This window comes from Streptococcus sp., assembly GCF_030825805.1.
Taxonomy (GTDB): Bacteria; Bacillota; Bacilli; order Lactobacillales; family Streptococcaceae; genus Streptococcus.
Map to the genome: position 1 here is coordinate 1 of NZ_JAPJPF010000005.1, position 53,432 is coordinate 53,432.

The 53,432-nt window shown below is 43.3% G+C and carries 56 protein-coding genes and 2 other annotated features; of the genes, 46 read left to right on the forward strand and 10 right to left on the reverse strand.

The genetic code is table 11. The features are described from left to right. The 4 genes from RCH62_RS01470 to RCH62_RS01485 form a co-directional block, all read left to right on the forward strand. Nucleotides 1–2,495, forward strand: a 2,495-nt coding sequence (locus RCH62_RS01470; protein WP_306474461.1) for a valine--tRNA ligase, incomplete at its 5' end; no start/stop codon positions are given. 42 nt (nucleotides 2,496–2,537) lie between these two features. Next, complete coding sequence (locus RCH62_RS01475) at nucleotides 2,538–3,362, forward strand: hypothetical protein (RefSeq protein WP_219075029.1); 825 nt, start codon at nucleotides 2,538–2,540, stop codon at nucleotides 3,360–3,362. Nucleotides 3,363–3,531: 169 nt separating this feature from the next. After that, nucleotides 3,532–4,752, forward strand: a complete 1,221-nt coding sequence (locus RCH62_RS01480) for a DNA cytosine methyltransferase (RefSeq protein ID WP_306474462.1) — start codon at nucleotides 3,532–3,534, stop codon at nucleotides 4,750–4,752. Nucleotides 4,753–4,829: 77 nt separating this feature from the next. Continuing rightward, the gene (locus RCH62_RS01485) at nucleotides 4,830–6,419 is read left to right on the forward strand and encodes a hypothetical protein (protein WP_219075031.1); all 1,590 of its coding nucleotides are present in this window, start codon (nucleotides 4,830–4,832) and stop codon (nucleotides 6,417–6,419) included. 20 nt (nucleotides 6,420–6,439) lie between these two features. On the opposite strand, the gene RCH62_RS01490 is transcribed toward RCH62_RS01485, so the two are convergent. The 4 genes from RCH62_RS01490 to RCH62_RS01505 are packed head-to-tail and all read right to left on the reverse strand — an operon-like array spanning nucleotide 6,440 to nucleotide 9,186. Further along, on the reverse strand, nucleotides 6,440–6,745 hold the full coding sequence (locus RCH62_RS01490) for a DUF5960 family protein (protein ID WP_219075032.1): 306 nt from the start codon (nucleotides 6,743–6,745) through the stop codon (nucleotides 6,440–6,442). Beyond that, nucleotides 6,726–7,097: a hypothetical protein gene (locus RCH62_RS01495; RefSeq protein ID WP_219075033.1), complete on the reverse strand. Its 372-nt coding sequence runs from the start codon at nucleotides 7,095–7,097 to the stop codon at nucleotides 6,726–6,728. Before RCH62_RS01495 ends, RCH62_RS01490 begins: the two co-directional genes overlap by 20 nt. After that, the gene (locus RCH62_RS01500) at nucleotides 7,094–8,506 is read right to left on the reverse strand and encodes a Y-family DNA polymerase (RefSeq protein WP_219075034.1); all 1,413 of its coding nucleotides are present in this window, start codon (nucleotides 8,504–8,506) and stop codon (nucleotides 7,094–7,096) included. Before RCH62_RS01500 ends, RCH62_RS01495 begins: the two co-directional genes overlap by 4 nt. Before the next feature lie 2 nt (nucleotides 8,507–8,508). Next, nucleotides 8,509–9,186 carry an XRE family transcriptional regulator gene (locus RCH62_RS01505; protein WP_135781846.1) on the reverse strand — a complete coding sequence of 226 codons (678 nt, stop codon included), beginning with the start codon at nucleotides 9,184–9,186 and terminating at the stop codon, nucleotides 8,509–8,511. A 182-nt stretch (nucleotides 9,187–9,368) separates the two neighbouring features. Between RCH62_RS01505 and rsmD the strand changes: the two genes are divergently transcribed. The 3 genes from rsmD to RCH62_RS01520 are packed head-to-tail and all read left to right on the forward strand — an operon-like array spanning nucleotide 9,369 to nucleotide 11,483. Continuing rightward, entirely contained in the window at nucleotides 9,369–9,908 is a 540-nt protein-coding gene (gene rsmD, locus RCH62_RS01510; protein ID WP_219075035.1) for a 16S rRNA (guanine(966)-N(2))-methyltransferase RsmD, read from the forward strand. Continuing rightward, the gene (coaD, locus tag RCH62_RS01515; RefSeq protein WP_219075036.1) at nucleotides 9,898–10,371 is read left to right on the forward strand and encodes a pantetheine-phosphate adenylyltransferase; all 474 of its coding nucleotides are present in this window, start codon (nucleotides 9,898–9,900) and stop codon (nucleotides 10,369–10,371) included. Before rsmD ends, coaD begins: the two co-directional genes overlap by 11 nt. 5 nt (nucleotides 10,372–10,376) lie before the next feature. Next, on the forward strand, nucleotides 10,377–11,483 hold the full coding sequence (locus tag RCH62_RS01520; RefSeq protein ID WP_257573065.1) for a SepM family pheromone-processing serine protease: 1,107 nt from the start codon (nucleotides 10,377–10,379) through the stop codon (nucleotides 11,481–11,483). Here the strand turns inward: RCH62_RS01520 and RCH62_RS01525 are convergent. Further along, a complete protein-coding gene (locus tag RCH62_RS01525) occupies nucleotides 11,458–11,727 on the reverse strand; it encodes a hypothetical protein (RefSeq protein ID WP_306474479.1) in 270 nt (89 codons plus the stop codon). The genes RCH62_RS01520 and RCH62_RS01525 overlap by 26 nt on opposite strands. Nucleotides 11,728–11,796: 69 nt before the next feature. On the opposite strand from RCH62_RS01525, the gene ccdA2 reads away from it, so the two are divergent. The 10 genes from ccdA2 (at nucleotide 11,797) to trpB (ending at nucleotide 21,160) form a co-directional block, all read left to right on the forward strand. After that, nucleotides 11,797–12,507 carry a thiol-disulfide oxidoreductase-associated membrane protein CcdA2 gene (gene ccdA2 / locus RCH62_RS01530; protein ID WP_219075037.1) on the forward strand — a complete coding sequence of 237 codons (711 nt, stop codon included), beginning with the start codon at nucleotides 11,797–11,799 and terminating at the stop codon, nucleotides 12,505–12,507. Nucleotides 12,508–12,533: 26 nt separating this feature from the next. Continuing rightward, nucleotides 12,534–12,839 (forward strand): hypothetical protein, encoded by a 306-nt coding sequence (locus tag RCH62_RS01535; protein ID WP_023026435.1) that lies wholly within the window; start codon nucleotides 12,534–12,536, stop codon nucleotides 12,837–12,839. A 65-nt stretch (nucleotides 12,840–12,904) separates the two neighbouring features. Continuing rightward, nucleotides 12,905–13,465, forward strand: coding sequence for a redoxin family protein (locus RCH62_RS01540; protein WP_219075038.1), 561 nt, complete (start codon nucleotides 12,905–12,907; stop codon nucleotides 13,463–13,465). A gap of 12 nt (nucleotides 13,466–13,477) precedes the next feature. Further along, nucleotides 13,478–14,599, forward strand: coding sequence for a peptide-methionine (R)-S-oxide reductase MsrB (gene msrB / locus RCH62_RS01545; RefSeq protein ID WP_219075039.1), 1,122 nt, complete (start codon nucleotides 13,478–13,480; stop codon nucleotides 14,597–14,599). 58 nt (nucleotides 14,600–14,657) lie between these two features. Beyond that, nucleotides 14,658–15,392, forward strand: a complete 735-nt coding sequence (locus RCH62_RS01550; protein ID WP_219075040.1) for a response regulator — start codon at nucleotides 14,658–14,660, stop codon at nucleotides 15,390–15,392. Continuing rightward, nucleotides 15,389–17,101 (forward strand): sensor histidine kinase, encoded by a 1,713-nt coding sequence (locus RCH62_RS01555; RefSeq protein WP_219075041.1) that lies wholly within the window; start codon nucleotides 15,389–15,391, stop codon nucleotides 17,099–17,101. The genes RCH62_RS01550 and RCH62_RS01555 overlap by 4 nt, the downstream gene beginning before the upstream one ends. A gap of 240 nt (nucleotides 17,102–17,341) precedes the next feature. Next, nucleotides 17,342–17,920: a YutD family protein gene (locus tag RCH62_RS01560; RefSeq protein ID WP_023026442.1), complete on the forward strand. Its 579-nt coding sequence runs from the start codon at nucleotides 17,342–17,344 to the stop codon at nucleotides 17,918–17,920. Between the two features lie 18 nt (nucleotides 17,921–17,938). Then, entirely contained in the window at nucleotides 17,939–19,027 is a 1,089-nt protein-coding gene (rlmN, locus tag RCH62_RS01565) for a 23S rRNA (adenine(2503)-C(2))-methyltransferase RlmN (RefSeq protein WP_219075042.1), read from the forward strand. Then, complete coding sequence (locus RCH62_RS01570) at nucleotides 19,008–19,538, forward strand: VanZ family protein (RefSeq protein ID WP_306474463.1); 531 nt, start codon at nucleotides 19,008–19,010, stop codon at nucleotides 19,536–19,538. Before rlmN ends, RCH62_RS01570 begins: the two co-directional genes overlap by 20 nt. A gap of 72 nt (nucleotides 19,539–19,610) precedes the next feature. Then, nucleotides 19,611–19,851: a binding site (T-box leader), on the forward strand. Nucleotides 19,852–19,972: 121 nt separating this feature from the next. Further along, complete coding sequence (gene trpB, locus RCH62_RS01575; RefSeq protein ID WP_219075044.1) at nucleotides 19,973–21,160, forward strand: tryptophan synthase subunit beta; 1,188 nt, start codon at nucleotides 19,973–19,975, stop codon at nucleotides 21,158–21,160. A 6-nt stretch (nucleotides 21,161–21,166) separates the two neighbouring features. On the opposite strand, the gene RCH62_RS01580 is transcribed toward trpB, so the two are convergent. Further along, nucleotides 21,167–21,826, reverse strand: coding sequence for an A24 family peptidase (locus RCH62_RS01580; protein WP_219075045.1), 660 nt, complete (start codon nucleotides 21,824–21,826; stop codon nucleotides 21,167–21,169). Nucleotides 21,827–21,979: 153 nt separating this feature from the next. Between RCH62_RS01580 and RCH62_RS01585 the strand changes: the two genes are divergently transcribed. The 3 genes from RCH62_RS01585 (at nucleotide 21,980) to RCH62_RS01595 (ending at nucleotide 23,232) form a co-directional block, all read left to right on the forward strand. Then, complete coding sequence (locus RCH62_RS01585; RefSeq protein ID WP_006596795.1) at nucleotides 21,980–22,507, forward strand: DNA starvation/stationary phase protection protein; 528 nt, start codon at nucleotides 21,980–21,982, stop codon at nucleotides 22,505–22,507. A 123-nt stretch (nucleotides 22,508–22,630) separates the two neighbouring features. Then, on the forward strand, nucleotides 22,631–22,849 hold the full coding sequence (locus RCH62_RS01590) for a YqgQ family protein (RefSeq protein ID WP_023022447.1): 219 nt from the start codon (nucleotides 22,631–22,633) through the stop codon (nucleotides 22,847–22,849). Between the two features lie 38 nt (nucleotides 22,850–22,887). Next, nucleotides 22,888–23,232 (forward strand): rhodanese-like domain-containing protein, encoded by a 345-nt coding sequence (locus tag RCH62_RS01595; RefSeq protein ID WP_125375085.1) that lies wholly within the window; start codon nucleotides 22,888–22,890, stop codon nucleotides 23,230–23,232. Nucleotides 23,233–23,268: 36 nt separating this feature from the next. Here the strand turns inward: RCH62_RS01595 and RCH62_RS01600 are convergent, their stop codons facing one another. Continuing rightward, nucleotides 23,269–23,994 carry a pseudouridine synthase gene (locus tag RCH62_RS01600; protein WP_306474464.1) on the reverse strand — a complete coding sequence of 242 codons (726 nt, stop codon included), beginning with the start codon at nucleotides 23,992–23,994 and terminating at the stop codon, nucleotides 23,269–23,271. A 237-nt stretch (nucleotides 23,995–24,231) separates the two neighbouring features. Here RCH62_RS01600 and typA point away from each other — a divergent pair, with 237 nt between their 5' ends. From typA to RCH62_RS01670, 14 genes are all read left to right on the forward strand, one after another. After that, entirely contained in the window at nucleotides 24,232–26,079 is a 1,848-nt protein-coding gene (gene typA, locus RCH62_RS01605; protein WP_306474465.1) for a translational GTPase TypA, read from the forward strand. A 22-nt stretch (nucleotides 26,080–26,101) separates the two neighbouring features. Next, nucleotides 26,102–26,368 (forward strand): DUF3165 family protein, encoded by a 267-nt coding sequence (locus tag RCH62_RS01610; RefSeq protein WP_023026447.1) that lies wholly within the window; start codon nucleotides 26,102–26,104, stop codon nucleotides 26,366–26,368. A gap of 164 nt (nucleotides 26,369–26,532) precedes the next feature. After that, the gene (gene murD / locus RCH62_RS01615; protein WP_306474466.1) at nucleotides 26,533–27,885 is read left to right on the forward strand and encodes a UDP-N-acetylmuramoyl-L-alanine--D-glutamate ligase; all 1,353 of its coding nucleotides are present in this window, start codon (nucleotides 26,533–26,535) and stop codon (nucleotides 27,883–27,885) included. Nucleotide 27,886: 1 nt separating this feature from the next. Next, the gene (locus RCH62_RS01620) at nucleotides 27,887–28,957 is read left to right on the forward strand and encodes a UDP-N-acetylglucosamine--N-acetylmuramyl-(pentapeptide) pyrophosphoryl-undecaprenol N-acetylglucosamine transferase (RefSeq protein ID WP_306474467.1); all 1,071 of its coding nucleotides are present in this window, start codon (nucleotides 27,887–27,889) and stop codon (nucleotides 28,955–28,957) included. Further along, nucleotides 28,954–30,171: a cell division protein FtsQ/DivIB gene (locus RCH62_RS01625; protein ID WP_306474468.1), complete on the forward strand. Its 1,218-nt coding sequence runs from the start codon at nucleotides 28,954–28,956 to the stop codon at nucleotides 30,169–30,171. Before RCH62_RS01620 ends, RCH62_RS01625 begins: the two co-directional genes overlap by 4 nt. 141 nt (nucleotides 30,172–30,312) lie before the next feature. Next, nucleotides 30,313–31,665 carry a cell division protein FtsA gene (ftsA, locus tag RCH62_RS01630; RefSeq protein WP_048789764.1) on the forward strand — a complete coding sequence of 451 codons (1,353 nt, stop codon included), beginning with the start codon at nucleotides 30,313–30,315 and terminating at the stop codon, nucleotides 31,663–31,665. A 15-nt stretch (nucleotides 31,666–31,680) separates the two neighbouring features. Next, entirely contained in the window at nucleotides 31,681–32,958 is a 1,278-nt protein-coding gene (ftsZ, locus tag RCH62_RS01635; protein ID WP_306474469.1) for a cell division protein FtsZ, read from the forward strand. A gap of 2 nt (nucleotides 32,959–32,960) precedes the next feature. Further along, complete coding sequence (locus RCH62_RS01640; RefSeq protein ID WP_306474470.1) at nucleotides 32,961–33,629, forward strand: YggS family pyridoxal phosphate-dependent enzyme; 669 nt, start codon at nucleotides 32,961–32,963, stop codon at nucleotides 33,627–33,629. A gap of 9 nt (nucleotides 33,630–33,638) precedes the next feature. Beyond that, entirely contained in the window at nucleotides 33,639–34,268 is a 630-nt protein-coding gene (gene sepF / locus RCH62_RS01645; protein ID WP_306474471.1) for a cell division protein SepF, read from the forward strand. Nucleotide 34,269: 1 nt separating this feature from the next. Beyond that, the gene (locus RCH62_RS01650; RefSeq protein ID WP_006596781.1) at nucleotides 34,270–34,530 is read left to right on the forward strand and encodes a YggT family protein; all 261 of its coding nucleotides are present in this window, start codon (nucleotides 34,270–34,272) and stop codon (nucleotides 34,528–34,530) included. Continuing rightward, nucleotides 34,527–35,315 carry an RNA-binding protein gene (locus tag RCH62_RS01655; protein WP_306474472.1) on the forward strand — a complete coding sequence of 263 codons (789 nt, stop codon included), beginning with the start codon at nucleotides 34,527–34,529 and terminating at the stop codon, nucleotides 35,313–35,315. Before RCH62_RS01650 ends, RCH62_RS01655 begins: the two co-directional genes overlap by 4 nt. Before the next feature lie 9 nt (nucleotides 35,316–35,324). Next, nucleotides 35,325–36,164 (forward strand): DivIVA domain-containing protein, encoded by an 840-nt coding sequence (locus RCH62_RS01660; protein WP_306474473.1) that lies wholly within the window; start codon nucleotides 35,325–35,327, stop codon nucleotides 36,162–36,164. Continuing rightward, nucleotides 36,155–36,371: a binding site (T-box leader), on the forward strand. It overlaps the preceding gene by 10 nt. A gap of 52 nt (nucleotides 36,372–36,423) precedes the next feature. Then, nucleotides 36,424–39,216: an isoleucine--tRNA ligase gene (ileS, locus tag RCH62_RS01665; protein WP_306474474.1), complete on the forward strand. Its 2,793-nt coding sequence runs from the start codon at nucleotides 36,424–36,426 to the stop codon at nucleotides 39,214–39,216. Between the two features lie 61 nt (nucleotides 39,217–39,277). After that, nucleotides 39,278–39,712: a GNAT family N-acetyltransferase gene (locus tag RCH62_RS01670; RefSeq protein ID WP_219075053.1), complete on the forward strand. Its 435-nt coding sequence runs from the start codon at nucleotides 39,278–39,280 to the stop codon at nucleotides 39,710–39,712. An 81-nt stretch (nucleotides 39,713–39,793) separates the two neighbouring features. Here RCH62_RS01670 and RCH62_RS01675 read toward each other — a convergent pair whose 3' ends face one another. The 3 genes from RCH62_RS01675 to RCH62_RS01685 all read right to left on the reverse strand — a co-directional run bounded on the left by RCH62_RS01675 (nucleotide 39,794) and on the right by RCH62_RS01685 (nucleotide 43,139). Next, the gene (locus RCH62_RS01675; protein WP_006596776.1) at nucleotides 39,794–40,096 is read right to left on the reverse strand and encodes a DUF1827 family protein; all 303 of its coding nucleotides are present in this window, start codon (nucleotides 40,094–40,096) and stop codon (nucleotides 39,794–39,796) included. 67 nt (nucleotides 40,097–40,163) lie between these two features. Then, on the reverse strand, nucleotides 40,164–40,613 hold the full coding sequence (locus RCH62_RS01680; protein WP_219075054.1) for an NUDIX hydrolase: 450 nt from the start codon (nucleotides 40,611–40,613) through the stop codon (nucleotides 40,164–40,166). Between the two features lie 258 nt (nucleotides 40,614–40,871). Then, entirely contained in the window at nucleotides 40,872–43,139 is a 2,268-nt protein-coding gene (locus RCH62_RS01685; protein WP_219075055.1) for an ATP-dependent Clp protease ATP-binding subunit, read from the reverse strand. Between the two features lie 229 nt (nucleotides 43,140–43,368). Here RCH62_RS01685 and RCH62_RS01690 point away from each other — a divergent pair, with 229 nt between their 5' ends. The 12 genes from RCH62_RS01690 to RCH62_RS01745 all read left to right on the forward strand — a co-directional run bounded on the left by RCH62_RS01690 (nucleotide 43,369) and on the right by RCH62_RS01745 (nucleotide 53,091). After that, nucleotides 43,369–43,599, forward strand: coding sequence for a DUF1797 family protein (locus RCH62_RS01690; protein ID WP_006596773.1), 231 nt, complete (start codon nucleotides 43,369–43,371; stop codon nucleotides 43,597–43,599). A 156-nt stretch (nucleotides 43,600–43,755) separates the two neighbouring features. Further along, complete coding sequence (locus RCH62_RS01695; protein ID WP_285338150.1) at nucleotides 43,756–44,610, forward strand: bifunctional methylenetetrahydrofolate dehydrogenase/methenyltetrahydrofolate cyclohydrolase; 855 nt, start codon at nucleotides 43,756–43,758, stop codon at nucleotides 44,608–44,610. A gap of 132 nt (nucleotides 44,611–44,742) precedes the next feature. Continuing rightward, nucleotides 44,743–45,597 (forward strand): NAD(P)H-hydrate dehydratase, encoded by an 855-nt coding sequence (locus RCH62_RS01700; RefSeq protein WP_306474475.1) that lies wholly within the window; start codon nucleotides 44,743–44,745, stop codon nucleotides 45,595–45,597. 112 nt (nucleotides 45,598–45,709) lie between these two features. Beyond that, nucleotides 45,710–47,050, forward strand: coding sequence for an exodeoxyribonuclease VII large subunit (gene xseA, locus RCH62_RS01705; protein ID WP_048789752.1), 1,341 nt, complete (start codon nucleotides 45,710–45,712; stop codon nucleotides 47,048–47,050). After that, nucleotides 47,028–47,240 (forward strand): exodeoxyribonuclease VII small subunit, encoded by a 213-nt coding sequence (locus RCH62_RS01710; protein WP_006596769.1) that lies wholly within the window; start codon nucleotides 47,028–47,030, stop codon nucleotides 47,238–47,240. The genes xseA and RCH62_RS01710 overlap by 23 nt, the downstream gene beginning before the upstream one ends. Then, entirely contained in the window at nucleotides 47,237–48,124 is an 888-nt protein-coding gene (locus RCH62_RS01715; RefSeq protein ID WP_306474476.1) for a polyprenyl synthetase family protein, read from the forward strand. The genes RCH62_RS01710 and RCH62_RS01715 overlap by 4 nt, the downstream gene beginning before the upstream one ends. Continuing rightward, complete coding sequence (locus RCH62_RS01720) at nucleotides 48,105–48,920, forward strand: TlyA family RNA methyltransferase (protein ID WP_306474477.1); 816 nt, start codon at nucleotides 48,105–48,107, stop codon at nucleotides 48,918–48,920. Before RCH62_RS01715 ends, RCH62_RS01720 begins: the two co-directional genes overlap by 20 nt. Then, nucleotides 48,913–49,344 carry an arginine repressor gene (locus RCH62_RS01725; RefSeq protein WP_048687780.1) on the forward strand — a complete coding sequence of 144 codons (432 nt, stop codon included), beginning with the start codon at nucleotides 48,913–48,915 and terminating at the stop codon, nucleotides 49,342–49,344. The genes RCH62_RS01720 and RCH62_RS01725 overlap by 8 nt, the downstream gene beginning before the upstream one ends. A 7-nt stretch (nucleotides 49,345–49,351) precedes the next feature. Further along, the gene (recN, locus tag RCH62_RS01730) at nucleotides 49,352–51,016 is read left to right on the forward strand and encodes a DNA repair protein RecN (RefSeq protein ID WP_306474478.1); all 1,665 of its coding nucleotides are present in this window, start codon (nucleotides 49,352–49,354) and stop codon (nucleotides 51,014–51,016) included. 16 nt (nucleotides 51,017–51,032) lie between these two features. Continuing rightward, entirely contained in the window at nucleotides 51,033–51,764 is a 732-nt protein-coding gene (locus RCH62_RS01735) for a metallophosphoesterase (RefSeq protein WP_048687784.1), read from the forward strand. Nucleotides 51,765–51,847: 83 nt separating this feature from the next. Next, complete coding sequence (locus RCH62_RS01740; RefSeq protein WP_120701152.1) at nucleotides 51,848–52,681, forward strand: DegV family protein; 834 nt, start codon at nucleotides 51,848–51,850, stop codon at nucleotides 52,679–52,681. A gap of 134 nt (nucleotides 52,682–52,815) precedes the next feature. Continuing rightward, entirely contained in the window at nucleotides 52,816–53,091 is a 276-nt protein-coding gene (locus RCH62_RS01745; protein ID WP_006596762.1) for an HU family DNA-binding protein, read from the forward strand. Nucleotides 53,092–53,432: the final 341 nt, after the last annotated feature.

Here is a 53,432-nt window from a genome sequence, read left to right on the forward strand (position 1 = left end):
ACCTTGGTCACGCTTGGGATACAACTTTGCAAGATATCATCATCCGTCAAAAACGCATGCAAGGTTTCGATACCCTTTGGCTTCCAGGGATGGACCACGCGGGGATTGCGACTCAGGCTAAGGTTGAAGAGCGCTTGCGTGGTGAGGGCATCAGTCGTTACGACCTGGGTCGTGAGAAATTCCTTGAGAAAGTCTGGGAATGGAAAGACGAATATGCCACTACTATCAAGGAACAATGGGGCAAGATGGGTCTCTCTGTAGACTACTCTCGTGAGCGTTTCACTCTTGATGAAGGTCTGTCAAAAGCTGTTCGCAAGGTCTTCGTGGACCTTTACAAAAAAGGCTGGATCTACCGTGGTGAGTTTATCATCAACTGGGACCCAGCAGCTCGCACAGCCCTTTCTGATATCGAGGTGATTCACAAGGATGTCGAAGGTGCCTTCTACCACATGAACTACATGCTGGAAGACGGCTCACGCGCCCTTGAAGTTGCGACAACTCGCCCTGAGACCATGTTTGGGGATGTTGCAGTTGCGGTCAATCCAGAAGACCCACGTTACAAGGATTTGATCGGTAAAAACGTCGTCCTTCCAATCGCTAATAAACTCATCCCAATCGTTGGAGATGAGCACGCGGATCCTGAGTTTGGTACTGGTGTCGTGAAAATCACACCTGCCCACGATCCTAACGACTTCTTAGTTGGTCAACGCCATAACTTGCCACAAGTCAACGTTATGAATGACGATGGAACTATGAATGAGCTTGCCTTTGAATTTGCGGGCATGGACCGTTTTGAAGCTCGTAAGGCAGTCGTTGCCAAGTTGGAAGAAATCGGTGCCCTCGTTAAAATCGAAAAACGTGTCCACAGTGTTGGTCACTCAGAGCGTACAGGTGTAGTGGTTGAGCCACGCTTGTCTACGCAATGGTTCGTCAAGATGGACCAATTGGCTAAGAACGCCATCGCCAACCAAGACACAGAGGACAAGGTTGAATTCTACCCACCTCGTTTCAACGATACCTTCCTCCAATGGATGGAAAATGTCCACGACTGGGTAATCTCACGTCAGCTCTGGTGGGGCCACCAAATCCCTGCTTGGTACAATGCTGAGGGTGAAATGTATGTCGGCGAAGAAGCTCCAGAAGGCGACGGATGGACTCAGGACGAAGACGTCTTGGACACTTGGTTCAGCTCTGCCCTTTGGCCATTCTCAACTATGGGCTGGCCTGATGTGGACTCAGAAGACTTCAAACGTTACTTCCCAACTTCAACCTTGGTAACCGGTTATGACATCATCTTCTTTTGGGTGTCTCGTATGATCTTCCAATCTTTGGAATTCACTGGCCGTCAGCCATTCCAAAACGTTCTGATCCACGGTCTTATTCGTGACGAGCAAGGACGCAAGATGTCGAAATCTCTCGGAAACGGGATTGACCCGATGGATGTCATCGAGAAATATGGTGCCGATGCCCTTCGTTGGTTCCTTTCAAACGGTTCTGCACCAGGACAAGACGTGCGCTTCTCTTATGAAAAAATGGATGCTTCTTGGAACTTCATTAACAAGATCTGGAACATCTCTCGCTACATCCTCATGAACAATGAAGGCTTGACCCTTGAGCAAGCAACGGCTAATGTCGAAAAAGTGGTCAACAAGGAAGCTGGAAATGTCACTGACCGCTGGATTCTCCATAACCTCAATGAAACGATCGGCAAAGTCACTGAAAACTTTGATAAGTTTGAATTTGGTGTCGCTGGACACATCCTCTACAACTTCATCTGGGATGAATTTGCGGACTGGTACGTTGAGTTGACCAAGGAAGTCCTTTACAGCGACAACGAAGAAGAGAAAGTCATCACACGTTCTGTTCTCCTTTACACTTTGGACAAAATCCTTCGTCTTCTCCACCCAATCATGCCATTCGTGACAGAGGAAATCTTTGGGCAAATCTCAGAAGGTTCTATCGTAACCGCAGAATACCCAACTGTCAACTCAGCCTTTGAAGACCTTGCTGCCCACACTGGTGTAGAAAGTCTCAAAGACTTGATCCGTGCCGTTCGGAATGCGCGTGCGGAAGTAAACGTAGCACCAAGTAAGCCAATTACGATTCTTGTTAAGACAAGCGATAGTGACTTGGAAGCCTTCTTTAACAGCAATGTCAACTACATCAAACGCTTCACAAATCCAGAACACTTGGAAATCGCTTCAACCATCCCTGCACCTGAACTCGCAATGTCAAGCGTCATCACAGGAGCAGAAATCTACTTGCCACTGGCAGACCTCCTCAATGTCGAAGAAGAACTGGCTCGTCTCGACAAGGAACTGGCTAAATGGCGAAAAGAACTGGATATGGTCGGTAAGAAGCTCTCTAACGAACGCTTCGTAGCCAATGCCAAACCAGAAGTCGTCCAAAAAGAACGCGACAAACAAGCCGACTACCAAGCTAAGTACGATGCGACCATCGCACGTATTGATGAGATGAAGAAACTCGTGCAATAAAGTTGATAACATATATTTTTTAGAAAGAGAAGAAAGATTTAAATGGATTTTAAAAATATAGTAGAAATATTGGCCGGTTTTATTACATACGTGATACCTGTTTTATCTTTTTTATGGCAAATAAAAAGTGATTCTTCTGATAAAAAACAAATAGAGTCTATTGTGACTAATTATAATAACCAAAACAATTCAAATTTTGACTTTAAGGATATAAATATTCAAAATGGTTACATTGAAGTTAATAACCCACAGAATATAAATATAGAACTAAGAAATGAACTTGATAAATTTGAGAAGGACAGATTAGAAGACAAAAAATTTTTATCGAACAATCTATACCTAGTATCTTTTTTGATTATTTTCTTTGTTTTTATTTTCAATTTGATTATTAAAGATTGGAGTGATCTCAAAAAAATATCTTCGGTTTGGGAAACGAATATAATTAAAGATAATCTAATTTTATCGTTTGATTCAACTTTGAAGCAAGTGTTATTAATGGCCTTAATCTATATTATTTTAGTAGTTATTAAGTACTTACTAGATAAGCAAAGTCTCATCAAAACTTTAGGGTTTATATTAGCTTTTGTTATATACTTATTTACTTATTTAGAGATTAAGGATGGTTTTATACAGCTTTTTAAATATCCTATTATTTTATCTGATTTCTCAATGTTTATTTCATTGCTTATAGCATTAATTATTCTGTTCTTTTTATTCTTTAGTCTGAAAACTCTAATTGAAAGATTATTCAATTTGATTTTAGTATATAAATCCAAAATAAAAACAACACTTATTAACACCATTTCTTCTATAAGCGTAGTTATTGCTCCAATCTTTATTCTTGTTATCAAATTTATATTTAAATAATAATTACCAATTATTTTGGTGTAATATATACTAATGTTTACAATAATGATAAATAAAGGATTGAAAATATAATATTAGCTTTAATTGATGAAAAGAATAGGTTTTCTATTATTATACTATCCTTCGTATTTTTATAGAAAAATCAACAATTTAGAAAGCAGGTTACTACATGACAAATTCTGTAAGTTCGAACCGACCTGAGAAGTACAACATTGCAGCTTTCTTCTCAGGTGTTGGGGGAATTGAGTTGGGATTTGAACAGACCAACGAGTTCAGAGTGGTGTATGCCAATGAGTTTGATAAGTATGCACGTCAGACTTATCAGTTAAACTATCCAGATACCTATTTGGATGGTCGTGATATTCATGCTGTTCAGCCAGAGGATATTCCAGCTGAGCGCGTGGATGTGATTATGGGAGGCTTCCCTTGTCAGGCCTTTAGTATTGCGGGTTACCGCAAGGGCTTTGATGATGATCGTGGCGATCTTTTCTTTGAGTTACTTCGTATGATTGAGGGATGCAAACCTCGTGCCATCTTCATCGAAAACGTTAAGAACATGGTCGGTCATGATCATGGGAATACCTTCAAGGTTATTCGTGAAGCCTTGACCGAGAACAACTACTTCATCAAGTGGAAGGTTCTCAACGGGAAAGACTATGGAAATATCCCGCAAAACCGTGAGCGGATCTACATTGTTGGTTTTGACACTAAGGAAGCTTATGACTTATTTGAATTCCCAGAGGAAATCAAACTAACAACGACCTTGGCTGATGTCATTGATTTTGGTGCCAAGCCTGATGAGGCCTACTATTATCGAGAAGGGAAACAAAATTTCTACGACCAGTTGAAGTTTGAAGTGACTAGTCAAGATACGGTTTACCAATGGCGTCGTCAGTATGTCCGTGAAAACAAAAACGGTGTAGTCCCTACCTTGACAGCCAATATGGGAACAGGTGGACACAATGTTCCATTGATCTTGACAGACAGTGGCGAGATTCGGAAGTTAACTCCCAAAGAAACCTTTAATGTTCAAGGCTATCCGAAATCCTTTAAAATCCCTGAAGGGGTTTCCAATGGTCAGCTCTACAAACAGGCTGGAAATAGTGTGGTTGTCCCTGTGATTAAACGCATTGCAGAGCGGATTGCTTTTGCCCTTAATGAGAGCAATGGGCCGTCTCAACTGGATCGTTCAGGAAAATTTGCGATTATCTATACCAAGATGAATGGTCAGTTTGAAGGCCAGTCATATGTGAAAGATTTTGTCTCCACTTATGAGGAAGCAGAGAAGAAGATTGCCTCCTATGAGGACGGTCTTGCCATTTTATCTGATAAAGATTATTTCAGATTGGTAAAAAAACGTGGAAATTTAGAGTTTTATAGCATTATTTAACGAATTATATAAGTAAGGGGACTAGTGAAAAACTAGTCTTCTTTTGATATACTTAAATAAGAAGTGAGGATTGATTTATGTGGGAACACCTAAAACAAGAACAAAAAGAGAAATACAAGACTCTCATTACCAACTTTGCTAGTCTGAGTGAGGCCTTTTCTCAGAAAGCAGAAAACGAGGATTCTGATGATCGAGAAAGTTATGTTGCTCCGATTGTCAATTCAAAATTCCAAGAGACTGTTTTTCAAAAGGCTTTTCATGCTGTCGGTGAGGATATTGCCAATACCTCTTATGATGCTTCGCTTGTCGTTGATGAGCAGCATAAGTATTTGGTTGGGATTAAATCCTTTGGTTTGGATTCAGGGGATCAAAAGATTGCTCAGTTCAAGAAAGATTCACAGTCTTGGAATGAGCTATTGAGTGAAATTCGATTTCATGCTGAGATTTCACCGGACAAGGAGACAGCTGATAAAGAAAATCAAGCTCGTTATGAAAAACTGGCCCGTGAGATTGCGACCTTGCGAAATCAACGGATTGAATCTTCAAAAGCCCTCATAAAAGGATTTCATTCTGATTCTAGCCATGTGGAAGCAGTTTATCATGTTTTGATGCCGACTTCCAAAGGACACAAGCCTCAGATCCATGTAGGAGAGACAACTTATCTGCCTGTTGACCTAGACCATCTCAAGATTCTGGGCTCTACGACTAAGAACAATCCAACGAATTTCCGTTTTACAGATGGCCAGCATGATTACAAATACACGGCTGCAGATAGTCAGCTCCATATGACCTTTAGGAATAAGGAGATTGTGGTTGATACCTGGGATGTGAATTATGTCGAAGATCCCTTCTATCTTTTTGAACACCTTCATTTATTGACCTCGGAAAAAAGTGATTCGGAGATTCTTGAGACGGTGTCGTGGGTGATCACAGATCAGCACGGAAATGTAGAAGAAAATTCTGGCTTTAATGCTTTTAATGGTGGTTCAAAGTTAGCCAAAAAAGATCGCTTGCCACGGATTTTAAAGATTCAGGATAAATTTAAAGATAGTCTGGCTCCAGAAGAACTAGCTTTTGTAACCTTCTCTTTGGAAGAAATCCTCTTGAAAAAATGGTCTACCAAGGAAGAAAAAGCTCAGATGAAGTCCATTCGTGAGGACTTGATTCGCTTTGTACACGAGACAGGGAACGAAAAACTCATTAAAGAAATTGAACAGCTGGTGTATCGTCCGGTTAGTGAAGTGTATATCCCTCTTCCAGACTCCAAACATTTCCATGAGGAGCGTCCAGACTTTTTTGGTAAAGGGATAGGTAGATTTGAGCCAGGTACTAGTAAACTTGCGCTCCCAAAAGAGGAACGGACATTTAAGCTGCGATTTTTATCATCAGGTGATGTGATTACTGCCTATATCAACCAAGAAGCTGGGAAGGCGATTCAATCAACTGATAAGCAAGAAATCCTTGGTAATTGGATTCTTCGTGGGGTCTTTCAGTTAAAAGACCGAGAGATCTTAACGGGTAAGAAATTGTCTCAGCTAGAAATCAATGGTATCCGTCTTTCCAAATTCAAAAACGGTGAAATCGGCATTGACTTCATCTGGATCGATGTGGACAATCCTCCTGCAGACGCGATTGGTTGGGTTGCGAAATCCTCTTCATCTAGGTGATAAAAGAACCTCCTAGTTTTCTAGGAGGTTGCTTTGTATTCTGTGGAGAGGCTGTGGCCTAGGTAGGTATAAATCCGTGTCAGTGGAGATTGGGGATGGGTAGAGACGCGAAAATGAAAGTAGTGGTCACGATGATCGCGACTCTGAGTGTGGTGGAGTCTGAAATAGTTGCGCTGGCCTGTCGACATGGAACGGAGCAGGTCATCTTCTAAAAAGACCAAGGGGGTCGCAGTCGTTGCCAAGCGGTAAAAATCATGCTCGAACTGCTGGTAATTGTCTGAAAAATAATCGAATTGGAGTTCGTGTTTATTCAGGGCTGGTTTCATAGCTAGAATCTCCTGGTTCAATAGAAAAAATAGTCGAAAGAAGGAGAGAGTGGTAGTGCTGGCCATTTTTAATGAGGACCTCGGAAGGGCTTAAGCTATAGACCTGGCCGTAGTAGACGGCGACTTGATTATCTTGGAGGCTAGAGAGGGAGAGGTAGGTCTTTTGCTGATAAGCCTGCTCGAGAAGGCAACGGATGTCTTCACTTGAGAGGAGGCGAAGCTCTTCTAGGGAGAGGTGGTTTGTTTGTAAGGCCGTCGAATGCTCAGAGAGGAAGAAGCCAGTCCACTTAGCCATGCCCCGATCTTGAAAGTCACGTGCCGACTGATAGGGGAGATAAGAACGATCAATCATGCTAAGCCATCTAAACCTCCTGCAGAGTGGCCTCCGGTCAGCTTGCTTCGAGCCAGAGCGCGTGAATTTTCTAATAGGGCAGATCCCTTCTGTAGAGAAGCAAAGCCAAAGCGGTCACGGATGTGGTCAATGGTCTCTTGGAGAGCCTCTTCTCTTTGGGTTTGCTCAGGGTCATCAAATAGGGAAATCAGCTGAAAGCTCTCCTCTACGAGCTTCCCGTAAAAGACTCCGATCTGCCGGATGGCTCCTCCCTGGTAGTGGGAACGAAAGAGTTGGATGACTTCCTTGCCTAATTGAGCGGTAGAGTTGGTCGGCTCAATCTTTTGCTGGCAGTGGATGGAAGGGAGCTGTTCCTGTTTGGAGTAGCTGGCGTGGATGGAGACCAATTGGGTCTTTTTCTTTTCCCGACGTAAGCGGATAGCGACCTGCTCGGCCATCTCCCGAAAAACTAATTCAATATCGCTTTGGCGGTGGTAGTCACGGGGAAGGATTTGCGAATTTCCTAGACCGTGAGACTTTGGTCGATAGGGGCGATGGACATTGCTTTCGTCAATCCCATGGGCATGGAACCAGAGCTGAACGCCCATGACTCCAAATTCTTTTTTGAGCTGGTCTGGATTGGCCTGGGCCAGTTCATAGATGGAGTGAATGCCTAGCTTGTTCAGGCGTTTTTCTGTTCGATGGCCAATTCCCCAGAAATCAGTTAGTTTTTTTATCTGCCAGACACGGCTGGGGACGTCTTCGTAAGACCAGTTAGCCCGCATGGTTTTCTGATGTTTGGCTTCGTTGTCTAGAGCCAGTTTGGCCAGGAGCGGATTGGCATTGCTCATCCCGACAGTAGCATAGATCCCAGTTTGCTGCCAAATGCGCTTTTGGATCCGAGCAGAAAGGAGATCTAGCTTGGAGCGTCGGTCTAGCTGAGGATCAGGAATAAAGTAGTTGAGAGAGCTGGTCAAATCGATAAATCCCTCATCGATAGAATAGGGGTAGATATCATCTGGAGCCGCAAATTCTTGAAAGACTTGTTGGATTTCCATGTTGACCTGGATATAGGCATTCATGCGAGGGGGCACGATAAAGGTGCGCTTGGCCCAACTTTCGATGTAGTGGACAAAGGCTGGATCTGTAGGTAGGCCTTGCTTACGGGCCAGGTAGTAATTGAATTTCCTAGTTTTGAGATCAAAGGGCAGATCGTAGCTACGCCCGACATTTTTCTTTCCAAAGACCTGCTTAAAAACGGGGGAACTGGCTAAGATGAGGCCAGCAGAATTGTCGCTCCGACTCATGACACAAAGAGAAGTCGTCAAGGGATTGAGGCCGAGGCGGACGCATTCACAACTGGCATAGAAACTTTTCATATCCACAAAAGCAATATCAGACCTTGGCTCACGTGAATAATCAAAAAGCATGTCTAGACCTCCAGAGGGAGGAAGTGGCCAACCACGATACCAACGATTTTTGGTTCATCTTCGTAGGGTGCAAAGAGGTCATCATAGGCTGGGTTGATAGACTCTAGGCGGAGGCCCTCCTCTTCCCGATAGACTTTTTTGATATAGGTCTTTCCGTTCCACATAAGGGCGTAGACCGCTCCATCATAGTCAAATCCTGTCTGTTTCATCAAGGCAACGGAACCGTTTGGATAGCTTGGTTCCATAGAATCTCCAGAGACCCAAGAGGCAAAGTCGTGTTGGATCTCTTGGTCGAAATAAACGGTCTCGTAGTCGGTCTCATTGTCATAAAAGGTATGACCATGTCCGGCAGCCAAGTCGATAGAGAGGACACGGTAAGGGACCAAAGAGACCACTTTTTCTTGCTCTGCTAAGAGTTGGCTAGCCAAGAGATCGACCTTTTTTTGATGGGGCGGGGTTAATAAAGGGTAGGTGAAAAGCGCTGAGCTCTTGTCGACAAAGTAGTCCTCTTTAACGGAGAGGCGCTTGGCCAACCTCCTGAGATTTTTATCGTGTGGCTCTGCTAAGCCATTCTCCCAACTAGAGTAGGTCTTACGACTAATCTCTAAGGATTCGTAGACCTGGGCTTGGGTTAGGCCCAGCTCCAGTCGCCGGTCTTTTAATTTTTTTGCATCAAACATCTGCATTCTCCTATGTAATGTTTTAAAAGTTACATATAGTATAGCAAAAATAAATTCGGACTTCAAGAGAAAAGTGAGAGGATTTTTCTTTGGTAACGAAAGGGATTTGCTTCAGCAGATATCAGATTGGGGAGGGTGGGTGTTTTTGTATCTTTTATCCAAATTTTGATATAATAATCTCTATGAAGATTGTATCAGGTACCTATGGAGGGCGTCCTCTTAAGACGCTCGAAGGAAAGACAACGAGGCCCACTTCAGATAAAGTGAGAGGGGCTATGTTTAATATGATCGGTCCTTATTTTGATGGGGGGCGGGTCTTGGATCTATATGCTGGCTCAGGCGGCTTGTCCATCGAAGCGGTATCTCGAGGGATGGAGCAGGCTGTCTTGGTCGAGAAAGACCGCAGAGCCCAAGGGATTATTGCCAGCAATATCCAAATGACCAAGGAAAGCCACAAGTTTCAATTGCTGAAGATGGAGGCTCACCAAGCACTCAGTCAATTGCAGGGGATCTTTGACCTTGTTTTCTTAGATCCTCCCTATGCCAAGGAGCAGATCGTAGCCGATATTGAAACCTTGGCTGAACGAGACTTGCTGGGAGAAGAGGTCATGGTCGTCTGTGAGACGGACAAGGCAGTAGACTTGCCTGAGGAGATTGCTTGTCTAGGAATCTGGAAAGAAAAAATCTACGGAATTAGTAAGGTAACGGTTTATGTCAGATAAAATCGGGTTATTTACAGGTTCATTTGACCCAATGACCTTGGGACACTTGGATTTGATAGAACGGGCTAGTCGCTTGTTTGATTGCTTGTATGTAGGCATCTTCTTTAATCATGAGAAGAAGGGCTATTTTACCATTGAGCAAAGGGAAGCTATTGTGACAGAGGCAGTAGCTCATTTACCAAATGTAAGAGTCATCACCTCAGAGGCAGAGTTGGCTGTAGAAGTGGCTAGACGGTATGGAGTGACGAGCTTGGTTCGAGGCTTGCGAAATAGCCAAGACTTTCTCTATGAAAGCAATATGGACTACTTCAATCACCAGCTGGCTCCAGAGCTTGAGACCATCTATCTCTGTGCCCAGCCCCAGTACCAGGCCTTGAGCTCGACGAGAATTCGCGAGTTGCTGACCTTCCAGCAAGATGTCAGTGCCTATGTCCCAGATAGTGTTATAAAGGAGATGAAATAAAAGGAATGAATGAATTTGAGAAACAAAGGGCTCAGCTACCAGAAAGCCCATTTGAACCTGTGCGCAAAAAAGATAGTGTATGGAGAACCTATCGTTGGCCGATTATTGGGACCTTGCTTTTGATTTTGGCCTTGCTAGCTTTCTTTGTTCCCCTGCCCTACTATTTGGAAATGCCAGGGAGTTCAGAAGATATTCGCCAAGTGATGCGCGTCAACCAGAAAAATGATGAAGCATCTGGTTCGTATGATTTTGTCACTGTTGCCGTCAAGCAAGCGACCTTCTCGGATATAGTCTATGCCTGGGTGACTCCTTTTACAGATATCCACTCTGAACAAGAAATGACTGGTGGCAGTTCCAGTGAGGAATTTTTCCGGATTAATCAATTTTATATGGAGACCTCTCAAAATACTGCCAAATACCAAGGATTAAAAACTGCTGGAAAAGAGACAGAGATGGAATTCTTAGGTGTTTATGTCATGCAAGTAGCAGAAGACTCTACCTTTAAAGGCGTTCTAAATATTGCGGACACGGTTACGGCTGTGAATGACAAAACCTTCAAGAGCTCAAAAGAGCTCATCGAGTATGTTGGTTCCCAAAAAATTGGGGACAAGGTCTCAGTGACCTACACAGAAGATGGTCAGACCAAGACAGCTGAAGGAAAGATTATTAAGTTGGTCAATGGCAAGAATGGGATTGGGATTAGCTTGATTGACCGGACAGAAGTGAAGAGTGACGTGCCGATTGAGTTTGCGACAGCTGGCATCGGTGGTCCAAGTGCCGGGATGATGTTTAGTTTGTCCATCTATACCCAAGTAGCGGATCCAGACCTTCGTCAGGGACGCCATATCGCGGGGACAGGGACCATTAACCATGATGGTACTGTCGGAGACATCGGTGGAGTGGATAAAAAAGTCGTGGCGGCAGATCGCGCTGGTGCTGAAATCTTCTTTGCCCCTGATAATCCGGTGACAGAGGAAGTTAAAAAGAACAATCCTCATGCCAAGAGCAACTACGATGAAGCGGTAGAAACAGCTAAAAAAATTAAGACCAAGATGAAAATTGTCCCTGTCAAAACCTTGCAGGATGCTATTGATTATTTGAAAAAGAATTAAAGTAGCTTGCTCGAAAAGAGAGTGGGACAGAAATCGGTAATTCGTAAGAATTCGATTTCGTCGTCCCACCTCCGCACAGTTGAGTAGGGCTGTAAAAGCTGATGAAATCAGCGTAGTAGAGCCCACTCAACCACTGCGTCTTGCTCGACAATCCAAAGACAATATCGAGGCTAGGATTTTTGTCCCAGCCTCGATGTTGGTAGATAGGGATATTCATCTCCCAATTAAATTCGAGTTTTTGCATATCAATCTCTCTATTTTTAGAGAGATTTTTTCTTTATACTAGTGTCAGAAAGTAAGGGAGGTAGTTGAAATGATTGAAAATAGCTTATTTTCCATTTCAGTATTCTTAGCGGGGATTCTATCTTTTTTCTCTCCGTGTATTTTACCGTTGATGCCAGTCTATGTAGGGATTTTATTAGATTCTGAGCATGAAAAAACGGTGCGTATTTTTGGAAGAGATATTTCTTGGTATGGTTTGGTCAAGACCCTCTGTTTTATTGCTGGTCTATCAACCGTATTTCTCATCCTAGGTTATGGTGCGGGTGCCCTGGGTCAGGTACTCTACGCTCCCTGGTTCCGTTACCTACTAGGAGGGATTGTCATCTTATTGGGAATCCATCAGATGGGCCTCATCAATCTTCAGCAACTCCAAAAACAAAAGAGTATCCAACTGAAGAAGGACGAAAAACGCAACGAATTCTTCAATGCCTTTCTAATTGGAGTGACCTTTAGTTTTGGCTGGACTCCTTGTGTCGGACCTGTACTGAGCTCCGTTTTAGCGATTGCGGCTTCTGGAGGAAATGGTGCTCTACAAGGAGCGCTCTTAATGCTGGTTTACACCTTGGGCTTAGCTCTTCCCTTCCTACTATTGGCCCTGGCTTCAGGCTGGGTCTTGCAACGCTTTGCCAAACTCAAGCCTCATATGGGGACCTTGAAAAAAATCGGTGGTGCTCTCATCGTCTTGATGGGCATCTTGCTCATGCTGGGCAATCTCAACAGCCTAGCATCCCTGTTTCACTAATCTTGAATGATTAAAGGAGAAAAATCATGAAAAAAATTCTTGCACTTACTATTGCTACACTTAGCATTGTCACTTTAGCAGCTTGTTCTGGAAAAAAATCTGATTCAGATATGAAAAAAACGGACGATAGTAGTATGATGAAAAAGGACGATATGAAGGATTCGTCCATGTCCGATGATAAAATGAAAAAAGACGATATGAAAGATTCATCTATGATGTCTGATAGCAGTTCTGAAATGAAAGACGACATGAAAGAAGATAAGATGAAATCGAGCGATTCAGAGATGAAGGACGACATGAGTGACTCATCTGACATGAAATCAGACCAATAAAGGACAATAAGAAGAGGAGGTCGTCTGCTTGGGCGACTTTCTCCCAATTTAGAGAGGAGGAAGACATGAAAAAAATGGCCTTAATAGTGACAGGACTTTTCTGTGTAGGATTGTTAGGGGCCTGCTCCGGCCAGGGGATGGAGTCATCCAATAAAAGCGAGACTAAGCAGACAGCCAAAACGGGAGGTTCAGAGCAAGCTGGCAAGAAGGTTCTGGATTTTAGCCTGCAAGGAGTAGACGGCAAGACCTACCGCTTATCAGATTACAAAGGGAAGAAAGTCTATCTCAAGTTTTGGGCTTCCTGGTGCTCAATCTGTCTTTCAACATTAGGCGACACAAATGATTTAGCAAAGGCAGAGGAAGGTAAAGATTATGTAGTTCTAACTGTTGTCGCTCCGACATTTAATGGGGAAAAATCAGCCGATGACTTTAAAAATTGGTACCAGGCTTTGGACTACAAAGATTTCCCAGTCTTGATGGATAGTAAGGGCGACTTGCTCAAAGAGTACGGGATTCGCTCTTATCCATCTGCTCTCTTTATTGCGAGCGATGGAACTCTCGCCAAGACCCACATCGGCTATATGAGTAAGGAAGACATCGTCCAGACTCTAAAAGAGATGAAGTAAGGAGGACATGAAATGGAAACAAAATGGAAACTCATTTCCGTTCTTTTAGTGGGCCTGCTTTGTTTTGGACTCTTTTTCCTTGTCAAAGGATCCATAGCCTTGGATACATCAGATGCGACGACTGAGCAGATCAAAAAAGCGTCCATGAGTCAGACACCCGTAGCAAACAAAAAGAAGGAAGAAAAAGTCAATCCGGAAGACCAACGAGAAATCTATCTAGCTGGTGGTTGCTTCTGGGGTGTGGAAGAGTATTTTTCCCGTGTTCCAGGCGTCATTGATGCCGAATCAGGTTATGCCAATGGAAAAGGGGATACCACCAAGTATGAACTGGTCAACCAAACAGGGCATGCCGAAACGGTACACATCACCTATAATGTCAAGAAGGTTTCCTTGAAAGAACTGCTTCTACACTATTTCCGAATTATTGATCCAACATCAAAAAACCGTCAGGGAAATGATCAGGGAAGTCAATATCGGACAGGAGTTTATTACACCGATCAAGCAGATTTGCCAACCATAAACCAAGTATTTGAAGAAGTGGCGAAGAAATATGATAAGCCTTTGGCTGTAGAAAAAGAAGAACTTGCTAATTATATCAAGGCAGAAGACTACCATCAGGACTATCTACAGAAACATCCGAATGGCTATTGTCACATTGATGTGAATCAAGCTTCTTATCCAGTTATTGACGCTAGTCGCTATCCAAAACCAAGCGATGAAGAGATTAAGAAGAAGTTATCGCCCGAAGAATATGCAGTGACGCAAGAAAATGATACAGAGCGTGCTTTTTCTAACCGCTATTGGGATAAGTTTGAAGCGGGCATCTATGTGGATGTCGTAACAGGAGAGCCCCTCTTCTCCTCAAAAGATAAATTTGATTCCGGTTGTGGTTGGCCAAGCTTTAGCCGGCCGATCAGTCCCGATGTGGCAACCTACAAGGAAGATAAGAGTTTCAATATGACTCGGACAGAGGTTCGGAGTCGAGTAGGAAATTCCCATCTAGGCCACGTCTTTACTGATGGACCTAAGGAAAAAGGTGGCCTTCGCTACTGCATCAATAGTTTGTCAATTAAATTCATTCCTAAAGCAGAGATGGCAGAAAAGGGCTACAGCTATTTGTTGGACTATGTCTGAGACTTTTTGCGACCTACTTTGATATAATGAGTATAACAAGGATAAGTAGGTGAAACACATGTATTCAATCATGATTGTAGAAGACGAAGAGCTGGTTCGGCAGGGACTTACTTCTCTAGTGAATTATGAACAGTTTGGGATGAAAGTCATTGACCAAGCGGAGAATGGGCGAATAGCTTGGGAAAAATTTCAAGCACAACCGGCTGATCTTCTCTTGACTGATATCAATATGCCACAGTTGAATGGCTTAGATTTGGCCCAACTGGTCCGAGAGAAAGCTCCGTCCTGCCATATCATCTTTCTAACAGGCTATGATGATTTTGAGTTTGCTCGGAAAGCCATTCGACTCGGAGCAGATGACTATCTCCTCAAGCCCTTTTCAAAAGCAGATATTGAAGAGATGCTGGGGAAAGTCAAGAATAAGCTAGACGAGGAAGGAAAGATAGCCCAGGTTGAAACCTTGGTGGATCAGGGGCATTCGACAGAGTTGGAAGAGGCTATTCATTCCCGCTTAGCAGATTCCCGATTAACCCTCAAGGACTTGGCTCTTCAACTGGGTTTTAGTCCCTCTTATCTGAGCGTCCTAATCAAGAAAACATTGGGACTTCCTTTTCAAGAATACTTGATCCAAGAACGGATGAAGAAGGCCAAACTTTTACTCTTGACGACTGATCTCAAGATTTATGAAATTGCAGACCAGGTTGGCTTTGAGGATATGAACTATTTTTCTCAACGCTTTAAACAAGTAGTCGGTGTAACCCCAAGACAATACAAAAAAGGAGAGTATGAATGAAACGATACCCTTTGCTGATTCAGCTGATTGTTTATGTATTTGTCTTCATTCTCTTGCTCTTGGGTTTAGTCGGTAGTCTATACTATCAAACTAGCTCAGCAACCATTGGCCAACTGACGGAGCGAACAACCCGCAATAGTATCGACCAGAGTAGTCAGTTTATCACCTCCTATCTAAAAAAATTGAAGCAGACCACCTCGGTCCTCAGTAAAGAAGAGAGTATTCGTCAGTTTGCTCAAGACAAGGAGGTGAGCCCAGAAGCCGTTCAAAGTCTGATGCGAACCATTATTGAGACAGACCCAGATCTGGTTTCGGCTGTCTTAGTAACTAAGGATGGACGCCTTGTTGCTACGGATTCTCAAATTAGCATGCAGACCTCATCGGATATGATGAACGAAAGCTGGTATCAGGAGGCTATCAAGAAGAGGGCCATCCCTGTCTTGACGCCAGCCCGAAAGGAATCCTTGTCTTCAGAGAAGGACAAGTGGGTGATTTCTATCACCCAGGAAGTGGTGGATGCTTCTGGTCAAAATCTAGGAGTTTTGCGCTTAGATATTGGCTATCAGAGCCTAGAAGCTTATCTGGATCATCTCCAACTGGGCAAAAAAGGCTTTAGTTTCATCATCAATCAGAAGCATGAATTTGTCTACCATCCTAAAAAGACAGTCTATTCTTCCAGTCAGGAAATGCAGGCCATGCAACCCTATATTGCTGTCAAGGATGGCTATGCCCAAAAGGGGCAGAACTTTGTCTACCAAATTGCTATACCAGAGAGTGATTGGACCTTAATTGGAGTGGCTTCTCTGGAAGGTCTACAGATGCTTCAGTCGCAAATGCTCTACTCCTTTATAGGTTTAGGAACTCTCGTCCTCATCATGTGCTGGGTGGGAATCTGGTTCATTCTGCGCTTGTGGATCAAACCCCTACAAGATTTGCAGGCCGTCATTCTGAAAATAGGAGCGGGTGATTCCCACTTGCGGGCGACTACCAAGGGATCGCCTGAATTGGTAGATCTTGCTCAAGCCTTCAACCGTATGTTGGATCAAATTGAAAACCTTATGCAATTGGTTAAAGAAGAGGAACAAAATGCACGACGCTATGAACTGCGAGCTCTTTCAGCCCAGATTAATCCTCATTTCCTCTATAATACCTTGGATACCATTGTCTGGATGGCTGAGTTTAATGATGGTCAGCGCGTGGTTGACCTGACTAAGTCCCTAGCCAAATATTTCCGCCTTGCTCTCAATCAAGGACAAGAACAAATTAGTCTTCAGGATGAAATAGACCATGTGCGCCAGTATCTCTTCATTCAGAAACAACGCTATGGGGATAAGTTGAATTATGAAATTTTAGAAGAGGGAAGGTTGGGAGACTATCAGCTTCCTAAACTGGTCCTACAACCCTTAGTGGAGAATGCCATCTATCATGGCATCAAGGAGATGGATCGGCCGGGCATGATACGAGTCACTTCGGAAATCAAAGAAGAACAAGTGGTCCTGACGATTTATGATAATGGACGAGGCTTTGCCTTGTCTGAGTCGACAGACCAAACCCTTCTTCGACTAGGAGGTGTTGGTTTGAAAAATGTGGATCAACGCTTGCGGCTACAGTTTGGGGCTAGCTATCATATGCAGATTGATTCTAAGGCTAATAGCTATACGAAAATCACTCTTTATTTGCCCCTCACATCACGTGATGAACATTCATAGAGACAAAGGTCACCCTCTTTGTCTCTTTTTACTTTCAAAATGAAAATAGAATCTTCTAAAAAGCTTTCCTTAGGTGAGTACGGACGTTAGGTGAAATTATCCAGATGAGACAGGAAGAAGAGGTAAATTAAATCGTCAGACTTTTTACAGATTATCTCTTTTCCGTTGAAAATCTATCTAAAGATAGGGATTTATGATAAAATAAAGTGTTACAACTAAAGGTATGAATAAAGGAAAGCTATGCGCAAAGAAATATCCCCTGAATTATTTAATTACAATAAATATCCTGGACCGGAATTTCGTCTGGTTGGCAATCAAGTGCTAGCAGAACAATTGACATTTGAACTGGTTGAGAACCAAAATGATGCCTTTGATGCGACGGTCTTTGGTCAGCGTTTTTCAGAGGTTTTAACCAAGTTTGATTATATTGTCGGTGATTGGAGCAATGAACAGTTGCGTCTGCGTGGCTTCTATAAGGACGATCGTCCGGTTACAGATGCAGAGAAAATCAGTCGTCTAGAAGATTATTTACTAGAATACTGTAGCTATGGTTGTGCTTATTTTGTCCTAGAAAATGCAGAACCCCGTCGAGCATCCTTTGACAAGAAATCTTCTCCAAAACAACAGGAAGAGGGCAACCGTTCTGCTAAGCGTGGCGGTCGTCAAAATCGCCGAAATCGTTCCAAAAATCAGCCACGGGAACGTGAACAAGAGCAAAAACAAAAGGCTTCTCAACCAAAGAAAAAGAACCGTCAGCGGTCTAGGAAAAAAGATGCACAGGGTGAGCAAGAACGCCACTTTGTCATCCGTCAAAAGTAAAGAGAGAAAAGAGATAAGATGAAACCTTCAATTTATGGTCTGACTCGACAAGAACTGATCGAGTGGGCAGAAGAACATGGTGAAAAGAAATTCCGAGCAACCCAAATCTGGGAATGGCTTTATAGGAAACGCGTCCAGTCATTTGAAGAAATGACCAACCTATCTAAGGGCTTGATCGAAACGTTGAATGACCAGTTCGTGATCAATCCTTTGAAACAACGGATCGTGCAAGAATCAGCAGATGGGACTGTCAAATACCTCTTTGAATTGCCAGATGGCATGTTGATCGAGACAGTTTTGATGCGCCAACATTATGGCTTGTCAGTCTGTGTCACCACTCAGGTAGGCTGCAACATCGGGTGTACCTTCTGTGCATCTGGTTTGATCAAGAAGCAACGCGACTTGAACAGTGGGGAAATCGTTGCCCAAATTATGTTGGTTCAAAAGTACTTTGACGAACGTGGTCAAGATGAGCGCGTCAGCCACATCGTTGTGATGGGAATTGGTGAGCCCTTTGATAACTACAAGAATGTCTTGAGCTTTGTCCGTACGGTCAATGATGACAAGGGACTGGCTATCGGTGCCCGCCATATTACCGTTTCAACTTCTGGCTTGGCTCATAAGATTCGTGATTTTGCTAATGAAGGGGTTCAGGTCAACTTGGCAGTATCACTTCATGCTCCCAACAATGACTTGCGTTCCAGCATCATGAAAATCAACCGCGCTTTCCCAATCGAGAAATTATTTGCGGCTATTGAGTACTATATCGAAACGACCAACCGTCGGGTGACCTTCGAGTACATCATGCTCAATGAAGTCAATGATGGTGTCGAACAAGCCTTGGAATTGGCAGAACTCCTTAAAAAGATCAAGAAGCTATCTTATGTCAACTTGATTCCTTACAACCCAGTTAGTGAGCATGATCAGTATAGCCGGAGTCCAAGAGAGCGCGTGATGGCCTTTTATGACACCTTGAAGAAAAACGGAGTCAACTGCGTGGTTCGTCAAGAGCATGGTACGGATATCGATGCCGCTTGTGGCCAATTGCGTTCCAATACGATGAAGAGAGACCGGGAGAAAGCCATTGTTGAACAAATTCAACCGTAACAACGGGCTGATAGAACAAGGGCAATTAACAAATAAAGGAAGACAACTGCTACTAGGTGGCAGTTTCTTCTATTTTGTCTTGCTCTGTCTCATGTGTTTTCTCCCTCAACGGCCTGAACCAGGAATGGAAACACCTGGCATCCAACATTTTGGGCGAGTAGTCGTATTGCTGGTTCCCTTTAATTCCCTCATCAACCTAGCTCAAGTGACCAGCCTGGTCCAGCTGATCAAGGTGTTTGTACAAAATATAGCCAACATCTTTCTCTTATTCCCTTTGGTCTTTCAACTGCTTTGGCTCTGGCCTTGCCTAGGCAGTCGGAAACGCGTCCTTTGCTTTAGTCTAGGGATGAGTTTATGGATCGAGCTCAGTCAGATTGTCCTAGACCTCTTGTTTGATTTCAATCGGGTATTTGAGATAGATGATCTGTGGACCAATACCCTGGGAGGCTACCTAGCCTATCTGTGTTTTAAATGGCTACAAGCTTCTATGAGTAAGGACAAGCCATCTTAGTTTTGTACAAAATCCGAACGATTGAAGATGATTTCAAATTTTGGGTTGACAAACGATAGGTAGGAAGCTATAATAACTTCAAGACATCAGAAAAGTAGAGATTTTTCTCACTTCCAGGGAGCTTGTGGTCATTGTGAACAAGCAGTGGTGGATCTTGAAATGGGCTGATGCGTTTATGATGATGAATTTGAAACAATAAAAATTCGGTGAGCACACCTTATCGTGCACCCTGTTGTTAGACAGGTCAGAGATGTAGGAGAAAAAATAGCTTCCTACAATAGAGGTGGCACCGCGGTATCGAATCGTCCTCACACAGATTTTTCTGTGTGAGGTTTTTTGTATCTCAAAAGGACCCTGTGAGACTGCAGCTCAAAGGACCAGAGAGAGAAAAAGATCATAAACAGAATTGAAGATATAGAAAAGAGGACACAATCATGACAGAAACAAAAGGCTATTTCGGACAATTTGGTGGGTCTTTCGTACCAGAACCTATTCAAAACTTGCTCGATCAATTAGAGGCAACCTTTGAACAGTACAAAAATGACCCAGAATTTATCGCAGAATACAAGCATTATCTGAAAGATTATTCTGGACGGGAAACACCGCTCTACTTTGCAGAAAGTTTGACAGAGCATTTAGGTGGGGCGAAAATTTATTTGAAACGTGAAGACCTGAATCACCTAGGTTCGCATAAATTGAATAACGTCTTGGGGCAAATTCTCTTGGCTAAGCGCATGGGCAAAAACCGTGTGATTGCTGAAACAGGAGCCGGTCAACATGGTGTAGCTACAGCAGCTGCGGCAGCTAAGTTCGGCATGGCATGTGATGTCTACATGGGGGCAGAAGACGTTGAACGCCAACGTCTCAATGTCTTCCGCATGGAAATGATGGGGGCAACTGTTCATGCCGTTGAAACAGGTACGAAGACCTTGAAAGATGCCGTAGATGCTGCTTTTGGAGCATGGATGGCGGATCTGGATGCTTTTTATGTCTTGGGTTCTGCTGTTGGCCCTCACCCTTATCCAACCATTGTGCATGAATTCCAAAAAGTCATCAGTGAAGAATCTAAACGTCAAATCTTGGAAAAAGAAGGTCGTTTACCGGACTATGTCATTGCCTGTGTCGGTGGTGGATCCAATGCCATTGGTGCCTTCTCCCAATATGTGGGCGATGAGGAAGTCAAATTGGTCGGTGTTGAAGCAGCTGGTCATGGCTTGGACACAGAACAGCACGCAGCGACCATGACCAAGGGGACTGTAGGAGTTGTCGATGGGATGAAGACCTATGCTGTTTTTGGTGAAGATGGAAAAGTAGCACCAGTGTACTCGATCTCTGCTGGTTTGGACTACCCAGGGGTTGGTCCAGAGCATGCCTTCTTTAAAGATTCTGGTCGTGTTGAATATGTAGCAGCGACAGATGATGAAGCGGTTCAAGCTCTTCTTCTCCTCAGTAAGACAGAAGGGATCCTCCCAGCTATTGAGAGTTCACATGCGATTGCAGAAGCTGTTAAACGTGCTCCACAATTGGACAAAGACAAGATTATCATCATCAATGTTTCTGGACGTGGGGATAAGGACGTGGCTGCGATTGCCGATTATCTAGAAGCGAAAGCTACAAAATAAGAAATCTTATCTGCTAAAAATTGTAAAAAACAGAAAAGCGTGATAACTCAGAAAAAGACAGGGAACAAAAGGAATCCGGTCTTTTTCTTTTTTTAAGAAGAAGACCAGGAGACCAATGAGGGAAGCCCCTTGCATGACGAGGAGGACTTGGACAGCTGAGAGGGTCAAAGAGAAAGTAGCCAGTAAGAGAAAGTCCCCTGCTCCAATGCCGATGGAGTAAACAGCTGACAGGACTCCTAAGAAGAGAAAGACTCCCATCAAGAGGGTAGGGCTGGTGAAAAACAGGCAAAGAGCGTGGAGCACCAGCCAGAGGAGGAGTGGATACTCCATGGAGCGCAAATCATAGATGGTCAAAACACAACTGCCAAGCAGAACGAAAAGATGAGAAATAGGAAGAAGTCCCTGATAGCATAGCAAAAAAAGGAGCCCAGACCAGGCTTCAAAGAGAGCATACCAATAAGGAAGCGGACTCTGGCAGTAGCGACAACGGAATCGAAAGAGGACTTGTGAGAGGATAGGAATCAGGTCCAGAGGTCTCAAGGTCTGTTGGCAATGGTCGCAATGGCTTCTTGGACGAATGATGGAGCTTTCTGGAAAGCGGTCGATGACGAGTCCTAAAAAGGAGGCAATACAGGAACCGACTGTAAAAAAATAAAAGTTGATCATACTTATAGTATTCGTAAAAAAGATGACTAATAACGATTAGAAATGAAACAATTTTCTAACTTTTCTTATTTAAGCATTTTCTCTTGCATTTCTTAATTAGAAGGATTATAATATAACTAAATTAGAATAATTCTAAAAAAGGAGAATCTATTTATGACAACAATTAAAAAAGAAGCAGCAAAAGACGTAGCAACATTTGCAACCATCAGTGAAGTAAGCAAGAGTTTAACCGATACAAAAGCGGTTTTGAATCAAGTGGTGGCAGACCTTTATGTCGCTCATATTGCCTTGCACCAAGTACATTGGTATATGCGTGGTCGTGGCTTCCTCGTATGGCATCCAAAAATGGATGAGTACATGGAAAGCTTGGATGCGACTCTTGATGAAGTGAGTGAACGCTTGATTACCTTGGGTGGTGCCCCATATGCTAGCATGGTTGAGTTCTTGGAACACAGCAATATCCAAGAAGAAAAAGGTTCATTTGAACGCTCTATGGAAGAAAATTTGGGACGTGTCCTTTCTATCTTCCGCTATTTGGTAAGTCTTTATCAAAAAGCCTTGGATATCACAGACGCTGAAGGAGATGATGTGACCAACGATATCTTTGTCGGTGCAAAAGCTGAATTGGAAAAACATATCTGGATGATTGCCGCTGAATTAGGTCAAGCACCAGGTTTGTAATCTGAAAATAAACAAATGAGCCTTCCTTGATTGGGAGGCTCGTTTTTGTTTGGAGGAGATTTTTCCTGTAAATAAAACAGGAGCTAACTTGAAAATACTTGAAAGATTTGATAGAATAAGCACATGAAAACCCTGTACGATGTTCAACAATTTCTGAAAAAATTTGGAATCATCATTTATGTCGGAAAACGGCTTTACGACATCGAATTGATGAAGATTGAATTGAAAAGGATCTATGACGCTGGGCTGATGGAAAAGCTAGATTATCTAGAAGCAGAAGCTGTCTTACGCAGAGAACACGCACAGGAATTACGTTATTTAGAAGAGGATAAAGAAAAGTGAGTTTAGTAAATATTTTAGTATGGTTGATTGTTTTAGCAATGTTCGGCTGGATGGGTTACAATTACTTCCGTATCCGTCGTGCTGCAAAAATTGTGGACAATGTAGAGTTTGAAGAATTGATCCGCAAAGGTCAATTAGTGGACTTGCGTGATCCGAATGAATTCCACGCCAAGCATATTTTAGGGGCTCGGAACATTCCATCCAACCAATTGAAAGTGAGCCTGGGTGCTCTTCGAAAAGATAAACCTGTCTTGCTCTATGAGAACAGTCGTGGTTCCCGTGTGACCAATGCGGCCCTCTTCTTGAAAAAACAGGGTTATAAGGATATTTATATCTTGTCTTACGGTTTGGATTCATGGGATGGAAAAGTAAAAACGAACTAAGATCAAAACTCCAGAAGTATAAGCTTCTGGAGTTTTTTAGCGGGTTTCTTCTAGAAAAGAGCGAATTGCTTCACATTCGTGTGATGTGAGAGGACGATACTGGCCTTCTTTCAGTCCATCTTCTAAGGTAAAAGGTCCAAAGCGAACGCGTTTTAAGGCAGTGACTTTAACCCCAATGGCTAAAAACATCTTTTTCACCTGATGGAATTTCCCTTCAGATAGGGTGACCAGTGCTTGGCTTTCTTTGGGACTAGAGGCAAGGATTTCGAGTTTGGCTGTCTTACACTTAGTCCCATCTAAGAAAGTGATTCCTTCTTGAAAACGATCAATATGAGCGGATTCAAGAGGTCCGTTGACTGTTACCGCGTATTCTTTTTCGATATGGTATCGGGGATGAAGGAGTTGGAAACCTAGAGGTCCATTGTCTGTGAGTAAGAGCAGACCGGTAGTATCCCGATCTAGCCGGCCGATAGGATAGGTATTGGGTGTTCGGTCTTCTGCTCGAAGGAGGTCCAGCACTGTAGGATGCTGGGCATCCTTGGTAGCCGTTACTAGCCCTTGGGGTTTATGGAGAAGAAAATAATGATGGGAACAGTCGGTAAGGACCTGATCCTTCCAGCGAACTTCTTGGAGACCTGTATCGACATTTTGGGATAATTTTGTTGCAGCAAGTCCGTCGACCAGGATCTGCCTTTTAGCCAGGCTCTGTTTGATTTCCTTGCGGGGAATTTGGTAGTGGGCCAGTAATTGATCTAATCTCATAAAAGACAGGATAGCATGAAATGGAGAGAATCACAAGTATTCGGAAAAAGGATGAAGAAAAGGGATAAAGAGGTGAAAGATTTTCATGAATAGAGTGGTTAGGAGTGGGAATGGGAAAGAAGGTTTTCGAAAGAAAGCATGAAAACATTTACACTTATCTGAGTTATGCTATTTGCTTAAAATTGTGGTATAATCGTTCAGTTAGAAAATAAATTTTTGAATATAACAGAGGAAATCATGACAAAATTAAGAGAAGATATCCGTAATATCGCGATTATCGCCCACGTCGACCACGGGAAAACAACCCTCGTTGATGAATTATTGAAACAATCTGAAACTCTTGACGCACGTACAGAGTTGGCAGAGCGTGCTATGGACTCAAACGATATCGAAAAAGAGCGTGGAATCACTATCCTTGCGAAAAATACCGCAGTTGCCTACAACGGGACTCGTATCAACATCATGGACACACCAGGACACGCGGACTTCGGTGGAGAAGTTGAGCGTATCATGAAAATGGTTGACGGTGTTGTTTTGGTCGTAGATGCCTACGAAGGAACCATGCCACAGACTCGTTTCGTATTGAAAAAAGCCTTAGAACAAGACCTTGTGCCAATTGTTGTAGTCAACAAAATCGATAAGCCATCTGCTCGTCCAGCAGAAGTAGTAGACGAAGTTTTGGAACTCTTCATCGAGCTTGGTGCAGATGATGATCAGCTTGACTTCCCAGTAGTCTATGCTTCAGCAATCAACGGAACATCTTCATTGTCAGATGATCCAGCTGACCAAGAAAAGACCATGGCGCCAATCTTTGATACCATTATTGACCACATTCCAGCTCCAATCGATAACTCAGATGAGCCCCTTCAATTCCAAGTGTCACTCTTGGACTACAATGATTTCGTTGGTCGTATCGGTATCGGACGTGTCTTCCGTGGTACTGTTAAGGTCGGAGACCAAGTTACTCTTTCTAAATTGGATGGTACAACCAAGAACTTCCGTGTGACAAAACTCTTTGGTTTCTTTGGTTTGGAACGTCGTGAAATCCAAGAAGCTAAGGCTGGTGACTTGATTGCCGTATCAGGTATGGAAGACATCTTCGTTGGGGAAACCATCACTCCAACAGATGCAGTTGAAGCTCTTCCAGTTCTTCACATCGACGAACCTACTCTTCAAATGACCTTCTTGGTCAACAACTCACCATTTGCTGGTCGTGAAGGGAAATGGGTGACTTCTCGTAAGGTTGAAGAGCGCTTGCAAGCAGAATTGCAAACAGACGTTTCTCTTCGTGTAGATCCAACGGACTCACCAGATAAATGGACAGTTTCAGGACGTGGGGAATTGCACTTGTCAATTCTTATTGAAACGATGCGCCGTGAAGGATATGAGCTTCAAGTATCTCGTCCAGAAGTTATCGTTAAAGAAATTGACGGTGTGAAGTGCGAGCCATTTGAGCGCGTGCAAATCGATACTCCAGAAGAATACCAAGGATCTGTTATCCAAAGCCTTTCTGAGCGTAAGGGTGAAATGTTGGATATGATTGCAACAGGTAACGGTCAAACTCGTTTGGTCTTCCTTGTTCCTGCGCGTGGTTTGATTGGATACTCAACTGAGTTCTTGTCAATGACACGTGGTTACGGGATCATGAACCATACCTTCGACCAATACTTGCCATTGATTCCAGGAGAAATTGGTGGACGTCACCGTGGTGCCCTTGTTTCTATCGATACTGGTAAGGCAACAACCTACTCTATCATGTCTATCGAAGAACGTGGAACTATCTTTGTTAACCCAGGTACTGAGGTTTACGAAGGCATGATCATTGGTGAAAACTCTCGTGAGAACGACTTGACTGTTAACATCACCAAGGCTAAACAAATGACTAACGTTCGTTCCGCTACTAAGGACCAAACAGCGGTTATCAAGACTCCTCGTATCTTGACGCTTGAAGAATCACTCGAGTTCTTGAACGACGATGAGTACATGGAAGTAACACCTGAATCAATCCGTCTACGTAAACAAATCTTGAATAAGGCAGAGCGCGAAAAAGCAAACAAAAAGAAAAAATCAGCTGCAGCTGAATAAGAAATAAGAAAGGAGTGACAAAATGGTTTATTTAATTATAGGTATTTTGATCCTCCTTTTTTACCTTTTTGCAGCTCCAAAGAGCATCAGAGGAACTCTGAATGTAGTTACCCTAGTCGTATTGTTGGTCTCTTTGGTCATCCTCCTTTGCTTAGCGATTTTCCAAATTTTCCAATTGCCTTCAGAATTTTTTGTGGGCGCCTTCCTTGCTTTTGTAGGCTACCTGGCCCTCGTTGATATTTCGCGATTGCCGACCAAGTCTTCTAAACGCTTGGATAAATCAGAATAAACAGGAGAGCTTGTCTCCATAAAATAGAGTTGTTGTGATATAAAATCATGGCGACTCTTTTTTTATGAAAGATGCTGAAGAGGTCATTTTTGCTGTCTTTAGACTTTTTAATTTGTCTAAAAAAGGGTAAAATAGAAGGTGAACAAATTGGAGAGAAAAATGCTATGAACGTCATTGAAACATTTAAAAATAAAAAAGTCCTTGTTTTAGGATTGGCTAAGTCTGGAGAATCTGCAGCACGACTACTCGATCGCCTAGGAGCTATCGTAACGGTGAATGATGGCAAAGCCTTTGAAGAAAATCCTGCAGCCCAAAGCTTGCTGGAAGAAGGAATCAAAGTCGTAACAGGAGGACATCCTTTGGAACTCTTGGATGAAGACTTTGCAGTGATGGTGAAGAACCCTGGAATTCCTTACACGAATCCTATGGTTGAACGGGCCCTTGAAAAAGGCATCCCTGTTTTGACCGAAGTTGAATTGGCCTACCTCATTTCAGAAGCACCCATCATCGGAATCACTGGTTCAAACGGAAAAACAACCACCACTACCATGATTGGAGAAGTATTAACGGCTGCTGGACAAAACGGTCTCTTGTCTGGAAATATTGGTTTTCCAGCTAGTCAAGTCGCTCAAACAGCGACAGCTAAAGACACATTGGTAATGGAATTATCTTCTTTCCAATTGATGGGGATTGAAGCTTTTCATCCAGAAATCGCAGTCATTACCAATTTGATGCCGACCCACTTGGATTACCATGGATCTTTCGAAGGCTATGTAGCTGCAAAATGGGCGATTCAAAAGAATATGACTGCCAAGGATTTTGTGGTACTAAACTTTAACCAAGATCTAGCCAAAGACTTGGCTCAGCAAACAGAGGCTACTGTGGTGCCATTTTCAACCCAAGAAAAGGTAGACGGAGCATATTTAGAGGATGGTGTCCTTTACTTCCAAGGTGAAGCCGTTATGCGAGCAGACCAAATCGGAGTACCAGGTAGCCACAATGTAGAAAATGCTTTAGCTACTATTGCAGTTGCCAAACTTCGTGGCATTGACAATCAAACTATCCAAGAAACCTTATCAGCCTTTGGCGGGGTGAAGCACCGCTTGCAGTATGTAGCTGAGATTGAAGGGGTGAAATTCTACAATGATAGCAAGTCTACCAACATCTTAGCAACCCAAAAAGCCTTGTCTGGCTTTGATAACGCTCATGTCATTTTGATTGCTGGTGGCTTGGACCGAGGCAATGAGTTTGACGAATTGGTGCCAGATATTACTGGTCTTAAAAAAATGATCATCCTTGGAGAGTCTGCTGAACGGGTGAAACGAGCAGCGGATCAAGCGGGTGTGTCCTATCTAGATGCGACGGATGTGGCAGACGCAACGCGCAAAGCCTTTGAATTAGCTGAGCCGGGCGATATCGTCTTGCTTAGTCCAGCCAATGCCAGTTGGGACATGTACGCGAATTTTGAAGTACGGGGCGATGAGTTCCTTAAAACAGTAGAAGAGTTGAAAAATTAATATGAAAAAAATAGTATTTACAGGGGGAGGTACAGTTGGGCATGTGACCTTGAACCTTCTCCTCATCCCTCGCTTCATCGAGGATGGTTGGGAAGTTCATTATATTGGAGACAAGAAAGGGATTGAACACCAAGAGATTTTGAAGTCTGGTTTGGACATCCATTTCCATTCGATTGCGACGGGCAAGTTGCGCCGTTATTTCTCTTGGCAAAATATGTTGGATATCTTCAAGGTCTTCTGGGGAATTCTCCAATCAATTTGGATCATGCTTCGTGTACGGCCACAGGTTTTGTTTTCTAAAGGAGGCTTCGTTTCTGTTCCTCCGGTAGTGGCTGCACGACTCTGTTTTGTTCCTGTATTGGTCCATGAATCCGACCGTTCCATGGGCTTGGCCAATAAAATTGCCTATAAGTTTGCGACAAAAATGTTCACAACCTTTGAGCAGCCGAAAAGCCTAGTGAAAGCCCAACATGTGGGAGCTGTGACCAAGGTTCGTCAGGAACAACTTCCAATCCCACAAGAATTGGAAGCAGTATTTGCTCAATTTGATCCACAGTTGCCAACCCTCCTCTTTGTGGGTGGCTCTGCTGGCGCGCGAGTGTTCAATGAGTTTGTCACAAAATATCGAGAAGCCTTGTTGGCAAGCTACAATGTCATTAATTTGACAGGGGACTCCTCTTTGAATGAACAAGCACCTCATCTTTATCGCGTGGATTACGTGACGGATCACTATCTTCCTTTGCTCCAAAAGGCAGACCTAGTAGTGACTCGTGGTGGTGCCAATACGATTTTTGAACTCTTGGCCATGAATAAGCTCCATATCATCGTTCCCCTAGGGAAAGAAGCTAGTCGGGGAGATCAGATTGAAAATGCTCAATATTTTGTGGAAAAAGGCTATGCAGAAACCATCGCCGAGCCAGAATTGAGCATGGATCGGTTGCAAGAAACGATGGATAAAATGTTCCAAGGGGCAGAAAGCTACCATCAAGCGATGAAGGCTTCGAATGAATTGCTTTCCTTGGATGAATTTTACAGTCTAGTTCATCAAGAAATTAATAAAAGGAAAAAATGACGGATAAGAAGAACCAAAATACTCCTAAAGAAGTCACAAAGCTCTCTGAATGGCAGAGACGAAACCAGGAGTATCAAAAAAAGAAACAATTAGAAGAGCAAGAAGAAAAAGAAAAGAAGGCACAAGAAGAGAAGGAAAGACAGGAACTTCTGAATCAAAAAACTCCCTCTGAAGATCCAGAAGCAGATGGGCAAGATGGCGAGTCTGCAGAAGTAGAGGAAGATGAGAATGTAGCTGATCTAGCTGAGGAGGAAGTGCAAGAAACACTTCCTGACGAAACAGATGAAGAGGATGAAGAAGAAAAAATCATCTACCTAACAGAGCCTTCAGAAGATAGGTTCGAAGATGAGGAACTAGCGAAGAAGGCTAAAAAGGAAGGTCAGATTGCGAGACGTCACATCTATCGAGCTATTCCTGTTTTGGTGATCAGTACCTTGATTGCAGTCTTTTCTGCCTACCTTTTAACACCCTTAGCTAAGCAAAAAATTATCGAATTCTCAGGGAATAAAAATGCGGATCAGACCTTGTTGTTTGAAAAAAGCCGCATCCAAGATCGGGATTATACCTTGACAACCTTTTTAAATCGGGATCGCTATCTTGCCAATATGAAGGCGGCAAGTCCATGGGTCAAAGATATTTCGATGACTTATGCCTTCCCTACGACGTTTAAGGTTCAGGTTGAGGAATACCAGGTCTTTGGTTACTATGTGACGGAGGAAGATCACTATCCTATATTAGAGAATGGGGAAGTGGTAGAGACACCAGTTGCTGCGGATCAGCTTCCTAAGACTTACCTAGCCGTTCGTTTTTCTGATCGAGAATTGGTCCGACAATTCGTCAAACAATTGGGGAAAATACCATCTTCTGTGCGCGATAAAATTGAGTCAGTGGACTTGACACCGAGCAAGGTGACTAAGGATTTGGTGACACTGACCATGAAGGATGGCACTAAGGTCCTAGTACCGGTATCTCAAATCAAGCGTAAATTGCCATATTACCATCAAATTCGCAAGCTAATTGAAGATGACAGTGTCATTGATATGGAAGCCGGTATATATAGTTACAATGCAGAAACAATGGCCACTTTAGCTCTGGAAAAGAAAGAAAAAGAAGAAGGGGAAGGGAACAAAACAGAAGAAGCTGATGCTAACTCGACAGATTCTGATGAGAGTGCAGTCGTAACCGAGCAACACGAAGAAGTTCCCGCTGAGTAAACCCTCATAAATTATCTGAAATAAATAAAGAAAATATGCCCACTATGGGCATTTTTGTGTTATAATGAAATTTGGATAGTTCTAACTAAAATGGAGCTATTAATTGACGTATAGGAAAACAAAAGAGAGAGGACTGGTGTAATGGCTAGAAACGGCTTTTTTACAGGTTTAGATATCGGTACTAGTTCAATAAAAGTATTGGTGGCAGAACATGTCAATGGAGAAATGAATGTAATTGGAGTCAGCAATGCAAAAAGTGCTGGCGTCAAAGATGGAATTATTGTTGATATTGAGGCTGCTTCTAATGCGATTAAAAGTGCAGTAAGCCAAGCAGAAGAAAAAGCAGGAATTTCAATCAATCTTGTGAACGTTGGGTTGCCAGCGAACCTTCTTCAAATTGAAGCAACTCAAGGAATGATTCCTGTAACCAGTGATTCAAAAGAAATTACGGATGCAGACGTTGAAAATGTTGTCAGATCTGCTTTGACAAAGAGTATGACTCCAGACCGTGAAGTCATTACCTTTATTCCAGAAGAGTTCACAGTTGACGGTTTCCAAGGAATCCGCGATCCACGTGGAATGATGGGAATCCGTTTGGAAATGCGTGGTCTCTTGTATACTGGTCCTAGAACTGTCCTCCATAATTTACGGAAAACAGTTGAACGTGCTGGTTTGCAAGTTGAGAACATCATTATTTCACCACTTGCAATGATTAAGTCTGTATTGAACGAAGGAGAACGTGAGTTTGGTGCGACCGTCATTGATTTAGGTGGAGGACAAACGACAGTAGCTTCTGTTCGAAATCAAGAACTTCAATTTACAAATATCTATCAAGAGGGTGGCGATTACGTTACCAAAGATATTTCTAAAGTATTGAAAACTTCTCAAAAATTAGCAGAAGGCTTGAAGTTCAACTATGGAGAAGCTTATGTTCCATCAGTTGGTGATGAAGTCTTCCACGTTGAGGTGATTGGTGAAGTAGAACCTGTCCAAGTATCTGAAAAATATTTGGCAGAGATTATTTCAGCTCGGATCAAACACATCTTCGACCAAATCAAACAAGATCTTGAAAGAAGACATTTGCTTGATTTGCCTGGAGGAATTGTCATCATCGGTGGTGGTGCTATTCTCCCTGGTATTGAAGAATTGGCGCAAGAAGTCTTTGGTGTAAATGTGAAATTGTACGTTCCAAATCAAATTGGAATCCGCAATCCAGCTTTTGCCCACGTGATTAGCTTGTCTGAATATGCTGGAAATCTCACAGATGTAGATATTCTTGCTCAGGCTGCTGTACATGGAGACCAACGTCTTCGTCAGCAACCAGTTCAGTTTGAACGACCAGTACAGCAACCAGTTGTTCCAGCATATGTACCGGAAGAAATTGAGCCTGTAGTTAACGTCGAGCAACAACATCCAGTTGAAGAACAAAAACAAGAAGAAAAAACTACCTTTACAGACCGAATGAAGAATTTAATCGGTAATATGTTTGATTAAGGAGTGTAAGTATTTATGACATTTTCATTTGACACAGCAGCGGCACAAGGTGCAGTTATTAAAGTAATCGGTGTCGGTGGTGGTGGCGGTAATGCCATCAACCGCATGATTGACGAAGGAGTTGCTGGTGTAGAATTCATCGCAGCAAACACAGACGTACAAGCACTTTCAAGTGCAAAAGCAGAAACAGTTATCCAATTGGGTCCTAAGTTGACTCGTGGTTTGGGTGCTGGAGGTCAACCTGAGGTTGGTCGTAAAGCCGCAGAAGAAAGTGAAGAAGTATTGACAGAAGCTTTGCAAGGTGCAGACATGGTCTTCATCACTGCAGGGATGGGTGGAGGATCTGGTACAGGTGCTGCACCAGTTATCGCTCGTATTGCTAAAGCTGTTGGTGCTTTGACAGTAGCCGTTGTGACGCGTCCTTTCGGATTTGAAGGAACAAAACGCGGAAACTTTGCAATCGAAGGGATTAATGAACTTCGCGAACATGTGGATACTTTGTTGATTATTTCTAACAACAACTTGTTAGAAATTGTAGATAAGAAAACACCACTTCTCGAAGCATTGAGTGAAGCAGATAATGTCCTTCGCCAAGGGGTTCAAGGAATCACTGACTTGATCACAAGCCCAGGATTGATTAACCTTGACTTCGCTGACGTGAAGACTGTTATGGAAAACAAAGGAAATGCCTTGATGGGTATTGGTGTTGGGAATGGTGAAGAACGTGTCATTGAAGCAGCTCGTAAAGCTATCTACTCACCACTCCTTGAAACAACCATTGACGGTGCTGAAGACGTGATCGTTAACGTTACTGGTGGTTTGGATATGACCTTGATTGAAGCAGAAGAAGCTTCTGAAATTGTGAACCAAGCAGCTGGTCATGGCGTAAACATTTGGCTAGGTACATCCATTGATGAATCAATGAAAGATGAGATTCGCGTAACAGTTGTTGCAACTGGTGTTCGTCAGGATAAGGTAGAAAAAGTTAGTGGAATTGCATCTCATGCACCAAGTTCAGCTCGTTATTATCAAACTGGCCCACGTGAACAACGCCTACAAACTCCACAATTTGATCGCAAATTTGATTTGAAGGAAGAAATCGAAATGCCTACTCCTCAATCACGTTCCAAACAAGAAACACCTCGTGGATCTGCGTTTGGAGATTGGGACATTCGTCGTGAAAACATTGTACGTCAGTCTGATACTAGCACTGGTCGTCAAGTTGAACGCTATGTGGATTCTTCTTCAGAAGATGATGAGTTGGAAACACCACCATTTTTCCGTAATCGTTAAAAATGAATCTGATTGAAAATAAAGAGCGTATATTCTCGCAGGTTGCACAAGCAATGGAAACAGCAAACCGCACTGATCAGGTGAATGTAATTGCTGTTACTAAGTATGTTGGTATCGACCAAGCTAAGGCTCTGGTTGATACAGGAGTCCGTCATATCGGTGAAAACCGTGTTGATAAATTTCTAGAAAAATACCAAGCTCTAAAAGATGAGGGACTCACCTGGCATTTGATTGGTAGTCTCCAACGTCGTAAAGTAAAAGAAGTTATCAATTATGTAGATTACTTCCATGCTTTAGATTCTATGAAGCTTGCCCAAGAAATTCAAAAAAGGGCGAGTCACCCAATTAAATGTTTTATACAAGTCAATATTTCTGGAGAGGAAAGCAAGCATGGATTTGCTCCTGAAGAGCTCGATGCGATTCTTCCTAAACTAGAAGGCTTGGATAACCTACAAATTGTTGGATTAATGACGATGGCTCCTTTTGAGGCAAGTCAGGACGAGTTGCAAGCCATATTTGCAGCAACTCACCAACTTCAAAAAGAATTACAAAAGAAACAGTTGAAAAATATGCCCTTTACAGAGTTAAGCATGGGAATGAGTCGTGATTATGATGTGGCGATTGCTAACGGTGCGACTTTTGTGCGAATTGGGACCTCATTTTTCAAATAGGAAAGAATTATGTCATTTAAAGATAGATTTGATCGATTGATTGATTATTTTACTGAAGATGGAGATGAGTACGATGTGCAAGAAGCGCCTGCTCAAGCAGTCGGAGCTAGCCAACCTGTAGCATCCCCTAAACCAGTACAACCATCATCAAAACCACGTCAAAAAGCTGTGGTAGCTGCCAAGGAGCAGAAACCTACTCCTGTTGCAGCTAGTCGTCCACAAGTAGCTTCTACAGCAGTGGTTGAATCAGCTTCATCTCAAAAATCATCTCCTGAAAATATTACTCGACTTCATCAACGTCAACAAGAGTTGGCAAGAAATCGTTCTGCTGCAGATGAAAAGATTACAATTGATGTTCGCTATCCTCGTAAATACGAAGAAGCAACTGAAATTGTTGACTTGTTGTTGGCAAACGAAAGTATTCTTATTGACTTCCAATATATGACTGAAGTTCAAGCAAGAAGATGTTTGGATTATTTGGATGGTGCTCGCTATGTATTAGCCGGGAATCTACGTCGTGTTGCGAGTACTATGTACTTATTAACACCAATCAATGTCGTTGTGAATATTGAAGACATTCGCCTTCCAAATGATGTCGAAGTTGCTGAGTACGACTTTGATATGAAACGAAATCGTTAATATGTTTGTCCTACAATTAGTTAGAAATTTCTTTCAGGTTTTTGAGCTAGTACTAATCATCTATGCTTTGCTTAGTTGGTTTCCAAATGCATCAGAATCGGCTTTAGCTAAAATGGTTCAACGGATCGTCGAACCATTTTTGAGCCTATTTAGAAAGATTCCTTTGCAATTTGGTGGGTTAGACTTTACAGTCATGTTTGCCTTACTTGCTCTATCCGTAGTGGAACGGTTTGTCCTTCAATTTTTGGTGCAATTTATATGACCAAGGGATTTTATCAACACTATAGTCCAGAAGACCACGTCTTTATCGATCGAGTTCTAGAATTAGTAGATCGGGTGGAGCAACAGTATAGTTTTGAACTGACTTCCTTTTTAAATCCACATCAGGTTGATATTTTACGACAAATTGGTGCCCACCATGGTTTGCAGGTGTTTTCAAGTGCAGAAATCTATCCTACAGAATATGCACGAGTGATTCTGGCTCCTAGCTACTATCAGTTAGAGGCATCTGATTTTGAAATAAGCCTGTTAGAAGTTCTTTATCCGGATAAGTTTTATCGGTTAAGTCACTCTCAAGTTTTGGGTTCGCTTCTCCATCAATTAGGCATAGAAAGAAAGTCTTTTGGTGATATTCTAGTTGGACAAGGGAAGATTCATATCTATGTGGATGAACGTTTCTCCTCCTATTTTAAAGAGAATCTTAAGAAGATCGCAAAGGCATCTGTGAAGATTCGTGAGATTGACTGTCGAGAACCTATCACCGTAGACGAACCGTCCAAACTCAAAGATCTATTGGTTACTAGTGTTCGACTTGATAAACTAGTAGCTTCTACATTTAAACTTGCTCGGTCTGTAGCTGTTCAATTGGTTCAGTCTGGACAGGTAAAGGTAAACTATGCCACTATTGATAATCCTAGCCGGATGATCCAAGTAGCAGATTTAATTAGTGTTCGAAAGTATGGCCGATTTAAAATACTATCAGAAAATGGCCTATCAAAAAGTGGAAAATACAAATTAACGGTTGAAGTATTTTCCAGTAGAAAATAAGGAGGAACTATGGCACTTACAGCTTTAGAAATCAAAGATAAACGCTTTTATGTAAAATTTAGAGGCTACGATGCTAAAGAAGTTGAAGAGTTTCAAGACATGGTCTACCGAGACTATGAAAAATTAGTTCGTGAAAATCATGAATTGGAAACAAAAATTAGTGCGTTGGAAGAGCGCTTGAACTACTTTGACGAAATGAAAGACTCTTTGAGTCAATCAGTATTGATCGCTCAAGATACAGCAGAACGTGTGAAACATGCGGCAAATGAACGCTCAGAAACAATCGTTCGTCAAGCGGAGCAAGATGCTCACCATTTAGTTGAAGAAGCAAAAGCAAAAGCAAATGAAATTCTTCGTCATGCTACAGACAATGCCAAAAAAGTTGCTGTAGAAACGGAAGAATTGAAGAATAAGACGCGTGTCTTCCACCAACGCTTGAAATCAACTATCGAAAGCCAATTGAGCATCATTGATACACCAGAATGGGATGAAATTCTTCGCCCAACTGCTATGTATATTCAAACAAGTGATGAAGCTTTCCGTGAAGTAGTCGAAAAAGCTTTGGAAGAAACAGTTCATCATAACTACGATGATGAAGCAATTGATTTGACTCGTCAATTCTCACGCGCAGAAATTGAAGAATTGCAAAAACATATTGAAGCTGTAAACCGTGAATTGTCTGCGACTCAAGCTTTTGAAGGATTGAATGAAAAAGTGAAAGAAGCATTGGAAGAAGCAGAAAAAAATCATGAAGATCAAGATTCTATTGATGTTGTCTTAGAAACTCCTGAAGTTGATGATATCGATGCTCCAGAAGAAGGACAACGTGAATCTGTTTCAATCTTATAATCTGTAAAAACAGTGACCTTATCAAATAGTTTTAGCGAGCAGGTGATGGTGGAAGACTTGCACTTCCTTTGTTAAGGTTGATCCTTTTACAAATTTTAGTGGTGAAATGAGTAACCACTAACGCTGGTCAGCGTTAGCGACAAAAGAGGAGAAAGAGAGTACTCTCTTTCTTGAATGAAGGTGGTACCACGACTTGTCGTCCTTTTTGGCGAGGTCGTGGTCTTTTATTTTGTAGAATTATTTTTTTAGAGGAGACACCATGAAACTCAAAGAAACACTGAATTTAGGGAAGACAGAGTTCCCGATGCGGGCTGGTCTGCCTACAAAAGAGCCAGTTTGGCAAAAAGAATGGGAAGAAGCAAAGCTTTATCAACGCCGTCAAGAATTGAACCAAGGAAAACCACATTTCACCTTGCATGATGGCCCTCCGTATGCCAACGGAAATATCCACGTAGGACACGCTATGAACAAGATCTCAAAAGATATCATTGTTCGTTCTAAGTCTATGTCAGGTTTTTATGCACCGTATATCCCAGGTTGGGATACTCACGGTTTGCCAATCGAGCAAGTCTTGGCCAAACAAGGTGTCAAACGCAAAGAAATGGACTTGGTTGAGTACTTGAAACTTTGCCGCGACTACGCTCTTTCTCAAGTAGATAAACAACGTGAAGACTTCAAACGTTTGGGTGTTTCAGGTGACTGGGAAAATCCTTATGTAACTTTGACGCCTGACTATGAAGCAGCGCAAATCCGTGTCTTTGGTGAAATGGCTAACAAAGGCTATATCTACCGTGGAGCGAAGCCAGTTTACTGGTCTTGGTCTTCTGAGTCAGCTCTTGCTGAAGCGGAAATTGAATACCATGATTTGGTTTCAACATCTCTTTACTATGCCAACAAGGTCAAAGATGGTAAAGGTGTCCTTGATACAGATACTTACATCGTTGTTTGGACAACAACTCCATTTACCATCACAGCTTCTCGCGGGTTGACTGTTGGTGCTGATATTGATTATGTCTTGGTGCAACCAGCTGGCGAAGCTCGTAAGTTTGTGGTCGCTTCAGAATTGTTAAATAGCCTGTCTGAAAAATTTGGCTGGGTGGATGTTCAAGTGTTGGCAACTTACCGTGGTCAAGAATTGAACCACATCGTGACAGAGCACCCATGGGATACTGCAGTAGATGAACTTGTTATCCTGGGTGATCACGTTACAACAGACTCCGGTACAGGTATCGTCCATACAGCCCCTGGTTTTGGTGAGGATGACTACAATGTCGGTGTTGCCAATGGTCTCGAAGTTGCTGTAACTGTCAATGAACGCGGTATCATGATGGCCAACGCGGGTGAGGAATTCGAAGGTCAATTCTATGACAAGGTTGTTCCAACAGTTATTGAAAAACTTGGTAGCTTGCTCCTTGCTCAAGAAGAAATCTCTCACTCCTACCCATTTGACTGGCGTACGAAAAAACCAATCATCTGGCGTGCTGTGCCACAATGGTTTGCTTCAGTATCTAAATTCCGTCAAGAAATCTTGGACGAAATTGAAAAAGTCAAGTTCCACTCAGAGTGGGGTAAAGTCCGTCTGTACAACATGATCCGTGACCGTGGCGATTGGGTTATCTCTCGTCAACGTGCTTGGGGTGTCCCACTCCCAATCTTCTACGCTGAAGATGGCACACCAATCATGACAGCTGAAACCATCGAGCATGTGGCTCAACTCTTTGAAGAACATGGTTCCATCATCTGGTGGGAACGGGATGCCAATGACCTCTTGCCAGAAGGATTTACCCATCCAGGTTCACCAAATGGTGAGTTCAAGAAAGAAACAGACATCATGGATGTATGGTTCGACTCAGGTTCGTCTTGGAATGGAGTTGTGGTCAACCGTCCAGAACTCAAATACCCAGCTGACCTCTATTTAGAAGGTTCAGACCAATACCGTGGTTGGTTCAACTCATCACTCATCACATCTGTAGCCAACCATGGTGTCGCACCATACAAACAAATCTTGTCACAAGGTTTTGCTTTGGATGGTAAAGGTGAGAAGATGTCTAAATCTCTTGGAAACACCATTGCTCCAAGCGATGTTGAAAAACAATTTGGTGCAGAAATCTTGCGTCTCTGGGTTACCAGTGTAGACTCAAGCAACGACGTGCGTATCTCTATGGATATCTTGAGCCAAGTTTCTGAAACTTACCGCAAGATCCGTAACACGCTTCGTTTCTTGATTGCCAACACATCTGACTTTAACCCAGCTGAGGATGCAGTCGCTTACGAAGAACTTCGTCCCGTTGACAAGTATATGACCATCCGCTTTAACCAACTTGTTAAGACCATTCGTGATGCTTATGCAGACTTTGAATTCTTGACAATCTATAAAGCCCTAGTGAACTTTATCAACGTTGATTTGTCTGCCTTCTACCTTGACTTTGCCAAAGATGTTGTTTACATCGAAGGAGCTAAGTCACTAGAACGCCGTCAAATGCAAACAGTCTTCTATGATATTTTGGTGAAAATCACCAAACTCTTGACACCAATCCTTCCTCACACAGCCGAAGAAATCTGGTCTTATCTCGAGTTTGAAGCAGAAGAATTCGTTCAATTGTCAGAATTACCAGAAGCTCAGACTTTTGCCAACCAAGAGGAAATCTTGGATACTTGGTCAGCCTTCATGGACTTCCGTGGTCAAGCTCAAAAAGCCTTGGAAGAAGCGCGTAATGAAAAAGTGATCGGTAAATCTCTTGAAGCTCACTTGACAGTTTATCCAAACGAAGTGGTGAAAACCCTTCTTGGAGCTGTTGATAGCAATGTAGCACAACTCTTGATTGTCTCTGAATTGACCATCGCAGAAGGACCAGCTCCAGAAGCTGCAGTGGCCTTTGAAGATGTAGCTTTCACAGTTGAACGGGCTGCTGGTGAAGTTTGTGACCGTTGCCGTCGTATCGACCCAACAACGGCTGAACGCCACTACCATGCAACCATCTGTGATCACTGTGCAAGCATTGTAGAAGAAAACTTTGCGGATGCAGTAGCAGAAGGATTTGAAGCCAAATAATAAGAAATGAAAAAGTCGCAGGGAGTGAGTCTCCTTGCGACTTTTCAATAAAGAGGAACTGATGTGGTACCAGAAAGAATTTAAAGAACTAGAACTAAAAGAGTTTTACGAGATTGTTCAATTGCGTTTGGAGACCTTTGTCGTGGAACAGACAAGAATCTACAATGATCTTGAGGCTATTGATCTTAGAGCTCTTCACCTTTTTCATCAAGATGCGAAAGGACGCGTAGATACCTATGCACGTATTTTTGAGACGGGGGGTAGGGTTCATTTTGGCCGAGTTGCTGTAGCCAAAGACAGTCGTGGCCAAGGACTGGGATGGGCTATGGTGGAGCAGATTTTGGATCTGTGTGAACAGAGCTTTCCTGGGCGGACCATTGAAATTGAGGCCCAAGAACAGGTAGTTGGCTTGTATGAAAAGCTAGGTTTTCAAAGGGTAAGCGAGCCTTTTATCTTGGCTTCTACCCCTCACGTAAAAATGATCTATCAGAAATAAAACATCCGTTCATCTCATTATCGAGGTGAACGGATGTTTTTTTGAAAAAGATAGCAAAGAAAAAAGTAAGGTAGAAGAACCTTACTTAGCAATTGGGAAAGAAATTTCGATCAGTTTATCAGAGTAGAGGGTCTTTATAGCAGATTGGTCAATGATTTGAAGATCAATCTTGCGTTTTAAAAAGAACTCACGAATTTTTTCAACTTCTGTTTCACGAATGGCACGGTGTTTGTTACTAATCAGCAATTCGTAATGTGTAGGAGCTTTGGTAAAGATAACGTCGGTGTTACCAGCTGAATAGACCTCAACAAGGGTAGCATCGGTACTTTCTAATTGACTTTTGACCAGAGTAGCATGACTATTTGTTGTATTCATAAGCTTCATGTGAGATCCTCCTAAGCTCTTTCTCCATTTATTATAGCACTTTTTTTTATTTTGTGAAAGAAGTCGCTTACAATTTTTGGGCAGATTTCCACATTTTGATGCCCCACTTATGACTTCCTCTTTTTAATCTGTCAATGGCTTCGTCGATTGGGAACCAAGCAATGTTATTGAAATCCTCTAGCGGTTTTTGAGCTTCTACAAAGTCAGTTACTTCATAGATATAGGCAGGATTATAGTAGTGGGTGTCGCGGTGACTAGAATAGAAGTACTCGTCTGCTTGGCCATAATACTCGCCGATGGTCGCAGTGAAACCCAATTCTTCGATCAGTTCGCGCTCGAGTGCCAAGAAATGATCTTCTCCTTCCTCGATTTCACCACCTGGTAGGAACCAAGCTCCATTTGGTGCTTGGACTAGGATGATTTTATCCTTGGCTGGATTTGGAATCACCGCATAGACTCCATAACGATTGACATAGTCAACATTTTCTTCTTTTGTCCCAAAAGTTGCAACAGTCATATTAAAACTCGCTTCTTATTTTTTTATCATTATAACATAGAAGGACATAAAAAGCAGTAGGAGATAAAAATAAGAGAGTGGGACAGAAATCGGTAATTCGTTAGAATTCGATTTCTGTCCCACCTCCGCACAGTTGAGTAGGGCTGTAAAAGCTGATGAAATCAGCGTAGTAGAGCCCACTCAACCACTGCGTCTTGCTCGACAATCCAAAGACAATTGAGAGGCTAGGACTTCTGTCCTAGCCTCTTTTAAATGCGTTTATTCAGTTACTTTTTCTGCCTCGTTTGCAGGTTTGGTCTTTCCTTTAATGCAAATCTTTCCATTGCTGGTCATGACAGCCTTCAGATCTTTTTCACTAGGATTTTCTAGGTAGTAATCTGTAATGGCATCTTCGATATAGTCTTGAATGGTGCGTCGAAGAGGACGAGCTCCCATTTTCGGATCGTAGCCCAAATCAACCAATTTTTCCTTGACCTTATCGGTAACATCGAGGTGAATATCATTGTGGGCCAGGCGTTGATTGACATCATCGAGCATAAGAGTGACGATTTGAAGGAGGTTTTCCTTAGACAAGGCTTTGAATTCAATAATACCATCAAACCGGTTCATGAATTCTGGACTAAAGAAGTTTCCAAGTTCACCTAGGATCGAATTGGTACGACCTTCACGAGCTGCCCCAAAACCGACGTTAGCCTCCGCTTTTCCAGTTCCCGCATTGGAAGTCATGATGATAATGGTATCTTTGAAGCTCACTGTTCGTCCTTGACCATCTGTCAAGCGACCATCATCTAAGACTTGAAGGAACATATGCATGACATCAGGATGGGCCTTTTCTACCTCATCTAGAAGAATAAGAGAGTAAGGGTTGCGACGTACTTTTTCAGTCAGCTGACCAGCTTCTTCATAGCCAACGTAGCCTGGAGGGGCACCGACCAATTTGGCAACGGCATGTTTCTCCATGTATTCGCTCATGTCAAAGCGAATCATACTGTCAGCAGAACCGAAGAGTTCGATGGCCAATTGCTTGGACAACTCGGTCTTCCCGACACCAGTTGGTCCAACAAAGAGGAAGCTACCGATTGGACGGTTTGGCGTTCCAAGTCCTACCCGATTACGACGGATAGCCTTAGCAATTTTTTCAACAGCCTCATCTTGGCCGATGACATGAGCTTTTAAATCAGCAGCCAAATTAATCAATTGAGACTGTTCTTTTTCTTTCAAATCTCCAACTGGAATATTGGTCTTTTGCTCGACAATATGTTCGATAGTCTTTTCGCTAATGACGGGCGTATCTTGGTCGGTGACCTGTTGCCCTTGCATTTCTTTGTACTTAGCGATTTGGTCACGGAAGTAGGCTGCTTTTTCGAAGTCTTCATCCCGCGTCGCTTGGGCCTTGAGATTTTCGGCTTCAATTAAGCGCTGGTCAATGACTTTGGGATCGACAAAATTGAGGGTCAAATTCATCTTAGAGCCTGCTTCGTCCAAGAGGTCAATGGCCTTGTCGGGCAAGAAGCGGTCTTGGATATAGCGATTGGAGAGGAGTGCTGCAGCTTCTATTGCACCATCTGTGTAGTGGACGTGGTGGTAGTCTTCGTATTTCTTTTGAATGCCTTTAAGGATGGTAATGGTTTCTTCAACCGTTGGTTCATCCACCTTGACTGGTTGCATCCGGCGTTCAAGAGCGGCATCTTTTTCGATAATACGATACTCATTGAGTGTTGTGGCACCGACTAATTGCAATTCACCACGAGCGAGAGCCGGTTTGAGGATGTTTCCTGCATCCATGTTGCCATCACCTGCAGATCCTGCTCCTACAATTTCATGGATTTCATCGATAAACAAAATCACATCTTCCCGCCGACGGATTTCTTCCATTAATTGTTGCATCCGTTCTTCAAATTGTCCACGAATCCCAGTCCCTTGAACGAGGCTAACAACGTCTAGACGAATGACTTCCTTGCCTTGTAATTTATAAGGGACATCGCCATCGACAATCTTCTGGGCCAGGCCTTCTACGACAGCTGTTTTTCCGACACCAGGTTCTCCAATCAGAACAGGGTTGTTTTTGGTTCGGCGGTTTAAAATTTCAATAACTCGGAGAATTTCGTCGTCACGGCCAATGACTGGATCAATGTCCCCACGGCGAGCGATTTCAGTAACATTAATTCCAAACTCTTCTAGGAGTCCTTTCGGTTGTTGTTTGGCTTGAGGTCTATTTGGTCCAGTAGCTCGACCGTTCCCATTTTGTCCGTAGCCATTTCCACCCCCATAGCCTCCTCCTGATTGGGTCGGTGGCGTTTGAGGTTCTTGGGGAGCTTGGAAGTTGCCCAGTTGATTGAAGAAATCTTCAAAAGGATCCCGCCCTCCGCGATTTTGTTGGTTTAATCCTGCCAGGAGACTATTGTTAGGATCGGTTTTCATAATTTGATAGCAGTTCTGGCAAAGGTCTACTTGTTGTTGGTGACCATTCACATTCGTATAAAGATGAATGGTTGAATCGTTTATTTTACAGTTTTGACAAAGCATTCTCTTACCTCTTTCTCTAGGGTAAAAAGTGTAGAAACTATTGGTCAGAAATAGTCAAACTTTTATAGTTTCATTATATCAGTATTCTAAAAGTTTGCAAGAATTTAGTATGAAGTCCGGTTTTAGGCATGGAATAAAGAGGAAAAAAGCGGAAAAGTTGATTTTTATTGGAATTTCCTCCTTCTTTTATGATAGAATAGGAGAGTAGAAAGTAAATAGGAGAATCAAAATGGAATCACATTTGGTACGAATTATCAGCCGTTTGGAAGCAATGACAAAAGACGGTGGAAACTTAAAACGTAATTTTGAACGTGAAGGAGTTGTAGTTGCTGAAGTAGCCTACAACTATGATGAAGAAAATGGATCAGTATTTACTCTTCGTGATGTAGAAGCGCGTGAGACCTATACATTCGATAGCATTGACTTAATCGCAATGGAAATCTACGAATTGTTGTACTAAGAAGTATCAATCAAGAGTCTAGACCATCTAGTCTCTTTTTTGTTGGAAGAAAATGGTTATAGTTTCTTCTTATAACCTTGTCTAATCAAGAAGTGTTAGGAGCAGGTTCACAAATCTGATATAATAGAGAAGATATTGAATAGAAAAGAGATTGAGATGACACATGTAATTGATGGGAAGGCATTAGCAGTAAAATTGCAAGGGGAATTAGCAGAAAAAACCGCTCGCTTAAAGGCTGAGACTGGTCAGGTCCCGGGCTTAGTAGTGATTTTGGTGGGAGAAAACCCAGCTAGCCAGGTCTATGTCCGCAATAAAGAACGGTCAGCTTTGGCAGCAGGATTTCGAAGTGAAGTGGTTCGACTGCCAGAAAGTATTTCCCAGGAGGACTTGTTGGCCCTCATTGACCGCTACAATCAGGATCCACTCTGGCATGGAATTTTAGTCCAGTTGCCTCTACCAGCCCATATCGACGATGAGGCAGTCTTGTTAGCCATTGATCCGGCTAAGGATGTCGATGGCTTCCATCCTCTCAATATGGGACATCTTTGGGCAGGAAATCCGATCATGGTCCCCTCTACACCAGCAGGGATTATGGAAATGTTTCGGGAATATGATATCGATGTTGAAGGGAAAAATGCAGTCGTCATTGGCCGTTCAAACATCGTTGGGAAACCGATGGCCCAGCTTCTCCTAGCAAAAAATGCAACGGTGACCTTGACCCATTCGCGGACTCATCATTTGGCTAAAATTGCTAGAAAAGCCGATATCTTAGTGGTGGCAATTGGTCGTGCCAGATTTGTTACAGCTGACTTTGTCAAAGAGGGAGCGGTCGTTATCGATGTCGGAATGAACCGTGACGAAAATGGGAAGCTCTGTGGAGATGTGGACTATGAACAAGTAGCTCCTCTGGCTAGTCACATCACTCCGGTTCCAGGTGGCGTTGGTCCTATGACGATTACCATGCTCATGTCTCAGACCTATGAGGCAGCTGTTCGGGCTTTGAAAAAATAGGCGAACTTGGATGGATTCGGGACAGTGTTTGTAGCTGTAGAATGTTTAGAAAAATTTTTAAGGTAGGAACTTCGCTTCCTGCCTTTTTTTAGCCTAAACGTGGTAAAATAGAGGGAGAAAGAAGGGACGCTTATGTTAAGAGTTGACCAAACATTGCTGCAACAAGTTATCCTTAGCCGTCATTCAGACTCCTATAAGGGAGACTATGGGCGTCTGCTCTTGATTGGAGGGACCTATCCCTATGGTGGAGCCATTATTATGGCAGCCCTCGCAGCGGTTCATAGTGGAGCAGGACTTGTCACGGTAGCGACAGACCGAGAGAATATCCCTTCCCTTCATAGTCAGCTACCTGAAGCCATGGCATTTGCTGTGACGGACCAAGAATTATTGGCTGAGCAAATCGCAAAAGTAGGCGTCATTTTATTGGGACCAGGACTCAATGCCAATGAGCTAGGGGGACACCTTGTAGAACTTGTTTTTGAAAGAGTTCAACCTCATCAAGTGCTCATTCTAGATGGTGGGGCCATTAGCCTCTATACTCGCTTAGGACTTTCTCTTCCTCCAGCTCAACTGGTCTTTACTCCTCATCAAAAAGAATGGGAGGCCATGTCCGGGCTAGCAATCGGAGATCAAGGGGAAGAAGCAACAAGGCAGTCTCTGTCCCAACTTCCTCCAGCAAGTATTTTAGTCCAAAAGGGTCCTCAGACTAAGATCTGGCAACAAGGGCAGACAGATTATTACCAACTATCGGTTGGAGGCCCCTATCAAGCAACGGGTGGTATGGGCGATACTTTAGCAGGGATGATTGCGGGCTTTGCGGGTCAATTTCCGCAAGTTGGACTCTATGAGCGCGTGGTAGTTGCCAGTCACCTTCATTCGGGCATTGCAGACGATTTGAGCAAGAATGCCTACGTGGTTTTACCGACCGCGATTAGTAAAGAAATTCCAAAATGGATGAGGGAAATTTGCCTTTCCAACTGCCAATAAAAAATCAAGTCTCAGATGATGAAATCTGAGGCTTTTTCCGTAGGTAGAATCAGATTTTTCCGCTTATTTTTGGTATAATTTATACTAGAATTTTCCGTGTGAAAGGGGAACTATGTCAGAGTATTTATCGGTATCCAGTCTGACCAAATACCTCAAGTTAAAATTTGATAAGGACCCCTATCTAGAGCGGGTCTATTTGACGGGTCAGGTCTCGAATTTCCGTAAGCGTCCCAATCACCAGTATTTTTCTCTAAAGGATGAAAAAGCTGTGATCCAGGCGACTGTCTGGGCTGGGATTTATAAGAGTTTCGGCTTTGAGCTCGAAGAAGGCATGAAGATCAATGTCATCGGTCGGATCCAACTCTATGAGCCAAGTGGCAGTTATTCCATTGTCATCGAAAAGGCGGAGCCAGATGGCGTCGGTGCTCTAGCTATTCAGTTTGAGCAGTTGAAAAAGAAACTCCAGGAAGAAGGCCTTTTTCAAGAGAAGTTCAAACAGGCTATCCCCCAGTTCTCCAAGAAAATTGGGGTTATTACCAGTCAGAGTGGGGCCGTTATTCGCGATATTATCACGACTGTTTCGCGGCGCTTTCCGGGCGTGGAGATTCTCCTTTTTCCAACCAAGGTACAAGGAGAGGGAGCTGCCCAAGAAATTGTCGCCAATATCCAAAAGGCCAATGATCGGTCGGACCTCGATGTCTTGATCATCGGTCGTGGTGGTGGCTCCATCGAAGACCTGTGGGCCTTTAATGAAGAGCCAGTTGTGCGGGCTATTTTTGAGTCTAGAATTCCCATTATTTCCAGTGTAGGGCATGAGACAGATACTACTCTAGCAGACTTTGTCGCAGATCGCCGGGCAGCAACTCCTACAGCTGCGGCTGAGTTGGCAACGCCTGTGACCAAGTTGGACCTGCTCAATCATTTGCAGAAGCAGGAAGGGCGGATGGCAACCGCTATGCGCAATCGCCTAGTCTATCATCGAGAACGCCTGAAAAAACTAAGCCAATCGGTCATCTTCCGTCAGCCAGAGCGGCTGTACGATTCTTACCTGCAAAAGCTGGATCAGATTCAGTTGCGATTGAAACAGGCTGTGTCAGAGTCGGTTACCAGAAATAGCCGCCAGTTACAAGAACTCCGCCATCGATTGGCTTCCCAAGCGCCACAGCATCAGCTCGAGCGTTATCGAGACCAGATTCTCCAGATGGAGCGATTGCTGACCTTGAAAGTCAAGGAGCTCTACCAGACAAAAGCAGCAGATGCCAAGCGCCTATCGGAAGCTCTCTTGATGTTGGATACCAGTCGCATTGTGGCTAGAGGCTACGCCTTGGTACAGGCTGGAGATCATGTTTTGGATAGCGTGGATACAATCAAAGAAAAGGATGCCTTGACGCTAGTCATGCGGGATGGGCAAGTAGAAGTAGAGGTAAAGCATGTCGAAAGAAAAGAAATTTGAAGAAAATTTAGCTGATTTGGAAGCTATTGTCCAAAAGTTGGAAAGTGGGCAAGTGCCCCTCGAAGAGGCCATCTCAGAGTTTCAGAAAGGAATGAAGCTATCAAAAGACTTGCAAGAAACACTTGATCAGGCTGAAAAGACCTTGGTCAAGGTGATGCAAGCAGATGGCTCAGAAACGGAACTAGTATGATTCTAGAAGAAAAACTGCAAGGGGTTGAAAAAGCGATAGAAGGTTTCTACGAGGCTAAACAAATCGCTCCCCGCTTGGTAGAATCTATCCTCTATTCAGTCCATGCAGGGGGGAAACGGATTCGACCTTTGCTCTTATTGGAGTTGCTGGAAGCCTTTCATGCTCCCATCCTTGAAGCTCATTTTCAGGTGGCAGCCGCTCTTGAAATGATTCATACGGGAAGCTTGATTCATGATGATTTACCAGCCATGGATAATGATGATTATCGTCGTGGTCAATTGACCAACCATAAAAAGTTTGGGGAAGACCTAGCCATCTTAGCAGGAGACTCGCTCTTCTTAGATGCCTTTGGCTGTGTGGCAGAGGCAGACCTTCCAGCTTCTATCCGGGTGCAACTGATTGCTCTGTTATCGGATGCTTCAGGGACAGCTGGGATGGTGGCAGGCCAAGTCTTGGATATGGAAGGGGAAGGAGCGAGCCTAACCTTGGACCAGTTGCAGGTCATCCATGCCAATAAGACGGGACGACTACTAGCCTATCCTTTCCAAGCTGCGGGGATCCTCTTAGAGCTTGAGCCAGCTGTTGCGACTCTCTTAGAGGAAATTGGCCTCCATTTAGGGTTGGCTTTCCAGATTCGGGATGATATTTTGGATGTGACAGCCGATTTTGACTCTTTAGGAAAAACCCCTCAGAAGGACCTGCAGGCTGAAAAATCAACCTATCCAGCACTACTTGGTCTAGATGGAGCGCAGGCTTATTTGGATCGGGAGTTGGATGCCTGTGAGGACTTGCTCGATCACATCTCTAATCAAGTTTCCTTCGAAGGGACTGGAATCAAGAACATAATAGAAAGACTTAGAATTCATGGTCAAGGAAAGAGTTGACGTACTGGCCTACAAGCAGGGACTATTTGAAACCCGGGAGCAGGCCAAACGCGGTGTGATGGCCGGTTTGGTCGTTGCGGTCCATAATGGCGAACGCTTCGATAAACCAGGTGAAAAAATTGATGAAGCGACTGAATTAAAACTCAAGGGTGAAAAACTCAAATATGTCAGTCGCGGTGGTCTCAAGTTAGAAAAGGCCTTGGACCTTTTTGAGATTGATCTGCAGGATAAGGTCACACTGGATATCGGGGCTTCGACAGGAGGCTTTACGGATGTCATGCTCCAAAATGGGGCTGCCTTGGTCTATGCAGTGGATGTAGGGACCAATCAGTTGGCATGGAAGCTTCGTCAGGATCCTCGTGTCATCTCGATGGAGCAGTTCAACTTCCGCTATGCGACGTCTGAGGATTTTGAGCAAACCCCAAGCTTTGCTAGCATTGATGTTAGTTTTATTTCCCTCAACCTCATCTTGCCAGCCCTCCATGGGATTTTACAAGAGGGAGGCCAGGTGGTTGCTCTTGTCAAACCCCAGTTTGAAGCTGGTCGGGAGCAGATTGGGAAAAATGGGATTATCAAGGATGCCAAGGTCCATCTGTCCGTCCTGGAACAGGTTCAAGGCTTTGCCTTAGAACATGGCTTCTCCGTCTTGGGAGTGGATTATTCACCGATCCAAGGGGGCCATGGCAATATTGAATTTTTACTTTATCTAGAAAAAAATACTGGGCAAGATCGTCTTCAACTGCAAGAGTTTGCGGCAGTTGTCGAAAAAGCCCACACTGACTTTAAACATGAATAGTAAACAAAACCGATTAGAAAAAATACGCCGCTTTATCCGAGAAAATAAAGTGGGTACTCAGGATACCATTGTCGAACATCTGAGGGAAGCTGGAATTTCTGCGACACAAGCGACTGTTTCCCGCGATATCAAAGAGTTGGGGATTATTAAAACGCCTTTAAAAGGTTCTGCCTATGTCTACGAATTGCCACGCGTCCAACATAGTGGAAAATTAGCAGAAAATAATCTTCAATCCTTTGAACGCATGGGGAGCTTTTTGAACCTCAAGCTTGTCCCAGGGACAGCCTATCTAGTCAAGCGGCATCTACAAGAAGATTTTGATGACATCATCTTTAGCATGATTTCAGACGACAATAGTATTTTGATTGTGGCCCGCTCGGAAGAAAAGGCTCAGTTTATCGAACAACGATTGATGGAATGGTAGGAGAGAGATGCTATTAGAAATTTCAATTAAGAACTTTGCCATCATTGAAGAAATCGCTCTGAATTTTGAAACGGGGATGACGGTTTTAACCGGTGAAACTGGAGCAGGAAAATCCATCATTATCGATGCCATGAATATGATGCTGGGGAGCCGGGCGACGACCGATGTTATCCGCCACGGAGCTCCTAAGACTGAGATTGAAGGCCTCTTTGCCATTGACGAAAATCCTGCCCTTCAGCAGTTATTTGAGGAACAGGGCTTAGAATGGGCAGAGGAGTTGATTATTCGCAGGGAAATTTTCCAGAATGGTCGGAGTGTCAGCCGGATCAATGGGCAGATGGTTAACCTCTCCGTTCTCAAGGCCGTTGGCCAGCATTTGGTAGATATTCATGGCCAGCACGATCAGGAAGAACTGATGCGGGCTCCCTTGCATATCGCTATGCTGGATAGCTTTGGGGAGGATACTTTTTTTGCGACTAAGAAGGCCTATAGAGAGACCTTTGAGAATTATAAGTCCTTGCGCAAGCAGGTCTTGCAGATCCAAAAAAATAACCAGGAAAACCAAGCTCGGATCGAGATGCTGGAATACCAAATTTCGGAAATCGAGGCGGCAGCCCTGTCCCTGGATGAAGATGTCCAGTTAGAGCAAGAACGGCAACGTCTGCTCAATCATAAGATGATTGCAGATACCCTAAGTAATGCTTATACCATGCTAGATGCAGAAGACTTCTCCAGTCTTAGCAATGTGCGGTCGGCTATGAATGATTTGCAAAGCATCGAAGAGTACGATCCAGACTACAAGACCTTATCTGATCAACTGGCTGAGACCTACTATACTCTGGAGGATTTGACCAAGCGCTTGGAGGATCTGGTAGATGGATTGGACTTTGACGGTAACCGCTTGATGCAGGTGGAAGCTCGACTAGACCTGATCCATTCAATTACTCGTAAATATGGTGGTCAGGTAAAGGATGTCCTTGATTACCTAGAGCAAATTAGCAAGGAGTATAGCCTATTAACAGGAGGAGGAACCTCTTCTGAAGACTTGGAAAAAGAACTCAAGTCTATGGAAGGACAGTTGGTTGCCTTGGCTAAAGAACTGAGTCAAGGGCGTCATGCCTTGGCCCAAGAGCTGGAAGCTGAGATCCAGCAGGAATTGGCGGATCTCTACATGGAAAAAGCTCGTTTCCAAGTGCGTTTTACCCCATCTAAGTTTAATCGGGAAGGAAACGAAACGGTTGAGTTTTATATTTCAACCAACCCTGGAGAGGACTTTAAACCTTTGGTAAAAGTAGCATCAGGTGGGGAGTTGTCCCGTCTTATGTTGGCCATCAAGTCAGCCTTTTCACGTAAAGAAGGCAAGACCAGTATTGTCTTTGACGAGGTGGATACAGGGGTATCTGGTCGGGTGGCGCAGGCCATTGCTTCGAAGATTTATAAGATTGGACGTTATGGTCAGGTGCTAGCCATCTCTCATTTACCTCAGGTCATTGCAGTAGCCGATTACCAATTCTTTATCGAAAAGGTGAGCGATGAATTTTCAACGGTTTCGACCGTTCGCTTGCTCAGTCATGAAGAACGGGTCGAAGAAGTCGCTAAGATGCTAGCTGGTGAAGATGTGACAGAAGCAGCCCGTATGCAGGCAGAGCAATTGCTAAAACGGCCGTCCTAAGAAGAAAGGAACCGATATGAAAAGCTATTTCGTAGTGGGAGACATTCATGGAAAAGCTGGTATGCTAGAGGAACTGATGACCCATTGGGATGGTCAGTCCCAGCTGGTTTTTCTCGGAGATCTGATAGACCGTGGGGAAGATAGTCGTAAGGTTATCGAACTGGTCAAAGATGTTGTCGAACAGCAAGGGGCCATCTGCCTCTCTGGGAACCACGAATACATGTTTCTAGCCTGGATCGATGACCCGACCGAGCGCTATGACCATTACCGACGAAATGGTGGGGACACGACCATCAACTCTCTACTTGGTCGTCCTCTCACGGCTCCAGTAGATGGCGTGGCGGATGCTCGGCGCGTGCAAGAGACTTGTGGGGATCTCGTCGCTTTCATCCGTTCGCTTCCTTTTGTCTATGAAACAGAACACTATATTTTTGTGCATGCTGGGCTTGACTTGACCTTGCCTGATTGGCATGAAACGTCGGATTACCAAAAGGTCTGGATTCGCCAACCCTTCCATGAAGCTTTGAATCAGACAGGAAAGACCATTGTTTTCGGCCATACCCCGGTTCACTATCTCTTGGATCAAAAGATTGGAACCAAGGAGCTCTGGGTGACCAAAGATGGGAAGATTGGCATGGATGGCGGGGCTGTATATGGTGGCGTCCTCCATGGCATTCTCTTTGATGAAAGTGGAATGAAGGCCGATGTTGCCTTGGTCAATGATGGCTTTGCAGCTATCGATGATTAAGTAAAAAGGACTTTGTCCCACAAAAGCCTAGAAAATTTGATATAATAGAATGGATATATCTAAGAAAAGATTGTAGGAATGTTATGTCACAAGTAAAAATTGTTACAGACTCATCCGTAACGATTGAGCCTGAAGTTGTTGAAAAATACGGAATTACCATTGTTCCCCTCTCTGTTATGGTGGACGGTGTTCTCTACTCAGATGCGGAATTAACCGAAGGTGAGTTCCTTCAGTTGATGAAATCCAGTAAAAACCTTCCAAAGACTAGCCAACCTCCAGTAGGTGTGTTTGCAGAAATCTTCGAAGACTTGGCTGAAGAAGGGGCGCAAATTATTGCAATCCATATGTCTCATGCCTTATCAGGTACAGTGGAAGCTGCACGTCAAGGAGCTACCTTAGCCAATGCAGATGTAACAGTTATCGATAGTAGCTTTACGGACCAAGCCATGAAATTCCAAGTGGTCGAAGCAGCAAAACTGGCTCAAGAAGGTGCTAGCGTAGAGGAAATTGTAGCTCGCATTGAAGAGGTCAAGCAAAATTCTAGACTCTATATTGGGGTTTCTACTTTGGAAAACCTGGTTAAAGGAGGCCGGATTGGACGTGTAACTGGTTTATTGAGTTCCCTTTTGAATATTCGGGTCGTCATGGAAATGAAGAACGATGAACTGCAACCGATTGTCAAAGGACGCGGACAGAAAACCTTTAAAAAATGGTTGGACGAGTTGACGCAAGACTTATCCGGTAAAGAAATCGCTGAGATAGGAATTTCCTATGCCGGTGGACCTGACTTTGCTAACGAAATGAAGGCGCAATTACAGCCTTTGGTTGCAACCCCAATCTCTGTTTTGGAAACAGGTTCGATCATTCAAACCCACACTGGTGAAGATGCTTGGGCAGTTCTTGTCCGATTTGCATAGAAGCCCGTCAATAAAGGAATCTATTCCTACATAAAAGTTTATAAAAACAGGTTTAGTACTTGACCTAAAAGCATTTTTTAGATATGATAGAGATGTTAAGGGTAAAACCTAAAAAAAATTGGAGGATTTGTTAAATGGCTAACAAACAAGATTTGATCGCAAAAGTGGCAGAAGCTACAGAATTGACTAAAAAAGACTCAGCAGCAGCAGTTGACGCTGTATTTGCAGCTGTTTCAGAATACCTTTCAAAAGGTGAAAAAGTTCAATTGATCGGTTTCGGTAACTTCGAAGTTCGTGAACGTGCAGCTCGTAAAGGTCGCAACCCACAAACTGGTAAAGAAATCAAAATCGCTGCTTCTAAAGTTCCAGCATTCAAAGCTGGTAAAGCTCTTAAAGACGCAGTTAAATAATTGTGATTACTAAGGTTCCTTCTAGCTTGCTAGAGGGAACTTTTTGTATTGGAGTCCTTTCTAGACAGGGCCTATAAATAGGAGTATAATAGAAAAAAGTGAGAAATGGAGGGTGGGCCATGAGATGGATTTTTGGAATCTTTGTTCTACTCATGATTAAGCCAATTATTTATCTATTGAAAGGTCTCTGGTTTATTGCGGAACTCTTCTTTATGTTCCTTTTTGTCAAAGTTTTACTAGGAACCATGAGATGGATCCTTAATTGGGGAAGTTAAGAATAGAAAACAAAAGAGAGTGGGACAGAAATCGGTCATTCGTTAGAATTCGATTTCGTCGTCCCA

Bases quoted from the DNA above. Each gene is read 5' to 3' on its own strand.
- ccdA2 (WP_219075037.1), top strand. From the start codon at position 11,797: ATGATTGAAAATAGCTTATTTTCCATTTCAGTATTCTTAGCGGGGATT.
- RCH62_RS01550 (WP_219075040.1), top strand. From the start codon at position 14,658: ATGTATTCAATCATGATTGTAGAAGACGAAGAGCTGGTTCGGCAGGGA.
- RCH62_RS01535 (WP_023026435.1), top strand. From the start codon at position 12,534: ATGAAAAAAATTCTTGCACTTACTATTGCTACACTTAGCATTGTCACT.
- RCH62_RS01660 (WP_306474473.1), top strand. From the start codon at position 35,325: ATGGCACTTACAGCTTTAGAAATCAAAGATAAACGCTTTTATGTAAAA.
- msrB (WP_219075039.1), top strand. From the start codon at position 13,478: ATGGAAACAAAATGGAAACTCATTTCCGTTCTTTTAGTGGGCCTGCTT.
- RCH62_RS01715 (WP_306474476.1), top strand. From the start codon at position 47,237: ATGATTCTAGAAGAAAAACTGCAAGGGGTTGAAAAAGCGATAGAAGGT.
- RCH62_RS01710 (WP_006596769.1), top strand. From the start codon at position 47,028: ATGTCGAAAGAAAAGAAATTTGAAGAAAATTTAGCTGATTTGGAAGCT.
- ftsZ (WP_306474469.1), top strand. From the start codon at position 31,681: ATGACATTTTCATTTGACACAGCAGCGGCACAAGGTGCAGTTATTAAA.
- RCH62_RS01525 (WP_306474479.1), bottom strand. From the start codon at position 11,727: ATGCAAAAACTCGAATTTAATTGGGAGATGAATATCCCTATCTACCAA.
- RCH62_RS01580 (WP_219075045.1), bottom strand. From the start codon at position 21,826: ATGATCAACTTTTATTTTTTTACAGTCGGTTCCTGTATTGCCTCCTTT.
- RCH62_RS01590 (WP_023022447.1), top strand. From the start codon at position 22,631: ATGAAAACCCTGTACGATGTTCAACAATTTCTGAAAAAATTTGGAATC.
- RCH62_RS01505 (WP_135781846.1), bottom strand. From the start codon at position 9,186: ATGTTTGATGCAAAAAAATTAAAAGACCGGCGACTGGAGCTGGGCCTA.
- RCH62_RS01740 (WP_120701152.1), top strand. From the start codon at position 51,848: ATGTCACAAGTAAAAATTGTTACAGACTCATCCGTAACGATTGAGCCT.
- RCH62_RS01700 (WP_306474475.1), top strand. From the start codon at position 44,743: ATGTTAAGAGTTGACCAAACATTGCTGCAACAAGTTATCCTTAGCCGT.
- RCH62_RS01650 (WP_006596781.1), top strand. From the start codon at position 34,270: ATGTTTGTCCTACAATTAGTTAGAAATTTCTTTCAGGTTTTTGAGCTA.
- RCH62_RS01725 (WP_048687780.1), top strand. From the start codon at position 48,913: ATGAATAGTAAACAAAACCGATTAGAAAAAATACGCCGCTTTATCCGA.
- trpB (WP_219075044.1), top strand. From the start codon at position 19,973: ATGACAGAAACAAAAGGCTATTTCGGACAATTTGGTGGGTCTTTCGTA.
- sepF (WP_306474471.1), top strand. From the start codon at position 33,639: ATGTCATTTAAAGATAGATTTGATCGATTGATTGATTATTTTACTGAA.
- RCH62_RS01675 (WP_006596776.1), bottom strand. From the start codon at position 40,096: ATGAAGCTTATGAATACAACAAATAGTCATGCTACTCTGGTCAAAAGT.
- RCH62_RS01720 (WP_306474477.1), top strand. From the start codon at position 48,105: ATGGTCAAGGAAAGAGTTGACGTACTGGCCTACAAGCAGGGACTATTT.
- coaD (WP_219075036.1), top strand. From the start codon at position 9,898: ATGTCAGATAAAATCGGGTTATTTACAGGTTCATTTGACCCAATGACC.
- murD (WP_306474466.1), top strand. From the start codon at position 26,533: ATGAACGTCATTGAAACATTTAAAAATAAAAAAGTCCTTGTTTTAGGA.
- RCH62_RS01735 (WP_048687784.1), top strand. From the start codon at position 51,033: ATGAAAAGCTATTTCGTAGTGGGAGACATTCATGGAAAAGCTGGTATG.
- RCH62_RS01555 (WP_219075041.1), top strand. From the start codon at position 15,389: ATGAAACGATACCCTTTGCTGATTCAGCTGATTGTTTATGTATTTGTC.
- RCH62_RS01690 (WP_006596773.1), top strand. From the start codon at position 43,369: ATGGAATCACATTTGGTACGAATTATCAGCCGTTTGGAAGCAATGACA.
- RCH62_RS01475 (WP_219075029.1), top strand. From the start codon at position 2,538: ATGGATTTTAAAAATATAGTAGAAATATTGGCCGGTTTTATTACATAC.
- RCH62_RS01495 (WP_219075033.1), bottom strand. From the start codon at position 7,097: ATGATTGATCGTTCTTATCTCCCCTATCAGTCGGCACGTGACTTTCAA.
- ftsA (WP_048789764.1), top strand. From the start codon at position 30,313: ATGGCTAGAAACGGCTTTTTTACAGGTTTAGATATCGGTACTAGTTCA.
- recN (WP_306474478.1), top strand. From the start codon at position 49,352: ATGCTATTAGAAATTTCAATTAAGAACTTTGCCATCATTGAAGAAATC.
- typA (WP_306474465.1), top strand. From the start codon at position 24,232: ATGACAAAATTAAGAGAAGATATCCGTAATATCGCGATTATCGCCCAC.
- RCH62_RS01540 (WP_219075038.1), top strand. From the start codon at position 12,905: ATGAAAAAAATGGCCTTAATAGTGACAGGACTTTTCTGTGTAGGATTG.
- rsmD (WP_219075035.1), top strand. From the start codon at position 9,369: ATGAAGATTGTATCAGGTACCTATGGAGGGCGTCCTCTTAAGACGCTC.
- RCH62_RS01655 (WP_306474472.1), top strand. From the start codon at position 34,527: ATGACCAAGGGATTTTATCAACACTATAGTCCAGAAGACCACGTCTTT.
- RCH62_RS01685 (WP_219075055.1), bottom strand. From the start codon at position 43,139: ATGCTTTGTCAAAACTGTAAAATAAACGATTCAACCATTCATCTTTAT.
- RCH62_RS01560 (WP_023026442.1), top strand. From the start codon at position 17,342: ATGCGCAAAGAAATATCCCCTGAATTATTTAATTACAATAAATATCCT.
- RCH62_RS01695 (WP_285338150.1), top strand. From the start codon at position 43,756: ATGACACATGTAATTGATGGGAAGGCATTAGCAGTAAAATTGCAAGGG.
- RCH62_RS01745 (WP_006596762.1), top strand. From the start codon at position 52,816: ATGGCTAACAAACAAGATTTGATCGCAAAAGTGGCAGAAGCTACAGAA.
- RCH62_RS01680 (WP_219075054.1), bottom strand. From the start codon at position 40,613: ATGACTGTTGCAACTTTTGGGACAAAAGAAGAAAATGTTGACTATGTC.
- RCH62_RS01585 (WP_006596795.1), top strand. From the start codon at position 21,980: ATGACAACAATTAAAAAAGAAGCAGCAAAAGACGTAGCAACATTTGCA.
- RCH62_RS01520 (WP_257573065.1), top strand. From the start codon at position 10,377: ATGAATGAATTTGAGAAACAAAGGGCTCAGCTACCAGAAAGCCCATTT.
- RCH62_RS01490 (WP_219075032.1), bottom strand. From the start codon at position 6,745: ATGAAACCAGCCCTGAATAAACACGAACTCCAATTCGATTATTTTTCA.
- RCH62_RS01610 (WP_023026447.1), top strand. From the start codon at position 26,102: ATGGTTTATTTAATTATAGGTATTTTGATCCTCCTTTTTTACCTTTTT.
- RCH62_RS01500 (WP_219075034.1), bottom strand. From the start codon at position 8,506: ATGCTTTTTGATTATTCACGTGAGCCAAGGTCTGATATTGCTTTTGTG.
- RCH62_RS01640 (WP_306474470.1), top strand. From the start codon at position 32,961: ATGAATCTGATTGAAAATAAAGAGCGTATATTCTCGCAGGTTGCACAA.
- RCH62_RS01485 (WP_219075031.1), top strand. From the start codon at position 4,830: ATGTGGGAACACCTAAAACAAGAACAAAAAGAGAAATACAAGACTCTC.
- RCH62_RS01600 (WP_306474464.1), bottom strand. From the start codon at position 23,994: ATGAGATTAGATCAATTACTGGCCCACTACCAAATTCCCCGCAAGGAA.
- RCH62_RS01480 (WP_306474462.1), top strand. From the start codon at position 3,532: ATGACAAATTCTGTAAGTTCGAACCGACCTGAGAAGTACAACATTGCA.
- RCH62_RS01620 (WP_306474467.1), top strand. From the start codon at position 27,887: ATGAAAAAAATAGTATTTACAGGGGGAGGTACAGTTGGGCATGTGACC.
- RCH62_RS01595 (WP_125375085.1), top strand. From the start codon at position 22,888: ATGTTCGGCTGGATGGGTTACAATTACTTCCGTATCCGTCGTGCTGCA.
- RCH62_RS01670 (WP_219075053.1), top strand. From the start codon at position 39,278: ATGTGGTACCAGAAAGAATTTAAAGAACTAGAACTAAAAGAGTTTTAC.
- xseA (WP_048789752.1), top strand. From the start codon at position 45,710: ATGTCAGAGTATTTATCGGTATCCAGTCTGACCAAATACCTCAAGTTA.
- rlmN (WP_219075042.1), top strand. From the start codon at position 17,939: ATGAAACCTTCAATTTATGGTCTGACTCGACAAGAACTGATCGAGTGG.
- RCH62_RS01625 (WP_306474468.1), top strand. From the start codon at position 28,954: ATGACGGATAAGAAGAACCAAAATACTCCTAAAGAAGTCACAAAGCTC.
- ileS (WP_306474474.1), top strand. From the start codon at position 36,424: ATGAAACTCAAAGAAACACTGAATTTAGGGAAGACAGAGTTCCCGATG.